The 57,671-nt window shown below is 27.8% G+C and carries 59 protein-coding genes, 1 tRNA gene and 1 other RNA gene (1 of these 61 running past the window's edge); 39 read left to right on the top strand and 22 right to left on the bottom strand.

Annotation, left to right across the window (positions count from 1 at the left end):
• A protein-coding gene (locus tag QIA27_RS00820; protein WP_301403444.1) for a 16S rRNA (uracil(1498)-N(3))-methyltransferase crosses the window boundary here: on the bottom strand, positions 1 to 410 show its 5' portion. 307 nt of this gene lie to the left of the window's left edge; the window shows 410 of its 717 coding nt (coding positions 1-410); the start codon lies at positions 408 to 410; its stop codon lies off the left edge, out of view.
• Positions 411 to 482: 72 nt separating this feature from the next.
• Between QIA27_RS00820 and trxA the strand changes: the two genes are divergently transcribed.
• The 8 genes from trxA to secG all read left to right on the top strand — a co-directional run bounded on the left by trxA (position 483) and on the right by secG (position 7,563).
• Complete coding sequence (gene trxA / locus QIA27_RS00815; protein WP_301386197.1) at positions 483 to 836, top strand: thioredoxin; 354 nt, start codon at positions 483 to 485, stop codon at positions 834 to 836.
• Between the two features lie 84 nt (positions 837 to 920).
• Entirely contained in the window at positions 921 to 1,388 is a 468-nt protein-coding gene (gene ybeY / locus QIA27_RS00810) for an rRNA maturation RNase YbeY (RefSeq protein WP_301386196.1), read from the top strand.
• Positions 1,389 to 2,168, top strand: coding sequence for a hemolysin family protein (locus QIA27_RS00805; RefSeq protein ID WP_301403443.1), 780 nt, complete (start codon positions 1,389 to 1,391; stop codon positions 2,166 to 2,168).
• Positions 2,165 to 4,135, top strand: coding sequence for a tetratricopeptide repeat protein (locus QIA27_RS00800; RefSeq protein WP_301403442.1), 1,971 nt, complete (start codon positions 2,165 to 2,167; stop codon positions 4,133 to 4,135). Before QIA27_RS00805 ends, QIA27_RS00800 begins: the two co-directional genes overlap by 4 nt.
• A 72-nt stretch (positions 4,136 to 4,207) precedes the next feature.
• Complete coding sequence (gap, locus tag QIA27_RS00795) at positions 4,208 to 5,215, top strand: type I glyceraldehyde-3-phosphate dehydrogenase (RefSeq protein WP_301386194.1); 1,008 nt, start codon at positions 4,208 to 4,210, stop codon at positions 5,213 to 5,215.
• A 25-nt stretch (positions 5,216 to 5,240) separates the two neighbouring features.
• Positions 5,241 to 6,422 (top strand): phosphoglycerate kinase, encoded by a 1,182-nt coding sequence (locus tag QIA27_RS00790; protein WP_301386193.1) that lies wholly within the window; start codon positions 5,241 to 5,243, stop codon positions 6,420 to 6,422.
• Between the two features lies 1 nt (position 6,423).
• Entirely contained in the window at positions 6,424 to 7,185 is a 762-nt protein-coding gene (tpiA, locus tag QIA27_RS00785) for a triose-phosphate isomerase (RefSeq protein WP_301353358.1), read from the top strand.
• Between the two features lie 15 nt (positions 7,186 to 7,200).
• Positions 7,201 to 7,563 carry a preprotein translocase subunit SecG gene (gene secG / locus QIA27_RS00780; protein ID WP_301386192.1) on the top strand — a complete coding sequence of 121 codons (363 nt, stop codon included), beginning with the start codon at positions 7,201 to 7,203 and terminating at the stop codon, positions 7,561 to 7,563.
• Between the two features lie 107 nt (positions 7,564 to 7,670).
• Here the strand turns inward: secG and ung are convergent, their stop codons facing one another.
• Complete coding sequence (gene ung, locus QIA27_RS00775; RefSeq protein WP_301353356.1) at positions 7,671 to 8,342, bottom strand: uracil-DNA glycosylase; 672 nt, start codon at positions 8,340 to 8,342, stop codon at positions 7,671 to 7,673.
• Positions 8,343 to 8,424: 82 nt separating this feature from the next.
• Between ung and QIA27_RS00770 the strand changes: the two genes are divergently transcribed.
• On the top strand, positions 8,425 to 9,081 hold the full coding sequence (locus QIA27_RS00770; RefSeq protein WP_301403441.1) for a TrmH family RNA methyltransferase: 657 nt from the start codon (positions 8,425 to 8,427) through the stop codon (positions 9,079 to 9,081).
• Here QIA27_RS00770 and QIA27_RS00765 read toward each other — a convergent pair.
• Positions 9,078 to 9,779, bottom strand: coding sequence for a queuosine precursor transporter (locus QIA27_RS00765; RefSeq protein WP_301353354.1), 702 nt, complete (start codon positions 9,777 to 9,779; stop codon positions 9,078 to 9,080). The two genes, QIA27_RS00770 and QIA27_RS00765, sit on opposite strands and share 4 nt — an antisense overlap.
• A gap of 48 nt (positions 9,780 to 9,827) precedes the next feature.
• Complete coding sequence (locus QIA27_RS00760) at positions 9,828 to 10,502, bottom strand: queuosine precursor transporter (protein WP_301403440.1); 675 nt, start codon at positions 10,500 to 10,502, stop codon at positions 9,828 to 9,830.
• Between the two features lie 114 nt (positions 10,503 to 10,616).
• On the opposite strand from QIA27_RS00760, the gene ssrA reads away from it, so the two are divergent.
• Positions 10,617 to 10,978, top strand: a transfer-messenger RNA (tmRNA) gene (gene ssrA, locus QIA27_RS00755).
• Positions 10,979 to 11,054: 76 nt separating this feature from the next.
• Here ssrA and QIA27_RS00750 read toward each other — a convergent pair.
• A tRNA-Gly gene (locus QIA27_RS00750) sits at positions 11,055 to 11,126 on the bottom strand.
• 151 nt (positions 11,127 to 11,277) lie between these two features.
• Here QIA27_RS00750 and bpuR point away from each other — a divergent pair.
• On the top strand, positions 11,278 to 11,646 hold the full coding sequence (gene bpuR / locus QIA27_RS00745) for a transcriptional regulator BpuR (protein ID WP_301353352.1): 369 nt from the start codon (positions 11,278 to 11,280) through the stop codon (positions 11,644 to 11,646).
• Between the two features lie 11 nt (positions 11,647 to 11,657).
• Here the strand turns inward: bpuR and QIA27_RS00740 are convergent, their stop codons facing one another.
• Positions 11,658 to 12,203: a ribonuclease HII gene (locus QIA27_RS00740; protein WP_301354306.1), complete on the bottom strand. Its 546-nt coding sequence runs from the start codon at positions 12,201 to 12,203 to the stop codon at positions 11,658 to 11,660.
• Between the two features lie 86 nt (positions 12,204 to 12,289).
• On the opposite strand from QIA27_RS00740, the gene QIA27_RS00735 reads away from it, so the two are divergent.
• The 4 genes from QIA27_RS00735 to phoU are packed head-to-tail and all read left to right on the top strand — an operon-like array spanning position 12,290 to position 16,876.
• Positions 12,290 to 14,737: an AAA family ATPase gene (locus QIA27_RS00735; protein WP_301403439.1), complete on the top strand. Its 2,448-nt coding sequence runs from the start codon at positions 12,290 to 12,292 to the stop codon at positions 14,735 to 14,737.
• A 25-nt stretch (positions 14,738 to 14,762) separates the two neighbouring features.
• The gene (locus QIA27_RS00730; protein ID WP_301353350.1) at positions 14,763 to 15,164 is read left to right on the top strand and encodes a hypothetical protein; all 402 of its coding nucleotides are present in this window, start codon (positions 14,763 to 14,765) and stop codon (positions 15,162 to 15,164) included.
• The gene (locus tag QIA27_RS00725) at positions 15,161 to 16,192 is read left to right on the top strand and encodes a hypothetical protein (protein WP_301353349.1); all 1,032 of its coding nucleotides are present in this window, start codon (positions 15,161 to 15,163) and stop codon (positions 16,190 to 16,192) included. The genes QIA27_RS00730 and QIA27_RS00725 overlap by 4 nt, the downstream gene beginning before the upstream one ends.
• Before the next feature lie 12 nt (positions 16,193 to 16,204).
• On the top strand, positions 16,205 to 16,876 hold the full coding sequence (gene phoU / locus QIA27_RS00720) for a phosphate signaling complex protein PhoU (RefSeq protein WP_006068828.1): 672 nt from the start codon (positions 16,205 to 16,207) through the stop codon (positions 16,874 to 16,876).
• Positions 16,877 to 16,957: 81 nt separating this feature from the next.
• On the opposite strand, the gene QIA27_RS00715 is transcribed toward phoU, so the two are convergent.
• Complete coding sequence (locus QIA27_RS00715) at positions 16,958 to 17,809, bottom strand: protein-glutamate O-methyltransferase (RefSeq protein WP_301353348.1); 852 nt, start codon at positions 17,807 to 17,809, stop codon at positions 16,958 to 16,960.
• 191 nt (positions 17,810 to 18,000) lie between these two features.
• On the opposite strand from QIA27_RS00715, the gene QIA27_RS00710 reads away from it, so the two are divergent.
• From QIA27_RS00710 to QIA27_RS00685, 6 genes are all read left to right on the top strand, one after another.
• Positions 18,001 to 19,503 (top strand): peptidylprolyl isomerase, encoded by a 1,503-nt coding sequence (locus QIA27_RS00710; RefSeq protein ID WP_301386187.1) that lies wholly within the window; start codon positions 18,001 to 18,003, stop codon positions 19,501 to 19,503.
• Between the two features lie 12 nt (positions 19,504 to 19,515).
• Positions 19,516 to 21,039, top strand: a complete 1,524-nt coding sequence (locus tag QIA27_RS00705; RefSeq protein ID WP_301354304.1) for a pallilysin-related adhesin — start codon at positions 19,516 to 19,518, stop codon at positions 21,037 to 21,039.
• Positions 21,040 to 21,047: 8 nt separating this feature from the next.
• Positions 21,048 to 21,785, top strand: coding sequence for a lysophospholipid acyltransferase family protein (locus QIA27_RS00700; RefSeq protein ID WP_301386186.1), 738 nt, complete (start codon positions 21,048 to 21,050; stop codon positions 21,783 to 21,785).
• Between the two features lie 20 nt (positions 21,786 to 21,805).
• On the top strand, positions 21,806 to 23,605 hold the full coding sequence (locus tag QIA27_RS00695; protein ID WP_301386185.1) for a toprim domain-containing protein: 1,800 nt from the start codon (positions 21,806 to 21,808) through the stop codon (positions 23,603 to 23,605).
• Positions 23,605 to 25,485 carry a DNA topoisomerase IV subunit A gene (locus tag QIA27_RS00690; RefSeq protein ID WP_301353344.1) on the top strand — a complete coding sequence of 627 codons (1,881 nt, stop codon included), beginning with the start codon at positions 23,605 to 23,607 and terminating at the stop codon, positions 25,483 to 25,485. The genes QIA27_RS00695 and QIA27_RS00690 overlap by 1 nt, the downstream gene beginning before the upstream one ends.
• A 68-nt stretch (positions 25,486 to 25,553) precedes the next feature.
• Complete coding sequence (locus QIA27_RS00685) at positions 25,554 to 26,090, top strand: P13 family porin (RefSeq protein ID WP_301403438.1); 537 nt, start codon at positions 25,554 to 25,556, stop codon at positions 26,088 to 26,090.
• Positions 26,091 to 26,171: 81 nt separating this feature from the next.
• Here QIA27_RS00685 and smpB read toward each other — a convergent pair whose 3' ends face one another.
• Together smpB and QIA27_RS00675 are read right to left on the bottom strand one after the other, a co-directional pair.
• On the bottom strand, positions 26,172 to 26,624 hold the full coding sequence (gene smpB, locus QIA27_RS00680; protein ID WP_301386183.1) for an SsrA-binding protein: 453 nt from the start codon (positions 26,622 to 26,624) through the stop codon (positions 26,172 to 26,174).
• 11 nt (positions 26,625 to 26,635) lie between these two features.
• On the bottom strand, positions 26,636 to 28,102 hold the full coding sequence (locus QIA27_RS00675; RefSeq protein WP_301353341.1) for an SUMF1/EgtB/PvdO family nonheme iron enzyme: 1,467 nt from the start codon (positions 28,100 to 28,102) through the stop codon (positions 26,636 to 26,638).
• A 70-nt stretch (positions 28,103 to 28,172) separates the two neighbouring features.
• On the opposite strand from QIA27_RS00675, the gene lepB (QIA27_RS00670) reads away from it, so the two are divergent.
• The 3 genes from lepB (QIA27_RS00670) to QIA27_RS00660 are packed head-to-tail and all read left to right on the top strand — an operon-like array spanning position 28,173 to position 30,211.
• Positions 28,173 to 29,153 carry a signal peptidase I gene (gene lepB, locus QIA27_RS00670; RefSeq protein WP_301353340.1) on the top strand — a complete coding sequence of 327 codons (981 nt, stop codon included), beginning with the start codon at positions 28,173 to 28,175 and terminating at the stop codon, positions 29,151 to 29,153.
• 1 nt (position 29,154) lies between these two features.
• On the top strand, positions 29,155 to 29,790 hold the full coding sequence (gene lepB, locus QIA27_RS00665; protein WP_301353339.1) for a signal peptidase I: 636 nt from the start codon (positions 29,155 to 29,157) through the stop codon (positions 29,788 to 29,790).
• Entirely contained in the window at positions 29,780 to 30,211 is a 432-nt protein-coding gene (locus tag QIA27_RS00660; RefSeq protein ID WP_301353338.1) for a DUF188 domain-containing protein, read from the top strand. The genes lepB (QIA27_RS00665) and QIA27_RS00660 overlap by 11 nt, the downstream gene beginning before the upstream one ends.
• Here QIA27_RS00660 and bamB read toward each other — a convergent pair.
• Together bamB and QIA27_RS00650 are read right to left on the bottom strand one after the other, a co-directional pair.
• Positions 30,197 to 31,246, bottom strand: coding sequence for an outer membrane protein assembly factor BamB (bamB, locus tag QIA27_RS00655; protein WP_301386179.1), 1,050 nt, complete (start codon positions 31,244 to 31,246; stop codon positions 30,197 to 30,199). The genes QIA27_RS00660 and bamB overlap by 15 nt on opposite strands.
• A 7-nt stretch (positions 31,247 to 31,253) precedes the next feature.
• A complete protein-coding gene (locus tag QIA27_RS00650; RefSeq protein WP_301403437.1) occupies positions 31,254 to 31,892 on the bottom strand; it encodes a BB0027 family outer member beta-barrel protein in 639 nt (212 codons plus the stop codon).
• Between the two features lie 149 nt (positions 31,893 to 32,041).
• Here QIA27_RS00650 and QIA27_RS00645 point away from each other — a divergent pair, with 149 nt between their 5' ends.
• Both QIA27_RS00645 and QIA27_RS00640 read left to right on the top strand, forming a co-directional pair.
• The gene (locus QIA27_RS00645) at positions 32,042 to 32,947 is read left to right on the top strand and encodes a bifunctional 5,10-methylenetetrahydrofolate dehydrogenase/5,10-methenyltetrahydrofolate cyclohydrolase (protein ID WP_301403436.1); all 906 of its coding nucleotides are present in this window, start codon (positions 32,042 to 32,044) and stop codon (positions 32,945 to 32,947) included.
• Positions 32,948 to 33,679, top strand: coding sequence for a YebC/PmpR family DNA-binding transcriptional regulator (locus tag QIA27_RS00640; RefSeq protein WP_301403435.1), 732 nt, complete (start codon positions 32,948 to 32,950; stop codon positions 33,677 to 33,679).
• A gap of 10 nt (positions 33,680 to 33,689) precedes the next feature.
• Here QIA27_RS00640 and QIA27_RS00635 read toward each other — a convergent pair whose 3' ends face one another.
• Positions 33,690 to 34,832 (bottom strand): PQQ-dependent sugar dehydrogenase, encoded by a 1,143-nt coding sequence (locus QIA27_RS00635; protein ID WP_301403434.1) that lies wholly within the window; start codon positions 34,830 to 34,832, stop codon positions 33,690 to 33,692.
• Between the two features lie 69 nt (positions 34,833 to 34,901).
• Here QIA27_RS00635 and ruvA point away from each other — a divergent pair, with 69 nt between their 5' ends.
• From ruvA to QIA27_RS00605, 6 genes are all read left to right on the top strand, one after another.
• Positions 34,902 to 35,492, top strand: a complete 591-nt coding sequence (gene ruvA / locus QIA27_RS00630) for a Holliday junction branch migration protein RuvA (RefSeq protein WP_301403433.1) — start codon at positions 34,902 to 34,904, stop codon at positions 35,490 to 35,492.
• 44 nt (positions 35,493 to 35,536) lie between these two features.
• Positions 35,537 to 36,580, top strand: coding sequence for a Holliday junction branch migration DNA helicase RuvB (gene ruvB, locus QIA27_RS00625; protein WP_301403432.1), 1,044 nt, complete (start codon positions 35,537 to 35,539; stop codon positions 36,578 to 36,580).
• Complete coding sequence (queA, locus tag QIA27_RS00620; RefSeq protein WP_301353330.1) at positions 36,555 to 37,595, top strand: tRNA preQ1(34) S-adenosylmethionine ribosyltransferase-isomerase QueA; 1,041 nt, start codon at positions 36,555 to 36,557, stop codon at positions 37,593 to 37,595. Before ruvB ends, queA begins: the two co-directional genes overlap by 26 nt.
• A 70-nt stretch (positions 37,596 to 37,665) precedes the next feature.
• Entirely contained in the window at positions 37,666 to 39,330 is a 1,665-nt protein-coding gene (locus QIA27_RS00615; RefSeq protein ID WP_301403431.1) for a diphosphate--fructose-6-phosphate 1-phosphotransferase, read from the top strand.
• A gap of 7 nt (positions 39,331 to 39,337) precedes the next feature.
• Positions 39,338 to 39,850 (top strand): hypothetical protein, encoded by a 513-nt coding sequence (locus QIA27_RS00610; protein WP_301403430.1) that lies wholly within the window; start codon positions 39,338 to 39,340, stop codon positions 39,848 to 39,850.
• Positions 39,851 to 39,856: 6 nt separating this feature from the next.
• Positions 39,857 to 40,837: an RluA family pseudouridine synthase gene (locus tag QIA27_RS00605; RefSeq protein WP_301403429.1), complete on the top strand. Its 981-nt coding sequence runs from the start codon at positions 39,857 to 39,859 to the stop codon at positions 40,835 to 40,837.
• Here QIA27_RS00605 and QIA27_RS00600 read toward each other — a convergent pair.
• Entirely contained in the window at positions 40,834 to 41,796 is a 963-nt protein-coding gene (locus QIA27_RS00600; RefSeq protein ID WP_301403428.1) for a YitT family protein, read from the bottom strand. The genes QIA27_RS00605 and QIA27_RS00600 overlap by 4 nt on opposite strands.
• A gap of 128 nt (positions 41,797 to 41,924) precedes the next feature.
• Between QIA27_RS00600 and QIA27_RS00595 the strand changes: the two genes are divergently transcribed.
• Together QIA27_RS00595 and udk are read left to right on the top strand one after the other, a co-directional pair.
• Positions 41,925 to 42,296: a rhodanese-like domain-containing protein gene (locus QIA27_RS00595; protein WP_301403427.1), complete on the top strand. Its 372-nt coding sequence runs from the start codon at positions 41,925 to 41,927 to the stop codon at positions 42,294 to 42,296.
• Positions 42,297 to 42,299: 3 nt separating this feature from the next.
• Entirely contained in the window at positions 42,300 to 42,920 is a 621-nt protein-coding gene (gene udk / locus QIA27_RS00590; protein WP_301353324.1) for a uridine kinase, read from the top strand.
• On the opposite strand, the gene priA is transcribed toward udk, so the two are convergent.
• The 7 genes from priA to cdaA are packed head-to-tail and all read right to left on the bottom strand — an operon-like array spanning position 42,917 to position 49,230.
• Complete coding sequence (priA, locus tag QIA27_RS00585; protein WP_301403426.1) at positions 42,917 to 44,905, bottom strand: replication restart helicase PriA; 1,989 nt, start codon at positions 44,903 to 44,905, stop codon at positions 42,917 to 42,919. The two genes, udk and priA, sit on opposite strands and share 4 nt — an antisense overlap.
• Entirely contained in the window at positions 44,898 to 45,503 is a 606-nt protein-coding gene (locus QIA27_RS00580) for a uracil-DNA glycosylase family protein (RefSeq protein ID WP_301403425.1), read from the bottom strand. The genes priA and QIA27_RS00580 overlap by 8 nt, the downstream gene beginning before the upstream one ends.
• The gene (gene truA, locus QIA27_RS00575) at positions 45,496 to 46,236 is read right to left on the bottom strand and encodes a tRNA pseudouridine(38-40) synthase TruA (protein ID WP_301403424.1); all 741 of its coding nucleotides are present in this window, start codon (positions 46,234 to 46,236) and stop codon (positions 45,496 to 45,498) included. Before truA ends, QIA27_RS00580 begins: the two co-directional genes overlap by 8 nt.
• Entirely contained in the window at positions 46,237 to 47,076 is an 840-nt protein-coding gene (locus QIA27_RS00570) for a DUF2225 domain-containing protein (protein ID WP_301403423.1), read from the bottom strand.
• Between the two features lie 3 nt (positions 47,077 to 47,079).
• Positions 47,080 to 47,454 (bottom strand): holo-ACP synthase, encoded by a 375-nt coding sequence (acpS, locus tag QIA27_RS00565; protein ID WP_301386167.1) that lies wholly within the window; start codon positions 47,452 to 47,454, stop codon positions 47,080 to 47,082.
• Positions 47,451 to 48,455 (bottom strand): YbbR-like domain-containing protein, encoded by a 1,005-nt coding sequence (locus QIA27_RS00560; RefSeq protein WP_301403422.1) that lies wholly within the window; start codon positions 48,453 to 48,455, stop codon positions 47,451 to 47,453. Before QIA27_RS00560 ends, acpS begins: the two co-directional genes overlap by 4 nt.
• A gap of 4 nt (positions 48,456 to 48,459) precedes the next feature.
• Positions 48,460 to 49,230 (bottom strand): diadenylate cyclase CdaA, encoded by a 771-nt coding sequence (gene cdaA / locus QIA27_RS00555; protein ID WP_040351322.1) that lies wholly within the window; start codon positions 49,228 to 49,230, stop codon positions 48,460 to 48,462.
• 115 nt (positions 49,231 to 49,345) lie between these two features.
• On the opposite strand from cdaA, the gene QIA27_RS00550 reads away from it, so the two are divergent.
• The 3 genes from QIA27_RS00550 (at position 49,346) to trpS (ending at position 52,413) form a co-directional block, all read left to right on the top strand.
• Complete coding sequence (locus QIA27_RS00550) at positions 49,346 to 50,203, top strand: HAD family hydrolase (RefSeq protein WP_301353317.1); 858 nt, start codon at positions 49,346 to 49,348, stop codon at positions 50,201 to 50,203.
• Positions 50,204 to 50,275: 72 nt separating this feature from the next.
• Positions 50,276 to 51,364 carry an AI-2E family transporter gene (locus tag QIA27_RS00545; protein ID WP_301353316.1) on the top strand — a complete coding sequence of 363 codons (1,089 nt, stop codon included), beginning with the start codon at positions 50,276 to 50,278 and terminating at the stop codon, positions 51,362 to 51,364.
• Between the two features lie 2 nt (positions 51,365 to 51,366).
• Entirely contained in the window at positions 51,367 to 52,413 is a 1,047-nt protein-coding gene (gene trpS, locus QIA27_RS00540) for a tryptophan--tRNA ligase (protein ID WP_301386166.1), read from the top strand.
• Between the two features lie 79 nt (positions 52,414 to 52,492).
• Here the strand turns inward: trpS and QIA27_RS00535 are convergent, their stop codons facing one another.
• On the bottom strand, positions 52,493 to 54,280 hold the full coding sequence (locus QIA27_RS00535; protein WP_301403421.1) for a phosphoglucomutase: 1,788 nt from the start codon (positions 54,278 to 54,280) through the stop codon (positions 52,493 to 52,495).
• A 139-nt stretch (positions 54,281 to 54,419) separates the two neighbouring features.
• Between QIA27_RS00535 and QIA27_RS00530 the strand changes: the two genes are divergently transcribed.
• Both QIA27_RS00530 and QIA27_RS00525 read left to right on the top strand, forming a co-directional pair.
• Complete coding sequence (locus QIA27_RS00530; protein ID WP_301403420.1) at positions 54,420 to 55,901, top strand: UTP--glucose-1-phosphate uridylyltransferase; 1,482 nt, start codon at positions 54,420 to 54,422, stop codon at positions 55,899 to 55,901.
• Positions 55,889 to 56,911, top strand: coding sequence for a glycoside hydrolase family 3 N-terminal domain-containing protein (locus QIA27_RS00525; RefSeq protein WP_301403419.1), 1,023 nt, complete (start codon positions 55,889 to 55,891; stop codon positions 56,909 to 56,911). The genes QIA27_RS00530 and QIA27_RS00525 overlap by 13 nt, the downstream gene beginning before the upstream one ends.
• A gap of 61 nt (positions 56,912 to 56,972) precedes the next feature.
• Here the strand turns inward: QIA27_RS00525 and QIA27_RS00520 are convergent, their stop codons facing one another.
• Complete coding sequence (locus tag QIA27_RS00520; RefSeq protein WP_301386594.1) at positions 56,973 to 57,551, bottom strand: hypothetical protein; 579 nt, start codon at positions 57,549 to 57,551, stop codon at positions 56,973 to 56,975.
• Positions 57,552 to 57,671 lie beyond the last annotated feature (120 nt).

Raw genomic sequence — 57,671 nt, 5'->3', positions numbered from 1 at the left:
CCCCCTTGCATTGCTCCGGCTACTAAATGTTTTTCGTAATCATTGTTTTTAAAGATTTTAGAATTTAAATATGATTTTTCAGTAAGCTCAGTGTTAAAAAAAATTATTTCGTATATTCCAATGCTAGCAAGTTCTTTTATGATTCTCTTGGCAACAATTGGCCTTATCATTCCAATTAGCACATTTAATTTTTTAAGTTTATTAGATTCTCCTATTTTAAAGATTTTCTTAAAAAATAGTTTTTTATCTTTTTTGTAAACGCAATGGTAAATATTTTTTTCTCCAAGAATGCCAAATTTAAATTTGTCATTATCTTTTAATTTTAAGATTTTAACCAAATGTTCTGCTCTAGTGTCATTGAGTGAAATTCCTGTTTTAAATTCATTAAAAGTTATTAACATTAGATTCATTTCTTATAATTCCTTATTATTAATATTGTATTTGTGATATAATTTTAAGTCGATAGGGGGGCATGTAAATATATGGCTATTTCTTTAACCAAACAAGATTTTGTTGATAAAGTTTTTGATTATAAGAATAATAAGGAGTGGAGTTTTAAAGGCGAAAGGCCTGCAATAATTGATTTTTATGCTGATTGGTGTGGCCCATGTAAAATGCTTTCTCCGATTTTTGAAAAGCTTTCTAAAAAATACAACAACATTATTGATTTTTTCAAAGTAGATACAGAAAAAGAGCAAGATGTTGCTTCTGCACTTGGAGTGCAAAGTCTTCCAACTATTCTTTTTATTCCTGTTGATGGCAAGCCAAAGGTTTCTGTTGGCTTTTTACAAGAAGATGCTTTTGAAAATATAATTAAGGATTTTTTTGGTTTTTAGTTTGCAAAATAAAATAATTTAATTGCTATAGCAATTGATGCATATTTGTAAGTTATATATGTATTATTCTAAGGTATAGTTAATTTGTCAAAATCCGATTTGAATTTATTAGTAGAAAATATTAAGTTTGAGCATCTTAGTATTTTTTATGATTTTATTTTATCTGTTTTGCATGCTCTTTCTATTAGTGATTTTGAACTTTCAGTTATTCTTTGTGATAATGTTTATATACAAAAATTGAACAGTAAATTTAGAAACAAGAATGAGCCAACCGATGTTCTTTCTTTTAATTATAATGAACATAATGAACTTAACGAAGATTTGGGTGATGGTATAAATTATAAAATACAAGGAGATCTTATAATATCTTTTGAATATTTAAAGTTTAGTTCTCAAGAGTTTAATGTTGAAATTTATGAAGAACTTCAGCGTGTCACTATTCATGGGATTTTACATTTAATGGGATATAAACATGAAACTAATGATTTTAAAAAGGAAGGTATGTTGATTCTTCAAGAAAATATCTTAAGAAAAAATAAAAGGGTATTTTAGATGTTGGGATTTTTTAATTTTAAAAACAAAAAAAAGAAAAAAGGAAGCCCAAAAAATGATCTTGAAGATAAGTCGAATATTGAAACTTCTTTGATAAAAAATTTCAATTCCCTTAAAGAGACCATTGTAAAAGAGATTATGATTCCTAGGATAGGGGTTATATTTGTTGATTATGCTAAGAGCAAGGACGACCTTTTAAAGGTTGTAACATCTAGCACTCATTCAAGATTTCCTGTGTATCATGGTACTATTGACAATATTGTTGGAATAATTCGCGCAAGAGACATACTATTGCATATGTGTAAAAAAGATTTCTATGAAATAGATTTAAAAGATATTATGCGAAAGGTGATGTTTGTCCCTGAAAGCAAAAAAACTGATTCTCTTTTAAAAGAATTTCAAGAAAATCATGTTCATATAGCAATTGTAGTTGATGAGTATGGTGGGGTTTCAGGGCTTGTAACTCTTGAAGATATTCTTGAAGAGATAGTAGGTGACATTCAGGATGAATTTGACAATGAACTTGATGAAATAGTTCGTCTTGATGATGGGTCTTATCTTTGCGATGCGAGAATTTTAATAGAGGATTTGAATGAGAAGCTTAATTTAAATTTGCCAAATGGAGACTTTGATACTCTTGGTGGTTTCGTTTATGATCTTTTTGGGAGGATTCCTTTGAAAAATGAAAAGGTTGAATATAGCAATTTGGTTTTTTCGATTAAAAATATGCATCAAAGAAATATTAAGGTTATAAAGATTTCCGAGAAGGAAGGTTTATGAATTTTAATCGATTTTTAATATTATTCCTTTTTAATTTTGGTGTTTTGTTGGGCAGTGAAACTACAGCATTGGGGCATTATCAAAAGGCTCATGAGTATTATTTATCTAAAAGGTATTATGATGCTATTGATGAGCTTATTGAGGCTATAAAAATTAATCCTAATTATTATGAAGCCTATAAATTTATTGCATCAATTTATTATTCTCTTAAGATATATACTCAAGCACAATTTTTCATAGAGAAAGCTTATAAAATGTCTAACGAAGACACCGAATATAAAATTCTTTATGCAAATATATTATTAAAAAATAATAAAATTGATCAAGCAAAAAAAATCTATTCTGAAGTTTTAGTTAAACAGAGGAATAATATTGATGCTTTGGTTGGACTTGCTTCAATTTTTGAAAAAAATGGATTATTTATAGCTGCTGCTAATTATTACTTATCTATTCTTGATTATAGTCAAAATAATTATAGTGCGTTTGAACATCTTATTGATATTTATCAAAGGTTAGGAATGCATGATAAGATTAGACATTTGATAAATAAAGTTAGGGTAAATTTTTTATCTTTTCCAGATTTTCATAAAAGAGTAGCTGAATTTTATATTAACATTAATAATTTGGGACTTGCTGAAAAGTATGCTTTAAATTATTTAGCGTTAATTGAAAGTTCTTACAAAGATCTTGGAGTTGTTGATGCATATCGGTTGCTTGCGATTGTTTATTTGCATGAATTTAAATATGAGGATGCAATAGAAACATTACAAAAAGCTATTTTGGTTAATAAAGATTCTGATGAGCTTTATTATTTGTTGGGGTATTCTTACTTAAAATTTGGGGATGTTGAAAAAGCTATTTTAAATTTGGAGCGAGCTAAAAATCTTAAAAAAGATTTAGAATTTTATAATATTGCTCTTGAAGAGAGTTTTTTTGTATCTAATTTTAGAAATTTTTCGAAAAATAATTCCAATGTTAAAATTTCTAAACATTATGAAAATGAGGGGCTTAAAGCTTTTAAATCTTTAAATTTAAACAAAGCATTGTTTAATGTAAAAAATGCTGTTGATATTTGGCCTGATAATGATAGTGCTAGGTTTTTACTTTCAAAAATATACAAGCTTATGAATTTAGATATTATGGCTTATGAGCAGCTTTTTTATTTAGTAAAACAAAGAAATTCTACTGATTCTAGAGTTTTGGATTTTTATGATGTTGTGTCTTTTGATGTTAGAAAGTCTTTATTTTATAAATACGGATATAAAAGCATTGCTGATTTTAATAAGCTTTACGATGACAGGATGGTTTATAAAATAGCTATTTTTACTCAAAGTGAGAATAAGTTTTTTGGAGCAAACGATTTAATATTAAGATGTGCTGAAAGGGTGCTTGAGCGCAATTTAAACATAGAAATAGTTAATTATAATTTTGATTACAATAAAAATAAAGACTATCTTATTAATAATTTTTCCGAAGGATTTTCTTATTCAAGAAATAATAATTTGGATTTATTTTTAATTTTTGATTTTAAGGCAGATATTTTAAAAAATACAGCTACTTTGGTAGCGAATGTTTTTTCGGGGAAAACGGGGATTAAGGTTGGTTCTTTCTCTTATAATGTGGGGGGTGTTAATTATTTAAGCAATGCTTTAAATTCCCTTTCTAAAGATTTTCATGATTATTTGCCTAAAAAAGGAAAGATCCTTCAAATTAAAAATGACGATGCCCTTATTAATCTTGGCCAAGTAAACGGTGTTGTAAAGGGTGATGTTTTTTTGATTCTTAAAGAAGGTGCTTTAAATAGTGATGCTAAAGATTCTAGTTTTATTGTTTACAAAAGATCAGATATTTTGGGAGAGATTTTAATTGAGGATATAGGCGATTATATTGCTAGAGGCACCGTAAAATCTTCTACATTTTTAAAGGATTGTATTCAAGAAGGAGCCACTGTGCTTGTAAAAAGATAGTTTGACACTTGTTATTAGTTTATGATTTAATAATTCTAGTAAGAATAAAATCAAAAAATTGGAGGATTTTGTATGAAATTGGCTATTAATGGTTTTGGTCGTATTGGTAGAAATGTTTTTAAGATTGCTTTTGAAAGAGGAATTGATGTTGTTGCAATAAATGATTTGACAGATCCTAAAACCCTAGCACATCTTTTAAAGTATGATTCGACCTTTGGAGTATATAATAAAAAAATTGAGTCAAGAGATGGCGCTATTGTTGTGGATGGAAGAGAAATAAAAATTATTGCTGAGAGAGACCCAAAAAATCTTCCTTGGGGAAAGCTTGGAATTGATGTTGTAATTGAATCAACAGGTGTTTTTTCATCAGCAACTAGTGATAAAGGAGGATATCTTGATCATGTAAGTCATGCTGGAGCTAAGAAAGTTATTTTAACAGTTCCTGCTAAGGATGATATTAAAACAATAGTTCTTGGTGTAAATGATCACGATATTAATTCTGATTTAAAAGCTGTGTCAAATGCTTCATGCACAACTAATTGTTTAGCTCCTCTTGCAAAAGTGCTTCATGAATCATTTGGAATTGAACAAGGACTTATGACAACTGTTCATGCCTATACTAATGATCAAAGAATTTTGGATCTTCCCCATTCTGATCTTAGACGAGCAAGGGCTGCTGCGCTTTCTATTATTCCAACTTCAACTGGTGCTGCAAAAGCAGTTGGGCTTGTTTTGCCTGAACTTAAAGGAAAGTTGAATGGGACTTCAATGAGAGTGCCTGTGCCAACAGGTTCAATTGTTGATCTTACAGTTCAACTCAAGAAAAAAAATGTTACAAAAGAAGAGATTAATTCTGTTCTTAAAAAGGCATCAGAAACACCTGAGCTTAAAGGTATTTTGGGATATACAGAAGATCCAATTGTATCTTCAGATATAAAAGGCAATTCCCATTCTTCTATTGTTGATGGTTTAGAAACAATGGTTCTTGGAAATGGATTTGCAAAGGTGTTGTCATGGTATGATAATGAGTTTGGATATTCTACAAGAGTAGTTGATCTTGCTCAAAAATTGGTAAAATAAGTATAAATGTTTGTAAGGTAAAAAAATGTCAATAAAAACAGTAAAAGACTTTAATAACTTTGCGGGCAAGCGAGCTTTAGTAAGATGTGATTTTAATGTTCCCCTAAAAGAGGGGAGCATTAGCGATGATACTAGAATTAAGTCCGCATTGCCTACAATAGAGTATTTAAAAGAAAGAGGCGCTAGAATTGTACTTGTAAGTCATTTAGGTAGACCAGAAGGCAAAAAAAATCTTAAATATTCTCTTAAACCCGTTGCTAATAGATTGTCAGAGCTTTTAAATCAGGATGTCAAGATGCTTTCTGATTGCATTGGAAGCGAAATTGTAAATAATACTTTGCAAATGAAGGATGGCGATATTGTATTGCTTGAAAATGTAAGGTTTTATGCAGAAGAAGAAAAAAACGATAAAAATTTTGCAAAAAAACTTTCTGAGAATGGAGATGTTTTTGTAAATGATGCTTTTGGTGCAGCTCATAGGGCTCATGCTTCAACAGTAGGGGTTTCTGATTATTTGCCGTCTGTTGGTGGATTTTTAATGGAAAAAGAAGACAAATTTCTTGGAGGAGTATTAAAAAATCCCGAAAAGCCATTTGTTTCAATTATTGGTGGGTCTAAGGTTTCTTCAAAGATTGCAGTACTGGAATCACTTTTGTCAAAGTCAGATGTAGTTGTGATTGGTGGTGGAATGGCTTATACTTTTTTGCATTCTAAAGGATATTCTATAGGCAAATCTCTTTTAGAGGGCGAATATATTGATGTAGCGTCTTCTTTTTTAAAGAAAGCAAAAGAATTGGGTGTTAAAGTAATTTTACCACTTGATCACATTGTAGCGAGTGATTTTAATAAAAATTCTACTCCTGAGTATATTAATTCCTTTAATATTCCTGAAAACAAGATTGGCATGGATGTTGGAAGCAATACTTTAAAAGAAATTGAACAGGTTGTAAAAACTGCCAAAACTATAATTTGGAATGGCCCTCTTGGTGTGTTTGAATTTGATTTGTTTTCAAAAGGAACTGCGAAGGTTGCCGAAATGGTAGCATCTTGCTCAGGTTTAACTGTTGTTGGTGGTGGAGATTCTGTTGCAGCTGTTAATAAATTTAATTTATCTGACAAGATTACTCATGTTTCAACAGGTGGTGGAGCATCACTCGAATATCTTGAAGGTAGGATTTTGCCAGGTATTAAGGTTTTGGAGAAGTAAAGTGAGAAAAACGTTTTTAGCGGGAAATTGGAAAATGAATTATACAAGTGCAGAAGCTTCTATTGTTGCAAAAAAAATTGCAACCGAAGTTAAAGCCTTAAAAGATGATTTTGTAATAATGATAGCTCCCCCATTTACGGCGTTGTCTAAGGTTTCAGAATGTATTAAGGGCAGTAATATTCTTCTTGGGGCTCAAAACATGTCTTATATGGAAAGTGGAGCAAGGACAAGCGAAATTTCGCCTTCAATGCTTTTAGAATTTGGAGTAGAATATGTTATACTTGGTCATTCTGAATGTAGATTGTATTTAGCAGAAACAGATGAAATAATAAATAAAAAGATTCTTACAGGACTTAAGCATTCTTTCAAGTACTTAATTCTTTGTGTTGGAGAAACTCTTGATGAGAGAGATTCTGGAAAAACTTTAGATGTTGTTTTAAATCAGGTTAAAAAGGGATTAGATGGTGTTTCTGAATCGGATATTAAAAGAATAATTTTAGCTTATGAGCCTGTTTGGGCAATTGGAACGGGTAAAACGGCAACTAAAGAAGAAGCAGAAGAGGTTCATAGGGCAATTAGGCTTGAGATTATGAAGCTTTATTCAAAGTCAGCTTCAGATAATATTATAATTCAGTATGGAGGCTCTGTTAATTCAAGCAATGTAAAAGAGCTTATGAATGAGCCCAATATTGATGGTGCGTTAATAGGTGGAGCATCCTTGAAGGCAGAATCTTTTTTATCTATAATTAATAATGTTTGTTAGTTAAAGAGGTTTGTTTTGGATCTAGTTAGATTTTGTGTTTTTATATTTTTTTTTATTGTTTCAATTTTTATTATCCTTTTAGTTTTAATTCAAGATGAGCAGGGTGATGGAATAGGTGGTGTTTTTGGAGGCGGTAGTTCTTCTATTTTTGGGGCAAAGTCTTCAAGCGTTGCTGTAAAAATTACTGGATTTTTTATAGCGCTATTTTTTATCTTTGTAATTTTGTTATCTTTTATGAATACCAGAAGAGCAGATAACAGTTTTCTAAATGACATAAAGACGGAAGATAAGAATAGTTCAACTTTTTGGGATAATGAGAATAATGAATCAGATACTAATATTAATGAAATTGAAGAAAAAAATGTGAAAGAAAAATAATTTAAATTGATTGCTGTTGTGCTATTTAATGAAAAAGTATTTGCCTAGAGAGTTTTTTCCTTAGGTTAAATAATTTTAAATTATAACTATTATTAAATTTATCGATTTTATTGAAAGTTTATTTTATTTTTATTGTGTTTTTTTAAATAATGTAAAGCAGTGCTAAAATGGTTTGATCCCAAAAATCCATTGTTTGCTGAATATGGAGATGGATGGCTTGTTTCAAGAATTAGATGCTTTGATGGATCAATGAGATTTTTTTTACTTCTTGCGAAATTGCCCCAGAGCATGAATACAATGTTTTTCAAATTTTTAGAGATTATTTTTATTACTTCATCTGTGAAAATTTCCCATCCAATGGCTTTATGAGAAGAAGGTTTACCTTCTTCGACCGTTAAGATTGTATTTATTAGGAATACACCTTGAACCGCCCATCTTTTTAAATCTCCGTTTGGGATGGTTTTTATTTTTAAACTTTTTTCTATTTCTTTGAATATGTTTTGCAAAGACGGCGGAATTTTTATTTCTGAATCTACAGAAAAAGCAAGTCCATTTGCTTGGTTTTTGCCATGATATGGATCTTGTCCAATGATTACCACTTTTATGTCTTCAAATGGTAAGGAATCAAAAGCATTAAATATAAGTTTTGGAGGAGGAAATATTTTCCCTTTTTTTGTTTTATATTCATGTTTTATAAATTTTACAAGTTTTTTAAAGTATTCTTTGTTAAATTCATTGTGTAAAACTTCTTTCCAAGATTCTTCAATTTTTACTTCCATTTTTGTATTATATAAAAAATAGTTTGTAATTTGAAATATATTGTAGAATTGCTTTACTGTTTTTAAAAATTTGATTTTTATTATGAATGACGATGTATTAAAAAGAATAGGCATTTTGTCTGAATTTATTACGGATGAAAAAAAAGCTAAGATTGAGGAAGTATTAAATCGTCGCACCAATTATTTAACATTTGTGCTTGAAGATATTTTTCATTCTCAAAACGCAAGTGCTACTATTAGAACAGGTGAAATTTTAGGACTTAGTGATATTCATGTTATTGAAAAAAAGAATAAGTACACTTTAAATCCAGAAGTTACTTTAGGATCTTCGCAATGGACAAATGTAAATAAGTATAAAGATACTAAGTTTGCAATTGATAAGTTAAAATCTGATGGATATAGCATAGTGGCCACATCCTTGAATGAACAGTCAATAAATCTTGAAAATTTTCCAATTAACAATAAAATGGCGGTGTTTTTTGGAACAGAGCTAACAGGGCTTAGTGCAGAAGCTTTGGAAGCCGCCGATTTATATGTGAAAATACCCATGTATGGATTTACTCAAAGTTATAATATTTCTGTAGCTGTTGCGATAGTTATGTATTCTTTATCGATTCGCTTAAGAAAAAGTGGCATTGATTACTTATTAAATGAATTTGAGAAATCAAATTTGAGATTAAAATACTATAGACAAGTTGTTAAAAATTATCAACTTATTGAAAATCTTATTAATTTTTAAACTTCTCTTATTTTTTTCCAAGAATTTAAAAATAGATAAAAAATGGTATCGATTGTAATTATTGCTAATGTGATAATTAGAGAACCTTTTGTAAGTTCAATATTTTTTGTTTCGGGGTAGTATTTAAATATTGTATTTATAGATATTGAAATTAGTAAATTAGCAATATATCCAGAAATTAGCCTTGATAGAGGATGAATGATCCATAAAGCTTTTATTTTTATTTGTTTAAAATAATTGTACAGTAAGATGTTTATATATTGGGATAGAAAAAACACATACGTTCCAATTAATATTGTTAAAATGTATGTAAAGTTATTGAACAGCATTTTAAAATGAATATCTGAAGTGTCTAATATATTATGATTGAATACTATCATAAAATTAATCATAATTGTAAAAGTTATGTTTAGCAAAAGACTTAATATTACGGAATTTGTTGCTTCTTTTTTGTTATATTTTTCTACCATTAAATTTAAAGAGAATAATGCCGATAAAAAAGTAATACCCGATAAATTTAAGGACATTCCAAATGCTTTTAAATCTCTTAGTATTATAATATTTGATATTGTTGAAACAATTGCATTGAAACAAAAAAGGCCAGATTTTCCGAAAAATCGGTAAAGAATTCCCAACGTTATATATGTAAAAAGAAGTACTCCTGCCCACAAGTTTAAATCAAACAAATCTTTATTCATAGCATTTAATTGTACCAAATTAATTATTTTAGATAAAGTTAAACTTTTTTATTTTTGAAGCTTTATATATTTTGCAAAATATATAAAAGGTGTTCCTAAAATTCCCGCTAAACCTTTAATTATGTATGTGGAAATTACTATATCTATAAAAGCCTGCTTTGGAAATACTTTAAAATAGGTTGCTATGCTTACAAAAATTATTGTATCTATTAAGCCACTTATTAGCGTAGATCCATTGGTTCTAAAAAATAAGAACTTGGGGAATTTTTTTTTAATGAATTGGTATAGGTATACATCGTTTAATTGGGATACTAGGTATGCAACAAGAGAGGCTAATAGTAAAGCCGGTATTGAAGAAAAAATGTTTTCTAAACTTTTAAAATTTTCTTGAGTTCTATTTGACATAAAGTGAATTTGGGCATTTGTTAATACTGCAAAGACAATGAAGCTGATAAACCCAATATAAACTGCTTTTTTTGAAATTTTTTTTCCGTAAAATTCTGAGAGAATATCTGTTGCAATATATGATGATGCATAAATAATGTTGCCCAATGTAGCATTAAGTCCGAATATTGTAATTTGTTTTAAAACTTGAATGTTTGATATAATAATTGCTACTGCAACCCACGCAAATAATCCGTTTTTTTTAAAAAAAAGGAAGATAATAATCAAAAATGAATAAGTAGTAATTAGCATGGCAAACCATAAAATTTCATTAAACATAAAATTCTCTTTTAGTAGTAATATTGGATTTACTATTATAAAATTTTAGCTTAGTTTTTGCAAATAGGGTAGTATTGTTGTTTGCTTGAAGCTATGATAAAATTGATGTACATGGGGGATGTTTTGGATTTGACTGAAAATGCTAATATTATAAGTCGCAGGCAGAGGGAATCTCTTAAAACTTCTAAAATAAATGCAAAAAATAATAACTTTACAAGCTCAAACCTTGTAATGGCTGCTTAAGTTAGCAGAGAGTTTTGTTGAATTTGGCTTTGAGATTCACTTATACTCTTTTCGACATCAAAGCTTGCTTAAAAATATTTTCAAGTTGATTTTTAGGGACTTTTATACTTGAGAGCAATTTGGCGGTTTGCTAGTATTTCCAAACCATATTGCTTAATAAAATACTAGATAAGCTTGTAGAAGCCTATAGTATTGTTTTTAGGACGCGGGTTCAATTCCCGCCATCTCCATTTATTTTATTCTTTTGATTGTCTTTAAGTGCAATTTCTAAAAAGCATTGCTAAATTTAGAAATTGTATAATTATTTAAAGCGTCCTATCGGAATCGAACCGACATCATTAGCTTGGAAGGCTAAGGTAATAGCCATTATACGAAGGACGCAAAACAATACTTTACTTATATAAAAAAAATCAATTTATGTCAATAAGATTTTATTGCAATGTTATTTTTGGCTAGCAATTTTTTTTTTAAATAAGTACAATTAATTTAACTTAAATGTAGTCAAGTACAAAAACTTGTGTGGAGGAAATTGATGGGAGAGAGAGGGGAAGTATACTCTGAGAAACTGTTTACAGAGTCTGAGAGAACTTATTTTTTTAATGTCAAGGAAAATAGAAAAGGGGATTATTTTTTAAATATTGTGGAGAGCAAAAGAAGTCCAAGTGGAGATTTTGAAAGACATTCTATTTTTGTATATGAAGAAAATATAAGCGAGTTTGAATCCAATTTGCTTAAGGCAATAGCGGTTATTAAGCAGAAAGTGTCTACAGGATCTAGCGGTTCTTCTGCAAGGCATAATAAGGGGTATGAGGAATATGGAGAGAGATCTAAATTAGACGATTCTAGATTTCAGAAGAAATCTTATTTGTCAGGCGGGCGATTTAAAAAGAAGGATTATTAATTTTTATTTTTTTAAATTAGTTTAAAATTTTTTCGATGAAGGCTTAAAACCCCATATTTCTTTATTGCATTTTTATGTTCTTTTGTGGGGTATCCTTTATTTTTTTTGAGTAAATATAGTGGATAAATTTTATCGTATTCATCCATCAGTTTATCTCTTTTGACTTTAGCAATAATTGAAGCAGCTTTTATTTCGTCTATTATTGAATCCCCTTTAATTATTGCTTTAACAGTTTTTGCTGTTATTTTTGGGACGAATTTGCCATCTACAAATACTAAGTCGCAATTTAATTTTAGGTTTTCGTATGCAGTTTGCATTGCAAGAAGAGATGCGTTGTGAATATTTATTTTTTCTATTGTTATATTTGAAATCTCAGCGAATGCATAATATGAGTTTTCAAGTATTAATGAGGACAGGTATTCTCTTTTTTCTTTTTTTAGTTTTTTAGAATCATCCAATTCTTTTACAAAGTTAGGTTTTTTTTTGAAAACTACAGCAGCGCTTAGAATAGGTCCAAAAATACAACCCCTTCCAACTTCATCTATTCCGCAAATCATAATGTGCCTTTTCATAAAAATATTTTTATTTATTATAATATGAAATTATAGATTTATCAGTAATTGGTTTTTAATTGGGAGTTGGTTTGATTTTAAAAAAAATAATACTCTTTGGGTTTAAATCTTTTTTAAATAGGCAAGAGTTAGAAATAGGTGAAAATTTAAGTTTTATTGTGGGTCCTAATGGATGTGGGAAGAGTAATCTTATTGATGCTGTTCGTTTTTGTATGGGAGAAGATAATTTAAAATTTTTAAGGGTTGAAGATATTTCTGATTTAATTTCTGTTTCAAAATTAGGAAAATCAAATTTTGCAGAAATAACTCTTTTTTTTAGTAATATTAATGGTAAAAAATCAACTTTAGTAGAATTTGGAGAGAATTTTTATATTCGTAGGCGCCTTTATAAGGACGGTTCAAGCGAATATTATTTTAATAATAAAATTTTAAATTTTCAAGATTATAATAGACTTTTGAATAGGTTCCAGTTTAAAAACTCGCCTTATATGTTTATAACTCAAGGTAAAGTTGAAGACATTTCTTTGGGGAGAAATGTAAATCTCAAATCCTTAATTGAACAAGCAAGTGGAATAGATGTTTTAAAAATTGAAGAAGAAGAGGCTCTGAAAAATTTTAAGCAATCTAATCAAAATTTATCATCTTTGTTGACTCTACAAGAAAATTTAAGGCAAAAGTACGATAACATAAAAAATGCTTACCTTTTGAGAAAAAAACATCAAGATTTAAGTAAAAAATTAAAATCTTTAGAAAAAACAATAACATTAAAAAAGCTTTTCAATATTAATTTTGATCTTAATGTTTTGAAAAGCAAATTAAATTTAGATGGTTTGAGTAAATTTTTGTCTTCTAGTTTTAAAGAAAAATTAGAATTTTATTCATTTAGAGAAAAAAATATTGTTAATAATATTCAAGCATTAGAAAAGGGTCTTGAGCTAACGAAATCTAAAATTCTTGGACTGGAGATTAAGATTCAAAAATTAGAGCAAGAAAAGACGATAAAGATAAATTTGGAAGATAAGTTTGTCAAGAGTAAATCTAAGTCTGAGGAGAAAAAAAATTCTATAAATAGTGATTTATATCAATTAAATGGTTTGCTTAAAGAAAAGAAAAATGAATTTTTTTCTTTAAGTGACGAGATTAATAGATATACTAAAAGTTTTTTTGAACTTGTTGATTTAATTTTATCTGTATTAAAGAGTGCAAAATCAGAAGAGCTTGTTTTATTAAAAGAGAATATATTAGACTCCCTTAAGCTTTTTGAGGAATCATTGAGCATAAAATATATTAAAGAGATTAGGGTAAATTTAGTTAAATACATAAGTAAAGATGAGAATCTTTTGGCTTTATTGAAGGATAAAATTGAACCTATTTTTGATCAAAATGTTAATTTGAAAAAATTTTTGCTCGAAAAAAATGCTTTAAAAACAAATTTTGCTAAAGAAATAACAAATATTGAGAGATTAATCGAAGAAAAGACCCTTCAATTAAATGATGTATTAGGAGAGCTTGAGTATATAGAGCTTTCTAAATTTAAAAATTTGGACGAAATCAAACTTATAGATGGTAATTTGGAATTTTTATTTGAATCGAAGAATAGTCTTGATGAAGAGCTTAAAGATTTGTATTCAAAGCTTGAAAATTTAAATTTAGAAAAGAGTGATGTTCAACTTAAATTAAGCAATCTTATTGGTGCTTCAAAATTCAGCAATGAGCCTTCTAAGGAGAAAGATTTGAGTTCTTTAGTTTTTTTAAATGATTTCAAAAAAACTAATTATTATGAATATATAAAAAAACAGACAGAGTACGAATTTCTTTTGAACTCTAATGTAGGTATTAAGGACGAAATAGAAAGTTTTAACATTTCTAATGCAATGTCTGCTAAATTTGAATTAGAAGAGGATCTTGCAAGCAGAGATCTATTGCACAAAGAAATCAGTGCAATCAATCTAGGTGATTATGTATTTTTCAATATTGATAAAGAATTTGATGAAACTAAGGATCGTTTTGAAAAAGTAAGTTTACAAGTAGAAGATTTAAAGCTTTCAAAACATTCATTACAAAAGCTTCAAAAAAAAATAAAAAATGAGATTTATAAAAAATTTAGAGAATCATTTGATGAGATTAATAAAAATTTTTCTTACTTTTTTAAAAAAATTTTCAAAGGAACCGCCATTCTTTTTTATAATGAAAATACCGATAATGTTGAGATTAGAATAAATTTTTCAAACAAATTTGTCAAAAACAATAATATGCTTTCAGGGGGCGAGAGTACTTTGGTTAGTATGGCTTTTTTATTTGCACTTTATTATTATTCTCCCGCTTGTTTTTGTATGCTTGATGAAATAGATGCAGCTCTTGATTTTGAGAATAGCAAAAAACTTGCTTTACTTTTAAAAGAATTAGGAAAAAAAATTCAACTATTAGTAATAACTCATAATGTGTATGTTTCTGAGGGTGGTGAAAATTTGATAGGCATTACACTTGATAATGGTGAAAGTAAGGTGTTTAATATATAATTAAGTTAGATTTAAGGAAATTAACGTGCAAGATAGAAAGTTTAGTTTTAGAAAATATTTTTTAATTTTAATATTTTTAATTTTTATTGTTTCCGGTATTACTTATTTCTATTCAATGCAAATGTTAGAGAAATCTCAAAAGTCTGTTGAAGACAATTTAGACGCTAAGGTTAAATTAGTTGATATGGAAGATTTTTATTTTGATTTAAATGAATGTCTGAATATGGATGATTTTTTTATTCCAAGGCCTGATTTTTTAAATGAAGATTTAAATAAAAATTTAGTTGTTGATGGGTTGATTAAAAATAAATTTCTTGATGAGAATTTTTTCAAGGATCTTTGGATTAAAAAGGAAAATTTATTTAACATTGATATTGAGAAGGAGAATGAAAAATTAATAGATAAGATTTTAGAAATTTCCAAATGATTAAAAAATGTTTGATTTATATAAGTTTGCTATTTGTTGTTTTTGAAGTTTGTCCTGAGCCAGCTTTTATAAGTCAAGGTGATTCATATGAGCTTGATTTTAGCAGTAGAGAAGTAGATATTAATGTAAATACTAATTCAAAGTTCAATCTTTTTTTTAAAGATGAGTCTTGGATTTATATCAAAAGCAATGAAAATGATGCTTTTATTAAGTTGATTGGAGAATCTTATGAGAACGGGGCTGTTTTTGCTTTTCAAACTTTTAAAAAGGAAGGCAAAATTAAGTTGATTTTCAACTACCAAAATGTTAAAGATTCCGTTGAATTTAATAAAATAATTATCTTGAAAATTACAAAGAAGCCTGAAGTTGAAATTTCATATGGTGGTGGCTCTGAGGAAGGCAAGGATATTGAAGGTAATAATAATCTTGAACTTGGAGGAGATAATATTAGTGTAACCCCTTTAGAGGTTATTACCAGGGCTTTAAATTTATCTTACATAAATGATTACAAAGGAGCAATAGATTTGCTTAATAAGTATAATTTTAATGATGATAAATATATTTTATTGAAGGCGGAAATTTATTATAAAAATAGGGATTATTTGAAATCTTATGAAAATTATTTGAAATTGAAGAGCAGATGCTTTCAAAGCATTGTTTTTGATCTAATTAAGCTTGGTATAGAGTTAAATATTAAAGAAGAAGTCTTAGAGGATACTAGGTATTTGGTTGAAAAGAATATTGATTTTTCTGAGAGTATTTATCTTAATATTTTTGAATTTTTAGTAATAGTGGGAGAGTATGAGTTTGCTTTTAATTTTAGTTCTTTGTACTTTCCCAAGTATATTAATTCAAGCTTTTCAGATAAATATAGTTATTTTTTGGGAAAGCTTTATGAATCTGAGAGTAAACATAAAAATTTTTTAAAGGCTTTGTATTATTATAAATTGGTCATTGATAATTACCCTTTTAGTGATTATTATGAGAAAGCCAAGATAAGATATTTATTTTTAAAGCGGTTTTTTTAGGAGAAATGATATATGATACGGAGAAGGCTTACTAAACAACTTGAAATAATAAAAGATTATCTTTGGGATATGAAAGAATGTGTGCTTAAAATTATAGAGGACTCTTTAATAGCTTTAGAATCTAAAGATAAAAGTTTAGCTAAAAAAATAATTAATGAGGATGAGAAAATAATAGATGATTATCAATACGATATTGAGGATTTATGCGGAAGAATAATTGCTACTGAGCATCCTGTTGCTACAGAACTTAGAGAAATTTTAGCAATTATTAAAATAATAAGTTCTCTTGAAAGGATTGCAGACCATGCTACTAAGATTGTAAGAGTTGTTCTTCTTCTTGAATCAGATTCGGGTGATTTTGATTTTCTTAATCTGTATTTTAAACCTTTAAGAGAAATGGCCGATACAGCTAAGGAGATGTTGTCTGATATTTTTGACGCATATTTTGATGGAGATTTTACTAAAATATTAAAGATAGTTAAGTATGACAATATAATAGATAAGTTATTTTCAAAGCAAAAAAGTATTGTTATTGAGGCAATGAAAAAAAACCCTGAAAATTTGGATTATCTTTTAAATATATTATTTTTAAATAGTTTCTTAGAAAGAGTAGGCGATCATGTAGCAACAATTGGTGAATTGCTCTATTTTATTAGAATAGGCGAGAAAGTAAACTTAACTTAGGGGCAATATTTTAGACTTTTTAAGCTAAATAAATTTTCTATTATATAAAATTTATTATAAAAAGAATTAATGATCAGATCATTAATTCTTTTTATAAGTAGCAGGCATTATGTATTCAAGATTCTTGTTTCCCCTGATTGTTTCTGAATGTCCAATTAAAAGATAGGAATCATTTTTCAGATAGGAGTTGAATTTATTGGCAAGATCGTTTCTAGTTTTTTCATCAAAATAGATCATGACATTTCTGCAAAATATTAGGTCAAATTTTTTACTAAATGGAAATTTCTCATCCATTAAATTTAATTTTTTAAAATGAACCATTTTTTTTAAAGTTTCTTTAACTTGAAATTTATCGTCTTTAAATCGATTTAAATATTTAGTTTTTAAATATTTGGGCAAATTTATTATACGATCTTCAGGGTAAATTCCTTCACGAGCTTCTTGTAGTACGCTAATTGAAATGTCTGTTGCTAATATTTTGACTTTAAAATTTACTTTATTATTTTCCATGTATTCTTTTAGTATCATTGCAATTGTATATGGCTCCTCGCCACTTGAGCAGCCGGCTGACCATATTCTAATTTCTGAATTTTCTGATTTTATTATTTTTTCAGCAAGTTTGGGCAATATTTTGTTATTTAAAAAATCAAAATGCTTAGATTCTCTGAAAAAATAGGTGTGATTTGTTGATATTTTGTCTACTAGTTCAATTAATTGAATGTTTCCAGCGCTTTTTTCCAAAAAGTTGATGTATTCAGTAAAATTTTTAAATCCTTTAACTTTGAGAAGAGATGATAATCTACTTTCAATAAGCATCTTTTTTTTTTCGCTGAGGTTGATTCCAAAATTGTTGTAAACTATTTTTATTAACCTTAAAAGCTCTTCCTTGGTTATATTTATATTAAGGTTGAATTTGTTTTGATTTACATTCATATACTTTTGATTTCATTCTCCTTTTTGATCTAGAGTGATTTGTTTTCATACTAAAAATGTAATATTTTCTTTTTTACTTCTATAATACTTAAGCGTACAGCTTAAGTTAGATATTTCAATTGCAATAATTTTCCAATTGTGATAATTTAGTAGTTAAATTATTAGTATGCTTACTTATTAAAGGTTGTGTCATGAAAAAAAGAAGTAGAAAAGTCAAAGATGATTTAGTTGTGCTTGAATCTAAAGAAAAAAAAGTTGGTGTGTGGGGTATTTTTGCTCTTATTTTAATTGTTTTTGGATTTATTATTGCACCTTTGCTTCCAGGCGTGTTTGATAATGCTAATTCATCTGGTTTAAAATTTGGTTCTTATAAAGGTCAACCTATTTACTATAAAAAAGATAGTAAGTTTGCCAAGTATGTTAATTATTATTCAAATCTTTATTCTAGATTACAAGGGAATGCTAAAAATATTAATATAGATTATAATGTTTGGTATTTGGCATTTATGAAATATGCTGAGGATGTTGCTTTTTTTGATTTGATAAAAAAATATAATTTTCATATTTCTAAGGAAATGTTGAATAAAAATTTATTCAAGTCTCCTGAGTATTTAGACTCTAGTGGAAATTTTAGTTCTAAAAGATATAATAAAGTTTCTGATTATCAAAAAGTTAAAATTTATGATGATATGGTAGAAAATATACTTTTTTCTAACATTAAAATTTTTTTAAATAGTAATTTAATATTTCCCGATTCTCTTTTTAATATGATTAAAGATATGAGTACTGTAGAAAGGCATATTTCATATCTTTCTCTTTCTTATCAAGATTTTTCTAATAAAGAGACAATATTTTATGCTGAGAAAAATTTAAATTTATTCAAACGCTTATCGCTTGCATCCATTCGTTTTAAAAATATGAATGATGCTAGGAATGCTTATGACAAGCTAGTAAACAAAACTCCATTTGAAGAGCTTGCTAAGCTTTATTCAGATGATATAGCTAATTTTAAAGGTGTTGTTTCTTTGGATAAGTATTATTTTGATTTAGATCTTAATGTTGAAAAGAAAGAAGATCTAAATTCCATTTTTTCTTTAAGAGAAGGTGAATTTAGCAAGCCTATTAAGACTAAAAATAAAAATGAATATCAAATATATAAGGCATTTGGCAATGTTCATAATTTTGATAAAAATTCAGATCGCGATATTAACTCTGTTAAAAATTATATTGAAACTTATGAACCAAGTGTTATTGAAGGTTATTTGGAAAGTAGGCTCAATGATTTTCTTAATGATGTTAAATTTAGCAGTTTAAGTCAGGCTCTTGAAAAATACCGGTTTAGTTTAAAAGAAGAAATTGTTAATTTATCTTATAATGTCAACATATATCCCAATACCTTAAAAGAGTTGGTTGAATTTAATAATAGTAAATCTTTTTATGATATTGTTTTTGGATTAAAAGAAAATTCTTGGTCTAAACCTTTTGTAGCGAATAAAAAAGTTTATTTGTTTTTCCTTAAATCAGCTAAAAAAAGATCTAATCAGATCAAAAAAGAGATCGAAAATGAAAAACTTATTGACAATTTTAACATTGCAAATAGTGGTTTGATTACAGATTTTTTATTGAATAAAAAAGATTTTGTTAATAATTTTAATGAGTCGTTTTTTGCTTTACAAAACTTTAGTCAAAATTAAAAAATGAATGCTATGATAAAGGTTTTAGTTGATAGTAAAATTAATTTTAGTAAAGAATTGATTTGGTTTTATAATTATTTTTATAGATTTTTGTTTTTATTCTTTTTTTTTACATTATTTGCTTGTTCTAAAGTAAGCAAAGATTTTATTGTTTTTAACAAAGATGTAAAATATACTCCCAAGATCGAAAATTTAAATTCTAATGTTTTGGAAATTAACAAAATGGAAGATTTTTTTGGAGATATTATAGATTTAAAAGGTTATAAAATTCTTGCAGTTCAGCAAGAAAATTTAAATTTAGATGTTTATTTTGAACAGGTGGTTTTAGCTCAAAATTTTTCAAATCTTAATGCGTATTTGTTTATTATTGGCTTTGATCCTAAATTTAAAATTGGAACGATTCTTTTTAAAACTCAAATAGATATTGACCCAAAAAATTCTTATAACATGTATCTTGAGGATATTACGGGTGATTATGATTTTAATATAGTTGTTCAGGGATTTTTAAAAGACAAATCTGTTTTGTACGTTTTTCAAAAATCTGTTTTAAATGATGTGTCTTCTTATAAACCCATATTTTTTGAAAAAGTTAATGGCACTGTTCTTATTAATAAGTATACAAGATCTTCAGCTTATGAAGAAAACAGATCAAGAGAAAGCTATCCTATTTCTTTAGAAAAATATGAAAAAGTGGGAGAAGATTTAATAATTAGCAAGATTGAAAAATATGAATATTCTCATGTTCAGGGTAAATATTATCTTTCTTCTGTGAGTGAAAAAGTTGGCAAGATTGATAATAATATTTATAAAACTTTAAAGAATTTAAGCAAAGAGGAAGTTTATAGATTTTTGCATGGAGTTTGGTACGACTTCCACGATTATAATAAAAAACAGGGCAAAGATATTGATGAAGTTTTATTTTTGTCTTTTGAAAGGCAATCAAGTGAGATTAATCTTTTTAGAAAAAACTCTCAAGAAGTTGCAAAGATTGAATATATTTCAAAGCCGGCTTACAACACCCTTAATGTTAGTGCGAAGTCTCTTTTTTCAGATTTGATAGTTTACAACTTTTGGATAAAAATTGTAGATAAAGAAAACATTGAAATCAAAATTGACACTAGTACAAATTCTTATGATAATAGTGGATTTTCAGGGGCATTTAAGAGATTTGATGAAAATGTCTTAAACGTTAAAAAAAAAGGTAATAATATTTATTTTATTCCTAGTGGAAATTACGTATATAAGGACAAAATTTATGATTTTTCTTACCCCCATTTAACTTATATTGATGAAAATAAAATTTATTATGGAATTTTTAATATTTTCCCTTTAAATAATAATTTTGTTCTTGAATATGAAATTGATATGGGTAGTTATAAGATTGTTGAATCTTTTTTCCTTGAACATAACGAGAGAGTTGTTCAAAAGCAAAAATTTTCTACAATCATTCTTAATCCTATTAAAATTTTAAAAGATGATGTAAGCTTAGTTAAAGGGCAAAAATTAAAACTTGAGCGAATAGAAAAAATAGGATAATAGTTTTTATGAAAATATTGAGAAGTATTATAACTTATTTTAATGTTTTATTGTTCTTTTTAATTTTAATTTTTTTTTTATTTCCCTTTTACTTGGTTTGTAAATTTTTTTTACTTGAGCGTTATGTTATTAAATTTAGTTTTATTATGATGCGGGCTTGCATTAAGATTAGTTTATGGCTTGCTGGAATTAAAATTATTGTTACAGGTTTTGAAAATATTCCCCAAAAAAGCAATGTAATAATAATGGGAAATCATATTGCGGCTATGGATCCTTTAATTTTTATTTATACGTTTAATAATCCATTTGTAATAATAGCAAAGCATTCTTTACTTAGGGTTCCTTTTGTGAATATTGGTTTAATTGTTATGGGCGCTATTTTCGTTAATAGAAAGAGTATAAGATCTGCTGCTGCTGCTGAGGCTAAGGCAATAAAGGTTATGAGAGAAGGCAGATCTATTGGAATTTTTCCTGAAGGGACTAGAAATAGAGGAGGGGATACTAAGGTTTTTAAAAAAGGTGCAATTAAGATGGCATTAAAGACAGGAACATCTATTCTTCCTGTTACTCTTTATAATACTAATAACTTTTTTATTAAAAATATTATTTTTAATTCTGGACTATCTGTTTATATTCATGTCCATCCTTTGATAGATATTTTAAAATTAAGTGAATATGAAAAAGAGAATCTCACTAGTATTATTAGAGATCAAATAGTTAAAAAGCTTGAAACTATTAAAATTTAATTTATAAAGCAAGGATTTAGATGAAGACTCAAAATTATGATGAAAGTAAAATAATCACTCTATCTTCTCTTGAACACATTAGGTTAAGATCTGGTATGTATATTGGACGTTTAGGAGATGGTTCTAATATTGATGATGGTATTTATGTTTTAGTTAAAGAGATAATAGACAATTCAATTGATGAATTTATTATGGGCTATGGAAATGAAATTTTTATAAAAAAAGAGAACAATCTTATTGCTATTAGGGATTATGGAAGAGGAATTCCTCTTGGAAAAGTTGTTGAGAGTGTTTCGGTTATTAATACTGGAGCCAAGTATAATGATGATGTTTTTCAATTTTCTGTAGGGCTTAATGGTGTTGGAACCAAGGCGGTCAATGCCTTAAGTTCAAAATTTTTGGTAAGATCAACAAGAAATGGCAAATCTTTTGAGGCTTTGTTTTCTAAGGGAAACTTATTGGAATCTAAAGAAATAGAATCTTCTGATAAAGACGGTACTTATGTTGAGTTTTTAGCAGATTCAGAGATATTCGGAAAATATTCTTACAGTGAAGATTTTCTGAAGAGAAGGTTTTTCCATTATGCTTGTTTGAATAAAGGACTTATAATAAACTATAATGGTCAAATTTTTGAATCCAAAAATGGTCTTTTAGATTTTTTGAATTCAGAAATTAAAAGTGATGATTTGCTTTATGATATTGTTTATTATTCTAGTAAAACCTTAGAATTTGCTTTTTCCCATACAAATAATTACGGGGAAACTTATTTTTCATTTGTTAATGGGCAATATACCAACGATGGGGGCACTCATCAGACCGGCTTTAGAGAAGGCTTTGTAAGAGCTATTAACGATTTTCTTAAAAAAACATATTCGTCAACAGATATTAGGGAAGGTCTTGTTGCAACTCTTTCTGTTAAAATTAAAGACCCAATATTTGAAAGTCAAACTAAGAATAAGCTTGGAAATATTGAAACTAGAGGCAATGTTGCAAAGGAAGTGCAAAAGGTAATTTCTGAGATTTTGTACAAAGATAAAATACTTGCAAAATTGATTGAGAAAAAAGTAGTTGACAATGAACGGCTTAGAAAAGAGCTAAGTAGTGTAAGAAAAGAAGCAAGAGAGAGAGCAAAAAAAATATCTTTTAAAATCCCAAAACTTAAGGATTGCAAATTTCATTTTAATAGCAATAGTGAGAAATCAGAACAAACTATGATCTTCTTAACAGAAGGGGATTCTGCAACGGGTTCAATGGTGTCTTGTAGAGATGTTTATACCCAAGCTATATTTTCTCTTAGAGGGAAACCTCAAAATATGTTTGAAAAAAATAAATCTGAAATATATAAAAATGAAGAGCTTTATAATATGATGGTAGCTCTTGGCATTGAAGAATCAATTGAAAATTTAAGGTATAATAAGGTTGTAATAGCAACTGATGCAGATTTTGATGGATTTCATATTAGAAATTTGTTGTTAACTTTTTTCTTGACTTTTTTTGAAGATTTAATTTTAAATGGTCATATGTATATTTTAGAAACTCCTCTTTTTAGGGTTAGGAACAAAAAAATCACAACCTACTGTTATTCTGAGGAAGAGAAGCAAAAAGCTATTCTTGAGCTTAAGGGGGTATGTGAAGTAACAAGGTTTAAAGGCCTTGGTGAAATTTCTCCAAATGAATTTAAAGGTTTTATTGATATTAATAGCATTAAACTTACAAAAGTAGATCTTTTTAATATTAAAGAAATAAAAGAAAAATTAGGATTTTATATGGGACAAAATACTCCTGAAAGGCGGAATTTTATTATGGAGAATTTGATCTAATGGATATTAGAACTGTACTTAAAGATAATTTTTTGCAATATTCATCTTATGTTATTAAAGATCGTGCTATTGCTAGTGTTATTGATGGATTTAAACCAGTACAAAGAAGAATTATACATTCTCTTTTTGAGATGCATGATGGCAATTTTCATAAAGTTGCAAATGTTGTTGGTAATACAATGAAATATCATCCCCATGGTGATACTTCAATTTACGAGGCTCTTGTTAATATTGCCAACAAAGATCTATTTATTGAAAAGCAGGGTAATTTTGGTAATTTGTTTACAGGTGATCCCGCTTCTGCTTCTCGATATATTGAATGTAGATTAACCCCTTTAGCTTTTGATGTTCTTTATAGCAAAGAGATAACAATTTATGAATCTTCTTATGATGGAAGAAATAGTGAACCTTTGCTTTATCCTGCAAAGATTCCTGTTATTTTAATTCAGGGAAGTGAGGGAATTGCTGTTGGAATGGCAGCCAAAATATTGCCTCATAATTTTAATGAGATTTTAAATGCAGTAAAGAGTGAACTTCTTGGAGAGCCTTACGATATTTATCCCGATTTTCCAACAGGAGGAATAGTCGATGTTAATGAATATGCTGATGGTAACGGTAAAGTTTTAGTTAGGGCTAAAATTGAAACTATAGATGAAAAAACAATTGTAATAAGGGAATTGCCTTTTGGTGAGACTACTGAGAGCTTGATATCTTCGATTGAGAAAGCGATTAGAAAAAATTATATTAAAGTTTCAAGCATTAATGATTTTACTGCTGAGAATGTGGCCATAGAACTATCTTTGCCGCGGGGTGTTTATGCAAGTGAAGTGATTGAAAAGTTATATCATTATACAAATTGCCAGATATCAATTTCCGTTAATTTATTGCTGCTTAGTGATAGGTATCCTGTTGTTTACACTATTAAAGATCTTATTAAATTTCATGCAGTCCATCTTCAAAAAATTTTAAAAATGGAACTTGAATTGCAAAAAAGCAAGATTCTTGAAAAAATATTTTATAAGACACTGGAGCAAATTTTTATTGAAAAAAAGATTTATAAACTGCTTGAAACAATTTCTAAAGAAGAAAATATTGTAAATATAATATTGTCAGAGATTTTAAGCTACAAAGAATCTTTTTCAAGGGAAGTTTTTAAAGAAGATGTTGAAAATTTGCTTAAGATTCCAATTAGAAAAATAAGTCTTTTTGATATTGATAAGAATTCTAAGGATATTAAAATTTTAAATAAAGAATTAAAGAGTGTAAATAGCAGTATTTCTTCAATAAGGGGATATTCAATAAATTTTATTGATTTATTACTTGCAAAGTATTCTAAAGAACATCAAAGGAAGACGGAAATTTCTTTAATCAAAGCAAAAAATGTAAAAGAAATAGCTACCAAGAATATGAAAGTTTATTTGAACTTGGCAGAAGGTTTTGTAGGAACTAGTCTTTTTGATGGTGAATTTATTGGAAATGCTAGTTATTATGATAAAATATTGGTTTTTAGGAAAAATAGTTATGTTCTTAAAAATATTGAAGACAAGGTATTTATAGATAAAAAGAATGTATGTGCTTTGGTTTATGATATAAATAATTCAAAAGAACAAATATTTTCAATAATTTATTTTAATAAACTTGACAATTTTTATTATGTTAAAAGATTTAAAATAGATAAATTTATTACAGATAAAGTTTATGAATTTTTAGGAGAAAATGATGAATTTGTAGATTTTTCATTAAGTCCCAAATTTGTAGAATTTTCGACAAATAAAGACATTATTAAAAAAATTGAAATTGCGAATTTTATGGTCAAATCAAGAAGTTCTATTGGGAAGCGAATTTCAAGTAACAATTTGAAAAAAGTTAAATTTAAATAATTTTAAAAACCTTTTTTAAATTTCATTAATATGCTAACATAGTACCAGTTTTAATGAAGGGGTTTTTTATGAATAAATTTTTAATTTTTGTTTTAGTAACCTTTTGTGTTTTTTCTAGCTTTGCCCAAGCTTATGATTCTAAAAGCGATTTTAATATGGGGGCAGGAGAAAAACTTTTGGCTTATGAAACTAACAAAAAAGATCCTATTGTGCCATTTTTATTGAACCTTTTTTTAGGGTTTGGGATAGGTTCTTTTGCTCAAGGAGATGTTCTTGGAGGTTCTCTTATTCTTGGATTTGATGCAGTTGGTATAGGGCTAATACTTACGGGAGCTTATTTAGATATCAAGGCTTTAGGTAATAATGCTAAAAAAGTTGCTTTTAAATGGACTTGGGGCAAGGGAATAATGTTGGCAGGTGTGCTTACTATGACTGTGACAAGATTGACAGAAATTATTCTTCCATTTACATTTGCCAATAGTTATAATAGGAAACTGAAAAATAGCCTTAATATAGCTTTGGGAGGATTTGAGCCTAGTTTTGATATTAACATGGGCCAATCTAGTGCTCTTGGGTTTGAGCTGTCTTTCAAAAAGAGTTATTAATTTTATTTATTATAAAAAAATGAGTGATTGCAATTTGTATTGTGATTGCTCATTGTAATTGGAAATTAGAGTTTTTATTTATTATTTATATTTTATTTCTCTACTAAGTTCTTTTTTTATGCTTTTTTGTTTTAGTATTTCTCTTTTATCATGCAATTTTTTTCCTTTGCATATTCCAATTTCTACTTTAATTATCGATTTTTTTAAATAAAAGCTAATAGGAATTAAAGTATATCCTTCTTTTTCTTTAAATTTTTTTAGTCTTTGTAATTCCTGTTTTTTTATTAGAAGTTTTCTAGGTCTTAATTCATCATGATTGAATATATTTCCTTCTTTATATTTTGATACGTGCAAGTTTTCAAGCCATAATTCTTCTTTTTTTATGCTAGCAAAGCTATTATTAAATGATAATTTTTTTGCCTTTATTGATTTCACTTCGGTTCCCTTTAGTACTATTCCGCAACTTATTTTTTCTTCAATAAAGTAATTGAATTTTGCTTTTTTGTTTTCAAGAAACAAAGTGTTTGTCTTCAAATCTATTCCTTCTATCCCTTCTTTGATACAATCAATCTAAAACCAATGTTTGGAGAACTCCAATTTTTCAAGAAAGAAGCTTTAGTTGATGAATTGAGTAAATTATTGTTTTGATGAGAGTATGTTCTGATTTCTGTTATCAATGAATAAAAATTTGAATTTTCGTTATAAAAATTTTTTTCATTTTTGAATATTGCAATATCGTTAAAAGACGAATTTTGCATTAAATTCCAAAATCCAACTTTTTTTGATATTTCATTAATATTTAATGGTTTTTTGTTTGGTTCTTTTTGATATAATTCCCATTCTTGTGATATGGGGAGTCTTGCTTTAAATCCATCGGGAAGTTTTTTAGAGTACCAGTTGGCATATTCTAATGCTGAAAAATAAGATATTCCCGTGATAGCCTCATTTAAGCCTATTTGATTAAAATTTTTAAGATAATTTTCATCTACAAGCTGTTCTTTTATTAAACTCTCTTTATTATTTAATGTCCATTTTGGATTTTCTTTTAAAAAATCTTGATACTCATATTTTGTAACATTTTGCTCTTGAATAAGAAATTCTTTTATATTATATGTAGATTTTAGTGAAATATTTTTTGAATCTAATTCATAATTTTGAATTTTTTCGATTTTATTTGAATTTATTTTTTTAAATCCAGGTAACTTTATGTTAATTTTTTCATTTTTAGAAATTAATTGAATATTTTCATTATCTAGAGTTTTGGCTAATGTTTTAACCCAAGACTCATTTTTGGTTAGCATTTTTAGATCTTTATCTAAGTTTTCTAAAAACCAAAAGATAGCTCTATTTTCTAAATCAAAATTTGTTTTTAGAGAGTTCCATATTTTTTCTTGATTGCTATTGCTTTGGCCTATTGAATATACGACTTTGTATGAATCTAGAAAATCCTTAAACATTTCGATTGAATTTAAGTAAGGTATAGAGTCTTTTAGAAATTTTTTAATGTATTTGGGATGTTCTTTGAGTTCACTAGATATTAATGAAAATACAGGAATTAATTTTGTATTTTCATTAGTATTTTTTATTTTAACCATTACAGAGAGCTCTTTTTGTCTTTGTTTAATAATCTTTTCGGGATCAACCAGCTCTAAATTTATTTGTAAATTGTAGTTTCCAAAAAATTTATTGTGAATTTTTATGTTTTGTTCGTAGGTTTTAAATCCCATCCTTTTTGCTTTAATAATTCCTTCAGTGGTATTTATATATTTATTAAGTGGAGTTCTGCCGATATATTTTTCGTTTAAATAGATGTAAGTATTTGCAATATTAGAATTTATTTTTAAATATGCTCCTGGATTTTTAAATTTGGGTATAATTATTAAAATTAATATTAAACTTAAAAGTAATATTATTGCTGTAAGAAGTACATAAACTTTGGGTGCTATTCCTAGGATTGGCTTTAATTTAACTTCAAAAAGCTCAATATTTGAATTCTCATCACTTTCTTTCATCTTTTAAAGTATAGAAAAGTATTTAAATAAGTGTCAATATTTTGTATGATTTAATTCTTGAGGTTAGATTATGTATTTAAGAAAATTGGATAAATTTGCATCTTTTTTGGTATATTTTGTTGAGAAATACTTAACATATCGAAAAAGAAAAAAGTATTTTTGCAAATTAAGGGCGAAGAAACGAGGATTTTTGCTCAACTTTTTATTTGATTTTGTAGCGGCGGCAATTTTTGTACTGGTAATAAATCAATATTTTGTTCAAGCTTATAAAATACCATCGGGTTCAATGGAAAATACTCTTCAAATAGGGGATTTTTTATTTGTAGATAAATTTTCTTATGGTCCGGAACTTTTACCAGGATTATTTAAGATTAATGGTTTTAAAACTCCAGAAGAATCCGATATTATTATTTTTGAAAATCCGGAGTATAAATCAAAGGGTGTTTTTTTTGATATTTTTCAAAGAATACTTTACATGTTAACACTGTCTTTTGTTGATCTTGATAGAGATGAATATGGCAATCCTAATGTTAGATTTCTCGTAAAAAGAGGCGTATTTGCAGATGGCAAAATTGTTAGATTTAACAGTGGTAAGGCTTATATTAAAAACGAAGGCGAAGAAAATTTTATTTTAGAAGATTCTTATCGAGATTTGGTTGATCAAAATTTTAATATTAAAAAAATTGTGGCAAACGAGGACTATGAAATTTATAGTGATTTTGCTCTGTTTGTTGCTCTAAGTCAGTTAAATGTAAATTTAAGCAGTACCCCCGATTTCTCATTTTTTGATGTTAGAGTGATTGATAGGTTTGAGCTTGAAAGATTGGAATATAAGTATTTATCTGCTTTTATGCCTTATGTTGATTATTATATGGAAAAAGCTATAATAAGGGATTATGGAATTTATGTTCCTTATGGATATGTTTTGCCAATTGGGGATAATAGAGACAATTCTCATGATGGTCGATTTTTTGGGGTAATCAATAAAAATAAAGTTCTTGGAAGAACCTTGGTAATATATCTTCCATTTTCTAGAGTAGGATTTATTTAAAGTGGCTCCATATTTAACTTTCGAGCAAAGGCTTTTAAGGAAAAAGCAAAGAAAAATTTTTTTTAAATATGTTTTAACATTTTTAATGTTAAATTTTTTTTTCACAAAATTTGTTTTGCAAATTTTTATGATTAAAAGTAATGAAATGTTGCCAACAATAACAAAAAATTCTAGTTTATTTTTTGTTGCAAGACATATAACGTCTTTTTTTATTCCTTTGAAAATGAATGATATTGTTCTTTATGAAGATTTTAGGGTAAATAATAATTTTTTATTAGCTTTAATAAAAGATTTCTTTTTTTTAAATAAAATCTTTAAAAGAGTAACCTATAAGGTCTCAAGAATAGCAGCTGTTCAGGGTGATTCTGTGTACGTTAGAGGTTTGAATGTTTTGGTAAATAAAAAGGATACAGATTTTTTTTATTTGAATGGCAATTTGGTTAGCTATTACAAGTTGAATAATTTTTTTAATACAGATGAGGTGGTTAAGTGTTTTGTTTTAAAAAAAAATGAAATTTTTTTATTAAATGACAATTTGAGCGTTTTAAATGATTCTAGAATATTTGGGCCTATTAATAAAAATGCCATTGTTTCTTTTTTGGCCTTTAAGGTAGTGGACTATAAGATTGTTAAATAAAATTTTTGTTGATGCTGATTCTTGTAATTTTAAGATAATAAAATTTTTACAAAAATTTATATTGCACAATAAATCAAAACTTATTGTGGTTTCTAATAAGTTTTTAAGTTTAGAAAAAACAGAAAATGTTGCTTTAGAAGTGGTAGATAATGTTGATGCATTTATTTTGAATTTAGCAGATAAGTGCAGTCTTGTGATTACTCGAGATATTTTTTTTGCTAAACTTCTTTTGGATCTTGAGGTTAAGGTTATGAATGATGAGGGTCGAATTTTTAATATAAATAATATAAATTATTTATATTTTAGATCTAAGATTAATTTCAATTTAAAAATTAAGGTTAAAAAATATTATGATGGAGATTTTAATAAATCTAGATATGATAAATTTATAACGAATTTTTATTCTTTATTCTTTAGTTAATTTTTTGTTTTCCAATTTCCACAAACCTTTTCCCTGAGTTAATATGTAAATTGTGTTGTTTGATACAGGAATAATATCGTTAAGGCCTGTTTTGCTTAGCTGAGAACTGTTATAAGCGCCAGGTGCTACAGATTTTGAGGGCGCTTGTAAAGCAAAAATCCCTTCTTTATTTTTTGTAAATTCTGCAAATCCATTATTACTTCCGATTAATATTACATCATTAAATTCTCTTGCGAAGTAGCCACTAAATTCCCCCACTTCTTCTTGAATAAATATTGGCGTTGTATAATTATTCGCATTTGAGTACACTTTAAATTTTGTATCTAAATTATTGTGACCACCAGTCATTACTAAGATTTCAGAAAACCCCCTAATGCTTGTTTTAATGATAGGCATTATTTCTTTGGCTTGTTGATAGTCTATACTTGTATATGTATTGCTATCTATTTGCCATATTTTAAGTGAATTTCCTGTAATTAAGTTATCTGTATTTGATATTTGATAAAATTTGTCATTTTCAGTAGCTTGCGATGGTGTTTTGTCAATTCCTTGTAGATCAAAAATTTTCTCTTGATTATTTTTATCTATAGCTAAAATGTATGCTTCTTTTATGCCATCTTTTCCTACAGATTTTAAAAATTTATATGCTTTTAGCGGTTTTTTAAATTTTAATGTCCAATCTTTTCCATTTAGCTCACAAACTTCTAATTCTGCTTTTTTGTTTTGTGCTAAAAGATAAGTTTTCCCAGATACATTTACAATATCATTTATAAACTCATAAGAATTGCTCAAGTCAATTTTTTCAATTTTACCGTTTTCTTTTTTAAATAAATGCATAGCTGCAATATAGAGAGCTTCTCCTACTAAAGAAATTCCTCTTGGACTTGAACTACCTAAAATATTATATTCATGGTTTATTTTTTGCAGATTTCCTAGTTGGGAAAATATGGATTCGCTTGAGCATGTTAGTAGTAAAAATGTTAATAGGTTTAAAATTAATCTTTTTTTGAAATAGTTTTCATATTTTTGTTTCATTTTTATCCTATAATTTATTTACATTTACTGTAACTGATAATGATATAAGTGCAAAATGTGCCATTTTAGCGGAATTTCCGAATTCAAACATCATCCACCAAGATGCTGTTGCTCCAAAAGACCATTTATAGTTAAAGTTCCATAAAATTCCAGATCCAAAAGAGATTGTAGGGAGTGCATCAAAAGTTCTTAAATTTGTAATATTGTTATTTCTGTCTCCATATGTATTAAGAGAAAGCCCTACATTTGTGAAAATTGGAATTTGAAATAATTCTCCTATATCAAATATATAGTTTATTGAAAATGTGATAGGCACACTATAAAAAATTTTGCCTACACTTGAATCTGGATTTAATATGTTAAAAGAGTGGTTAATGTCAAAGTTAAACATATATCTTAGCTCAAGCCCAATTGCTAAATTATTTAAAATATGGTATTGATATTTTATTGCCCCAATACCTCCCGGATATAAATTGGTAGAATAAGCTCTTGATAAGTCGTTGTAAAAAATAGGCATTCCAATGCTTAAATCTATTCCTAAGGTAGAGTTCGTATGTCTGTCAATATTGGCTGCGGCTTCAATTTTTTTTATGTTTACACCAATTAGTAAAATTGTAATTAGTGTTATAAAAAGATACCTTTTCATTATTCTCCATTCTTTTAAAATTATTATCCTTGTTTATTATAGTTGAAAATAAATTTAATTACAATTTGAAATTTAGAGGTTTATCTTTCCTTATATTGACAATCTGGGTATAATATTAAGGTAATCTTTTTAAGTTTAAGAGGCATATTTTGAATACTGTGTTTAATGGGAAGGATTTTGCGAATAAGTACTATTTAATGCTAAAGGAATTCTTAAAGCAGCACGACTTGGTAGATAAAATTGCATTAAAAGTTGTTTTAGCAAATGATGAACCTGCAAGCAAGCTTTATGTTTCAATTAAGAATCGAGTTGCAAAAGAGATTGGTTTGAATGTTGAAGTAATTAAATTTCCTACGAATTCTGTTCAAAGCGATATTTTAGAAGTAATTGATAGAGAAAATAAAAATTTAAGTACAGATGGAATTATTGTTCAATTGCCCCTTTTGAAAGGTATGGATTTAAATTCTATTTTAAATGGCATAGTTTATTCAAAAGATGTTGATGGCTTGTCTTTTATTAATTTAGGTAAAATGATTTTGGGCGATAAAAAAGGGTTTATTCCTTGCACAGCTCTTGCTGTGTTAAAGATTTTGCGAGATGAAGAAATAAAAACATCGGGGAAAACGGTTGTTGTAGTTGGCAGAAGTCCTCTTGTAGGAAGGCCTATTTCAATATTGCTCTCATCAAAGCCTTATGATGCAACTGTTATTGCTTGTCACAGTAAAAGCGTTTATTTGGATGTTTATTTAAGACAAGCAGACATTGTTATTTCTGCTGTTGGTAAGCCCAAGTTGATAGATAAAAGCATGTTGTGTGGAAAACCTTATGTGATTGATATTGGTATTTCTGAAATTGAGACTAATAACGGAAAAATCCTCTCAGGTGATACAGATTTTGACAATATTAAAGATTGTGTTAAATTTATTACTCCTGTTAAGGGAGGAGTAGGCCCTGTTACGGTTCTTATGTTAATGTTTAACACAATTAAAGCTCATTTGATTAATAATAATAAATTTGACGTTTTAGATCGGTTGGAAAAATTGGTGGAGGTATAAATGTCTGGTCACAGCAAATGGTCAACAATAAAGAGAAAAAAAGGTGCTCTTGATGCAAAGCGTAATAAAATTTTTACAAAGCTAATAAGAGAGATAACTATTGCAGCTAAAATAGGTGGGGGAGATATTGAGTCTAATCCGAGATTAAGGGTCGCTGTTAATAAGGCTAAGGTTGCCAATATGCCAAAGGATAATATTGAGAAGGCAATAAAAAAGGGTATTGGTGGTAATGAAGGGGTTGAATATTTTGAAATCACTTATGAGGCTTATGCTCCTTACGGAGTGGCTTTAATGATTAAATGCTTGACAGACAATAAAAACAGAACTTCTAGTGATGTAAAAAGTGTTCTTGCAAAAGGTGGAGGATCTCTTGGGACTCCAGGTTCAGTCTCATATATGTTTTACAGAAAGGGTCTTATTGTTTACAATTTAGAAAAATATCTTGAGGATGAGATAATGGAATTTGCATTAGAAGTTGGTGCTGAAGATATTTTAGTTTCAAACAATGAAGCGGAAGTTATTACAAGTCCTGATGATTTTGATAAAGTCTTATCTTTTTTAAAAACTAAATTTAAAGAAGAGGTTGCAGAGATAGCTTTAATTCCTGAAAATAAAATTTTTTTAAACAAAGAGCAAGCAGAAAAAATAATTTTTCTTGTTGAAAAGCTTGAAGACTTTGATGATGTTCAAGAAGTAATTCATAATTTAGAGATTCCAGAAGAATTAAGCTAGTTTTCTAATTTTATTTAATATTTTCGTAGTAGACTCTGTAAATTTTATTTCCAAAATCATCTGAAAAAAGAATTGAGCCGTCATAATATGTGATTATATCAACAGGTCGCCCAAATTTAGAGTTATCGGACTTTAAAAATCCATGTAAAAAAACTTTGTAATTTTTTGCTATTCTGGTTTTCGGATCAATGTCTAGTGTAGTTATCCTGTAGCCAACAGGAGAGGATCTGTTCCATGAACCATGCTCTGCTATGAATAATTTATTGATATATTCTCTTGGAAAGTTATTTCCCTGATAAAAGTGTATTCCAAGTGGGGCTACATGAGCAGGAAGTTCATAAATAGATGGGATAAACTTAGTATTTTTGGGTGCCTTGTTATAAAAATTGAAATTTTTTTGGTTTTTGCCAAACACATAGGGAAATCCAAAATGTTCTTTATATTTGATTATTAGGTTTATTTCGTCTGGGGGAATGTTGTCTCCTAATCCGTCTTGGCCATTGTCGCTAAAATACATCTCATTGCTAATTGGATGAAAATCAAATCCAACCGAGTTTCTTACTCCAAAGGCTACTATGTCTTCTTTTTTTGTTTTTAAATCGATGCTGAGAAGTATTGCTTCTTTTTTTGGAGGAATTTTAGCATTATGTTGGGATCCTATGTTTACGATTAGTTTGTTATTTTTAGGATCTACTTTAATATAACGTCCGGAGTGCATGTTGGAATTATTTTTTGGTAGAAATGAAAAGATTTGCATTTTCCATGTATAGTCTTTATTTGATTTCATGCTTTTATTAATTTCTTCTTTTACATTTTCAACTATATATATTTTATCGACAGAAGATATATACAATTTATTGTCCCAATAAGCAATGCCAATAGGTTTTTTTAAGGTTTTTGCTATAGTATAGATTTTTTTGTTTTTTGTAGCAAAGTATGCAAAAGTGCTCCCAGACCCTATGAATATGTTTCCATCTTGATCGCTTGTAATTCCCCTTGGTTTTTCAATTGTATTGTTTAAAAAAATTTCGACTTTAAATCCATTTGGAACTTTTAGTGAGTTTGTTGGTTCTTCTGCTGCCACAGTTATAGATGAAATTAAAAAAATAGTTGTAATTAATTGAAAATAGCTATTTAAAATTTGATTTTTCATTTAGTGTCCTTTTTTTATTTAATGCTTTTTCTTTAAATTGGATGTTTCTGTGTAATATAATTTAATTATATGATAAATAAGATTCATGGTAAAGTTGTAGAAAAAAAAGAATCTAGTTTGGTTTTAATGACTACTGTTTTTGAATTTGAACTTTTAGTTAGTACATTTTGCCTTGCTAATTTTAAGTTGTCAGACAAGGTTGAACTGTTTACCTATCTTTATACGAGAGAAAATGAATTAAAGCTTTTTGGATTTTTGAATTCAGATGAAAGAGAAACTTTTAAAGGACTTATTGGAGTAAGTGGAATAGGGCCAAGGGCTGCTTTAAGAGTGCTCTCTAATATAAGGTATAATGAGTTTAAGGACGCTATTGATAGGGAAGATGTTGAACTTGTTTCTAAAATCAAAGGCATTGGTAAAAAAATGGCTGGTAAAATGTTTTTACATCTTCAGGGTAAGCTTTTGATTAATAATGAGCTTGAACCTAGTCTTTTTAGATTTAAAGAATTAGAAGAATCGATTGTTAGCATGGGATTTGACAGAAAAATTGTTAATAGTAAGCTTAATGAGGCTTCCAATTTAGTTGAATTTTTGAATTTAAAAGACTCTGAAAAGGAGCAGTTTTTATTTAAGGAGGTTTTAAAAAGAATTTCGAATTAATTGTTAGTTGTTGGTAATTATTAAATAGTCTTTAAGGGGTTTTTATGAAAGATGAAAATAGTACAAACTTTTTAAGTTCTAGTGAAAATTATTTATATGATAGGGGTGAAAATGAGCTTAGACCTAAGGTTTTTGAAGATTTTAAAGGTCAGGCTAATGTTAAAGAAACTCTTAGTATTTTTATAAGAGCTTCTAAAGAGAGAGATGAAGCTTTAGATCATGTGTTTTTGAGTGGTCCGCCAGGTCTTGGAAAAACTACTCTTGCAAGTATTATTGCCTTTGAGATGAATGCTTCAATTAAGATCACGTCAGCTCCGGCTTTTGACAAACCTAAAGATATTATTGGAATTTTGACAGGTCTTGATGAGAAGAGTGTTTTATTTATTGATGAAATACATAGACTTAGACCAATAATAGAAGAAATGCTTTGTATTGCCATGGAAGATTATGAGCTAGATTGGGTAATCGGGCAAGGAGCTAATGCAAGAACTGTTCGAATGCCACTTCCAAAATTCACATTGATTGGAGCTACTACTAAACCGGGAAAAGTAACATCTCCACTTTATGCGAGATTTGGAATTACTGCAAGATTTGAACTTTACAGCGAAATAGAGCTTGTTGAGATAATAAAGAGAAATTCTATTATTTTAAATATTGAAATAGAAGAGGATGCGGCTTTTCTTCTTGCAAGAAGTTCAAGAGGAACTCCTCGAATAGCAAATAGATTGCTAAGACGAATAAGAGATATTGCTCAGGTAACTGGAAGTTTGGTTGTTACAAGCGACATTGTTGCAATTGGGCTTGAAATGCTTAGAATAGATGGAGAAGGTCTTGATGAGCAAGACAGAAATATTTTAAGAAGTTTAATATTGAAGTTTAATGGGGGGCCTGTAGGTGTTGATACTTTAGCTATTTCTGTAGGGGAAACAGCAGATTCTCTTGAAGACTTTTATGAGCCTTATTTAATTATGAAAGGATTTATTAACAGAACTCACAGAGGTCGTAAAGCTACTGAGTTCGCGTATCTTCACTTAAACTTAGAGATGAAAGAGGATGATCTTAGTGAAAACCAAAGAGTTTCATTTTAATTTGCCCTATTCTTTAATAGCTCAATATCCAAGTGAAAAAAGAGGATCTTCAAGGTTAATGGTACTAGATCCCAAATTGCAAAAAATTTACCATGAAAATTCTGTAAACAATATTTTAAAATATATAAATAGTGATACTTTTGTTATTTTTAATAATTCAAAAGTTAGAAAATCAAGAATATATGCAGAATCAGAAGTTGGTAGTAATGTTGAATTTTTGATTTTGGATAGAATTGGTGCTGCTCTGTTTACCGCATTGATTTCTAAGTCCAAAAGGCAAATTGTTGGCAATGTTTACAAATTTCCTGAAGGATTAATAGGTGAAATTTTGTCGAAAAATGGTAGTGAGATTGTTTTAAAATTCAATGATGATGTTGGAGAAGATTATTTTGAAAAACACGGTTTTGTTCCTATACCCCCTTACATTAAAAGAGATTATGATAAAATAGATGAAGATCGATATCAAACTGTTTATTCTAAATACATTGGGTCTGCAGCTGCTGCAACTGCAGGATTGCATTTTAGCAAAGATTTGTTTTCTGTTTTTGAAGAGAGAAATATTGAATATGATTTTATTACTCTTCATGTGGGGCTTGGCACTTTTCTTCCTGTAAGATCAAAAAGGATCGAAGAACATAATATGCATTTTGAAACTTTTTTAATAAAAGATAGTGTGGCTAATAGATTGGAGAATGCAAAATTTCTTGGTAAAAAAATTTTGTCAGTTGGTACTACAACGCTTAGGGCCTTAGAGTCATCTTATGATAATAAGCTTAAGAAGTTTAAAACAGGTCAGCAAAGTACAAATCTTTTTATTTATCCTGGTCAAAACTATTGTTTTAAGTTTGTCGACATGCTTTTTACAAATTTTCACACACCTCAATCTACTCTTTTGATGCTGGTATCCTCATTTGCAGGCAAAGATTTTGTGTTTAGTTCTTATGAAGAAGCTGTAAATAAAGGTTATAAATTTTTTTCTTATGGCGATGCTATGTTAGTTTTAAATCATATATAGATATTAGTTGTGAATTATTTTATATTTAAGTTATGATAGGGCTTAATTTAATTAATTAGGAGGAAAATGTATGAATACTTCTCTTTTTCAGAAAGAAAGGCAAAAATATATTCCCAAATTGCCAGATATTTTAAAAAAAGATTTTAAGAATATTAGTTTAGTTTGTGGAGAAAAAACTGAAGCAATTCAAGATAAACAGGCTTTAAAGGAATTTTTTAAGAATACTTATGGGCTGCCAATTGTAAGTTTTACTGAGGGCAAGTCTAATTTATCTTTTTCAAAAGCTTTAAATATTGGTATTATTCTTTCTGGAGGACCTGCTCCCGGGGGGCATAATGTTATATCTGGTGTTTTTGATGCAATAAAAAAATTTAATGCAAATTCAAAGCTTTTTGGATTTAAGGGAGGCCCTTTAGGCTTGTTGGAGAATGATAAAATTGAACTTACTGAAAGTTTAGTAAATTCTTACAGAAATACCGGAGGCTTTGACATTGTATCTTCTGGAAGAACAAAAATAGAAACAGAAGAGCATTATAATAAAGCTTTATTTGTTGCCAAAGAAAACAATCTTGATGCAATTATTATTATTGGTGGTGATGATTCGAATACTAATGCGGCTATTCTTGCAGAGTATTTTAAAAAGAAGGGAGAGAATATTCAGGTTATTGGAGTTCCAAAGACAATTGATGCTGATCTTAAAAATGATCATATTGAAATTTCATTTGGTTTTGATTCTGCTACGAAAATTTATTCTCAGATGATAGGTAATTTGTGTCGAGATGCCATGTCGACTAAAAAATATTGGCATTTTGTCAAACTTATGGGTAGGAGCGCATCTCATGTTGCTTTGGAATGTGCTTTAAAAACTCATCCAAACATTTGCATTGTGTCTGAAGAGGTTTTGGCTAAAAAGAAAACTTTGTCTGAGATTGTTGATGAAATGGTGTTTGTTATTTTAAAGAGATCTTTAAATGGGGATAATTTTGGAATAGTTATAGTTCCTGAAGGCGTGATTGAGTTTATTCCAGAAATTAAGTCTTTAATGGTTGAATTATGCAATATTTTTGATAAAAATGAAAGTGAGTTTAAAGGGCTTAATATTGAAGGGATGAAAGAAGTTTTCGTTGCTAAGCTTAGTGATTATATGAAGGGAGTTTATTTGTCTTTGCCTTTGTTTATTCAATTTGAACTTGTAAGTTCAATTTTAGAAAGAGATCCTCATGGAAATTTTAATGTTTCAAGAGTTCCTACTGAAAAGTTGTTTATTGAAATGGTTCAATCAAGATTAAGCGATATGAAAAAAAAGGGGGAATATAAGGGAAACTTTATTCCAGTTGATCATTTCTTTGGATATGAGGGTAGAAGTGCTTTTCCTTCTAATTTTGATAGTGATTATTGCTATAGTTTAGGATATAATGCTGTTGCTCTGATTTTAAATGGCCTTACAGGTTATATGTCTTGTATAAAAAATTTAAATTCAAAACCAACGGATTGGGTTGCAGGAGGAGTGCCTTTAACAATGTTAATGAACATGGAAGAGAGGTATGGATCGCAAAAACCTGTTATAAGAAAAGCTCTAGTTGATTTAGAAGGAAGACCATTTAAGGAGTTTGTTGAAAATCGTGATAAGTGGGCTTTGAATAATTTGTATTTATATCCAGGTCCTGTGCAGTATTTTGGTTCTTCTGAGACTGGTGAAATAACTGAAACTTTAAAGTTAGAATTATTGAAGTAAAAAATTTATGCTTATTGGAAGCTTGTTGTTGTTTTTCAGTGTTTTGAATGTTTATTCAAAATCACTTGATTATTTCAAGCTAAATTTTAATTATTTAAAGTTAAGTATTGCCAAAAATTTGCCATTGCAAGATAAATTAACTTCCAGTGGCAACTTTGTTACTCATGAAAAAAATAATATTCTTGTTGTTGATAAGGACGATTCTTTTCTTTACAAGAATATTCAAGAAAATAAAGCTTTAAATCTTGAGAATGATCTTGAGTCAAAATCAGCAAAAGATTTATTTAGGTTTTCAGCTATTAGTATTGGATCTTTCCCGATAGTTTTATTTTTGAGCTTGTTTTTTTTTGATGTAGGATACTATTTTTATAGCGGAATGAATGCAAATTACATTCCATATCCTTTTTCAAATGGTCCTAATTTTTCAAAAGATGAAATTTATAAAAAATTTGTTATTTCAGCTTCCGTTGGGGCTATAGTTGCACTAACTATTGCCTTGATTGATTATTTTCTTCAGTGACAACACATGATAAGGCTTAAGAAAGAATTTACTGTTAAAGAAAATGCTTTAAGATTGGATCTTTATTTATCAAGCAATTTGGAATTTTTTACTAGAAGTCAGATTAAAAGAAGAAATGTAGAAGCTTTTAAAAAGAGTGATGGAAAATTTTTTAAGATAAAATTGTCTAAGCCTGTTTTTAAGGACGATGAAATGATGATTGAATTTGACGAAGAGATTAGTCAAATTAATTGCCTTAAGCCCAACAATATTCCTATTACTATAATTTATGAAGATTCTAATATTATTGTTTTGAATAAACCGCAAGGAATTTTAAGTCATCCCGGAATATCACATTGGGATGATACTGTTGTAAATTTTCTTTTATACCATATAAAAAGCTTGAAAATTGATTTTAATGAAGAAAAAATTAGACCTGGAATTGTTCATAGATTAGACAAAGATACTTCTGGAGTGCTAATTTGTGCAAAAAACACTAATACTTTGAGGGTTTTGGCTCAGCAGTTTAAAGATAAAAGGACAAATAAAGTTTACATTGCAATTGTTAAGGGTAATTTTAATAGTTTTTCTGGAAGTATTGAATCTTTTATAGATAGAGATAAATATAATAGGAAAAAATTTAGTGTTTCTAAAGATAGAGGTAAAAAAGCATTAACGGAATATAGATTGTTGCTCAATTTTGGGGGATATTCTCTTTTAGCTTTAAAACCTAAAACCGGTCGTACACATCAATTGAGAGTGCATATGAAATATCTTAATTTTCCAATATTGGGAGATGAGGTTTATGGCAGAGTTGATGGCAGTTTTAAAAAAATAACTTTAATGCTGCATTCTTATAAGCTTGAAATTGATGTTGGAAAAAATTCTTTAGAGAAATTTATTTCTGAATTTCCCAAAAGATTTGTTATTTTTTTGTCAAATTTTTACAAGAAAGATGAATTGAATTTGATTATTGATAATTTGGTTCTCTTTTTAAAAGATTTTTAATTTAAAATTTCTTGTTTTAATGAGATTGAGTTTATTATTTTGCCTCCAGTGATTTCATTAGTGTTAATAACAGTAATGAAACAATTTGGATCAATTTTTTGTGATATATACTTAATTCTTGACAAGCGCATTATTGGAACCACTATAAATACTATAGTTTTTTCTGTTCCTGCCCAAGCTCCCTTTCCGTCTATTAATGTAGCGCCTAATTTTAACTTGTTTGTGAGAAGATAAGCAATTTCTTTTCCTTTATCTGAAATGATTAATATTGCTTTTTGATTACCAAATCCGGTGCTTGTTTTATCTGTCATGATAGATGTTACAAAGGATGCTATTAGTGTATAAAGAGCAATTTCAATATTAAAGAAAAAGGTTGCAAGTATTAATACTGCTAGATTAACTATGAAGTTTGTTGTTCCAATACTAATTGAATATTTTTCTTTAATGATCATCGCAATTATATCTGATCCCCCTGAAGATCCTTTACCTTTAAATATTAGTCCAAGTCCAAGTCCGGAAATAAGTCCAGCTAGTATTGATACCAGCATCATATCGTTAAGATGTATTTTATTTTGTAAAAACTGGGAATAGTTTATGATAATAGAATATAATCCCATTGCAATCCAACTTTGAATGATGAATGTTATATTTAAAAATCTTATTCCAATAATAAATAATGGAATGTTTAATGCAAATATTGTCCACCCTAAATTGAAGCTTAATAAGTAATGCAGCATTAATGCAATACCCCCAATTCCTCCACTAAGAAGTCCATGAGGAATATATAAAACATTTGTGGAAATTGCCATTAGTGCAGAGCCTAAAGCTATTTGTATTGTGCTATTAAATATTAATTTGGGATTTTTAATTATAGTTTTTAATTTTTTTGCTAGTATTATGAATAATAGTTTGAGTTTTTTTTTAATTCTACGATAATGAATCTTTTTTTTCTTTTTCATCTTAACGTTAGATTTACTTTTAAGCTATAAGTTAATAATTTACTTGAATTCTATATTAATTTTGCAAAAAAAACAATTTTCTTCTCTTTTTTTATTTTTTTTGATATTATGTTCATAAAACTATGGCGATGAATTATGCAAAATTTATAATATTACTGGTTCTGCTTTTTTTTTATATTTGGTTTTTTATTATCCTTAGGATGAAAAGGGTTAATCTATTTTTGCTGGAAAAAATAAAAAATGGAGCAAAAATTTTGGATATTCGATCTCCCAAAGAATATAGTAAGTCTCATTATTTGAAATCAATTAATATTCCCTTTAATAATTTATTTGCTAAAAAGGATAAATTGGGCGATTTTGAGTCCCAAATAATTGTTTATGGTAAAAGTTTTAATAAGTCTTACGAGGCTAAAAAAGTTTTAAAAAGCATGGGATTTAAGAATGTGTTTGTTGCTGGTACTTTGAAAGACATGCCACAAACAGAAAAAAAAAGAAGTTGATTGATGGCTAAAATTATTGGGATATCTGGTGGTTCTGGAAGTGGAAAAACTACAGTTGTGAGCAAGATTAGTGAGTTTATTCCAGAGTTTGTCCTTATTTCTCAAGATAATTACTATAAGAGTGTGGGTGATTATGAACATGAGTTTTCTAAAGTAAATTTTGATCATCCAGATGCTTTTGATAATAATTTGTTTTATGAACATTTGAAAAATTTAAAAAAAAATAACCCAATAGATATGCCTCTTTACGACTTTATTAATCATAAAAGACAACTTAAAACTGTTTTGGTTGTTCCAACCCCTGTTGTTATTGTTGAAGGTATTATGATTTTTGTTGAAGAGAGAGTGAGAAATTTAATAGATCTTAAAATATACATTGACACCCCAAATGATATTAGATTTATTAGGCGCTTAAGGAGAGATATTTCTAAAAGAGGTCGTACTTTAGAGTCTGTTATTGATCAGTATTTGAACACTACTAGATGGGGTTATTATAGGTTTATTGAGCCTACCAAAGAATATGCTGATCTTATTATTCCCGAGGGGGGACATAATGATAAAGCGCTTTATGTGCTTTCAACGTTCCTTAAGTCTTTAAGTAAAGAAGGGCTAGATTTCATCTAAATTAATGATATTGGATAATAATCTATTTCAATGTAAACAGTATTTGTTATTTTTATCTTTTCTCTTGTCTTGTTAACTAGTTCTTCAAGTAAACTGTAGGATTTTGACAAGTATATTATATTGTATCTGTAATTTTTAGATATTTTTTTCATAATAGCTTCTGACGGGCCTAAATGTTCAATCCCTTCTTGTAAAAATTCTTTAGATTTTTCAAAAAATTCCCAACATTTTTGTTTAACAGATTCTTCATTTTTGCTTCTAAATATTATTCTAATAATTTTGTTAAATGGAGGATAGTTTAATTTTTTTCGTATATCTAGTTCTTGTTCGTAAAATTGTTCATATTGGTGCTTATAAGCATACTTTATGGCATAATAATTGGGATTTTTTGTTTGTATGATAATTGTGTTGTCATCTTTAAATCTTGCGGCTCTTCCCATAATCTGTGAGAGTGTTGTAAAAATTCTTTCGCTACTTCTGAAATCAGGCAATCCCATTCCAATGTCTGCGTTGATTATACCCAATGTTTTTATATTTTCAAAATTAAATCCTTTTGCAATGATTTGTGTCCCGATAAGTATATCTATTTCTTTGTTTTCAAACTTGCTTATTGAATCTATATTTTCTATTTTTGTAATATCGGAATCTATTCTTGCAATTTTTGCATTTGGCAAAAACTTTTTTAATTCTTTTTCAACAAGTTGAATTCCATAAGTTTTATATTTAATGTCTTTTGATTTGCATTGGGGGCAATGGCTTGTTGTTTTTGTTTTATAACTACAATAGTGGCATAAAAGTTTGTTTTCTTTTTTGTGGTAAATCAGACCAAATGAGCAATTGGGGCAACAAATTGTATGTCCGCATTCGTTGCATTCGAGATTTTTCAGATATCCTCTTTTGTTAATGAAAATTAAAGATTGTCTTTTTTCATTTAAACTTTTTTGTATACTGTATAACAGTTCTGATGAAATTGTGCTAGGTTCTTTTTTCATATTTATTATTTTTATATCTTCTATTTTGCTTTGAGAGAATTTGTTTTGCATTGATATTTTTTTTATTTGGTTATGTTTCATTGCGTAGTATGCTTCAAGAGAAGGCGTTGCGCTTCCCATTATAAATTTAGCATTAAATTTTTTTTGCAAAAAAAATGATATGTGTCTTGAGTGAAATCTTGGAGTATTTTCAGATTTGTATGTATTTTCGTGTTCTTCGTCCATAATTATTAATTTTAATTTGGTAAAAGGTAGCATTAGTACACTTTTAATGCCAATAACAATCAGGCTTTCTCCATTTTTAACTTTATTCCATATTAAATTTTTACTAGAATTTGGAACTTTAGAGTTATATTCATGAATTTTATCATGGTGCACATTTAATGCATGTTTTATTCTTTTTATTATTTGATATCCTAATGATATTTCGGGAATCAAGAAAAGTACTTGTTGTTCTAGTGTTAAGTAATGTTCACACAATTTGATAAATATTTCAGTTTTTCCAGATCCAGGTATTCCAAAAAGGTAAAAAACATCAATTTTTTCTGATTCAATAATTTCTTTGTAAATATTTTGTTGTTCGTTGTTTAGTTGAAGGCGATTTTTATAATCCGGATACGTATGCTCATTTGAAGGCAATGTTTGATTTTTTTTAGATTTTGAATTTTTGGGCAACCCAAAGAATAAAGTTTCTCCAAATCCCGAAAATGTTTTTTTACTAATCCAATGTGCTAAATCAATGTTATGCTCTGTTATTATTTTAGTTTTATCTAGTATTTTAATAATTTCTTTTATTTTGAATTCAAACTTTTCTTTAAATTCGTTTTCAAAATATTTTTTAATAATTATTCCAATTTTATTGGAGCCATTAAAGTTAACCATTACTCTTATTCCAATTTCTAGATTCAAGTTAAACTTGTAAAAAAAAAGTTTATTTAAAGGAATATTTATTGCAATTTCATAGTAATAAGTTGAGTGATGGTGTTCAACCATATTTTATTATGCCTTTTATTATTTTTAAATCTTGCCATATTTCTTTTTTTAATTCTGGATTTTTTATTTGATTTGTGGGAAGGTGTGTAAAAACTAATGGAATACCTTTAAATCTTAGTTCTATTCCCCTTACAATTTGAATTCTTAACGGTTGATTTAAGAAAAAATCTATTTCTTCGCAAGATAAAATTGCTTTAAGGTTTTTATTGCTGATTTCTAAGTTAAGTGATTCAATAGTGTCTATTATTTTATAATTGTGTATGTTTATGCTTTTGCACCATTTTGTTATAATATCCCTTGAAGGTTCGTTGAGATAGTTTTTATTTATATATATTATGATATGATGATGATTGTTGTTGCTTTTTTCTTGTAAACTATTATTTGGTAATAGGTTCATTAAATTTTTGGTTTTTATGGGTATTTCTGTAATTTGTTTACTATTTTCATTTTTTTGATAAATTTTAACACTTTTAACTTTTTCTATTTCTTGTTTAATCTCATTATCTATTTTTTCAAAATTTTCTGTAATTTTGCCTTCAATATTATTTTTCAATATTTTAAGTAAAAAAAGTTTTTTAGTTAAAATATTATTATTCATAGTAAACCTTATCTAAAAATAAAGCATTTGCGGGTGCAGTTGTTCTTGCAAGGTTTCTATTTTTTGATTTTAGTATTGCTTCAAAAATAGAAATTGATTCGTTTTTTATTTCGATATCCAGCATTGTACCTATTATTGATCTTACCATTTTCCACAAAAAAGAAGATCCTATTATTTCAAAAATAATATATTTCCCTCTTTTTTTAAATTTAGCAAAATGTATATGCCTAAATTTGGATTTGCTTTTATCTTTTATGCATGAAAATGTGGTAAAATCATGGTTTCCAATTAATATTTTAGCCATTTTGTTTAAATTGCTAATGTTTAGTTTTTTGTTTACATAGTGAGCTTGATAGCCTTCCCAGGGATAGTAGTTATCGCTGTTTAATATACAATAACTGTATTTTCTTTTTTTAGCGTTAAAACGTGGATGAAATGAACTTTTCACGTACTTGAGTTTTAGTATTTTTATACTGGTTTTTAATAATATTGCATTTAAAGCTTTTTTTAAATTGTTTATCGGAATATTGATATTTATATCAAAAGTTATTATTTGTCTTTTTGCATGAACTCCTTTATCTGTTCTTCCAGATGAATGGATTTTTATTTTTTTTTTGTTGATTTTCATTAGAGCTTGTTCAATTTCTCCTTGAACCGTAGGCTTTTTGGGTTGTATTTGAAATCCATGGTACATAGATCCGTCATAAGCGATCTCAGCTAATATTTTTTTCATTTATTTAAGATTTTTCATTTCCTTTGATATTTTAAAGTAAACTTCTTTGATTTTATCTAAAAGTATTGAAGGCTTTTCTTTTGAAGATTTGCCCATTCCTGCTATTTTAGAAAGAGTGGTTTTTATGTCGTTTAATTGTTTGTATCTGTATTCTTTATTGTCTTTATTGCCATAAAAGTATTCTAAAAGACCTGATAAGTAGAGAACACTGTCATAGCCATAATTTTTATCTGTATCTGGGCCAAATATGGTTGATGCACTAATAGGTTCTGAATTGCCTTTGTCTTTTTCTATAACTAGTTTATAAAGATATGCAGCTTTATGGTAAAATATTTTTTGAAGATAATTGTAGTTTTTGTTTGGTTCTTCTTTTTCAAGGTCTTCAAATGTCCAAGCAGCTCTTATTGCTGATTTTGCTTGATTTAACGTGGGGTTATAATTCTTCTCAAGATGCTCATAACATAGCATAGCAAGAATATAACTTGCAGCTCCTTCTTTTAATGTTCTAGATTTGCTAAAGTTGATCATACCATCAAAAATCTCAGTTATTTTTTTTCTTTCGGATTTTTTATTTTGCAAAATTTCTTTTTTGTTTTTAGGGATTGAATTGAATTCGCCTGGAAATGCTGCAAAGTAGCATTTTGGACATACTGTTACAGAATATATTCTAGGATAAATATTGCCATATTTGTCGTTTTTTATATATTCTCTTTTTAGATCAATTTTTAACTCTCCCGCTATTAGTCTGCTACTTCCGGTAAAAAGTTCTTCTTTTTGAAATTTAAAATAGCATATAGGGCATTCAATTTTTTCTTTTGTAAAATATGATATTTTTTTCATGAATTAATTTTCTACCATTACAAATGCAATAGCGTACTCCTTTTCATGGGATATTGTTAGGTGTAGCTTTAAATTCATTTTTATTACAAATTTTTCAATTTCATTATGCAAGCAAAAGTTTGCATTTCCTTTTAAAGATTTTATTACCTCAATATCTTTAAGGCCATAACGTAGTTTATATTGCAACAGTGGACTTAATGCTTTAATTAAAGATTCTTTAGCTGCAAATTTTCCAGCCAAACTTTCTAAAATGCTACCACCTTTTAATTTGAAATTTTCAATTTCTTTATGTGTAAAGAATCTTTCCATTTTTTTTTTATTTTCTAAAAAATTTTTGAATCTTTCAACTTTTATTATATCACATCCTATTGACTTCATGGTTTGATCTCTGAGCTTTCAATTATTTCTAGTTTTATTTTTTTGGGTTCATAATCATATATTTCTGTTTCATTGATATTCTCTTTAAGAATTATATTTGTGGCAATGTTGTAAATCCCGGGGGCTTTTATATTTGCTAGGTCAAAAGCAAGGCTTATATTTTGATTATTTATATGGGTTTTAATTTGTTTTTCAGAAAGTCTTGTTTTTATTTTTACAAACATTTTGTTTTCTGAGCTTATTATTTTTTCTTTATCTTTGATCTCAAGACCATTTTTAAGATTGTTGAAAATAAGATTAGGAGATTTTATTGTTGTGTTTGAATATTTTTTGTTTAAATAAATATTGATTACCACATGACTTTTTTCAAGCATAACTAGGGGGTTTGGAGAAACCACTTCAAGATAATCTGATACAAATAGGGTTCTTGTATCAAACTCTTTTACGTTGGTTTGAATAGTGTTTATTTTTTTGAGTTCTTGTTCAGGGCCACATACTAATAAATGTTCAGGCAGGATATTGTATTTTGCAATAAAATATTCTCCCTTACCATCTCTTTCTATAAGTTTAAACTTAGGCTCTATTTTAACTGATTTAGAGATTTTATTATCAAGATTTAGCAATACATTTGTTTTTGAAAGTTTATATTCTGCAATGTGTATTGAGTTAAGATTTTTTATTTTTATTGGTAGTTTATATTTTCCAGGAATCGTTATTTTTGATGCTTCAATAAATAATATTATTTTATTAAGATCAAGGTATTTTAAATCATCTTTGTTGACTTTTATTGTAATTTTGACTTTGCTAAAGTCGGGAATTTTTCCGAGAGCTATTTGATCATTTAAGATAATGTTGAATTCTTTTTCAGTTGTTATTGATTCTATTTTATTGAAATTAAATGCTACAAACATTAGAATAGCTATTAAAATGGAAATAGCTTTATTTTGCCAATCGTCAAATAGTAACTTTATTATGTTTGTTATTTTTTTGCTTATTTTCATTATTTTACTCTATTAGCTCTAGATTCAATTTATTTCTAATTTCATTTAAGCTTAAATTGTATTCCAGTTTTGCATTGGTTGTAATTGAAATAGACCCGGTCTCTTCGGAGGTTATTATTGTTATTGCGTCAGAATTTTCAGAAATCCCAAGCCCCGCTCTATGCCTTGTTCCAAATGCTTTGCTAATAGAATCAACATTAGATAATGGTAAAAATGAGCCTGCATATTTTAATTTATTTTTGCTGATTATTACAGCTCCGTCGTGAAGAGGGGTTTCGCGCTCAAATAGTGATATTAATAGTTCGCTAGATATTAGTGCATCAATTTTAGTTCCCTTGTTTATTATTTGCTCCAGCTGTATTTTTTTTTCGATGCATATTAGGCTGCCAGATTTGTTTTCAGACAGGTGTTTAACGGCTTTTAGGATTTCAGAAATAACTTTTAAAGTTTCTTCTTTTTTATTTGAAAGCTTAAAAGCTAAATTGAAATTTCCAATTTGCATTATTATTTTTTTTATTTCTTGATTAAAAAGTATGACTATTGCTATTGGCAATATATTGGCTATATAATTTAACAGCCAACTAATGGTATAGAGATTTAAATAATAGGAGATAATTCCTATAGAGATAAGGATCAACATCCCTTTTAATAGATTTGTAGAATAAGAATTGATCACGTTTTTATATATGTAGTATACCAAGATACTAATTAAGCTTAGGTCTAAAATTCTTGAAAAAGTATCTTTTATTTGATTTAAATCATTTATGTCTATCATAAATTCTATATTCAATCTCAATGCTAAAATAACTGTACTTATTAATCTATATTAGTATAATATAAAATATATAAATAAGCACAATTTATAATTAAATTAAATTGTTTTTGAATTTATGAATGAAAGAGAAAACATTATAGCTTTAATATTTGATTTTGATAATACTCTTATTTATGGCAATATGCAGCAAGTTCTATTTGATGAGTATTGTGTTGATTCTTGTTCCTTTTGGAAAGAAGTTGAAAGTTTAGAATACGTTTATAAGCAAAATGGTTACAATATCATTTCTAATGAAATGATATATTTATCCCATTTTTTAACCTATGTAAGAGAAGGCGTTTTAAAAAGTCTGGATAATAGAGTATTATTTAATTTAGGTGCTAAGTTAAGATTTTTTGAAGGGGTTATTGATTTATTTGATGAGATATCTGAAATAAATAAGAAGTTGGAAAATAATAATTCGCAGGTTAAGATTTATATTGTTTCAAGCGGATTTAGGCAAATGATTTTGGGAAGCAAAATTGCACCTTATGTTAGCAAAGTGTGGGCATGTGAGTTTATAGACTCGTATTTGATGCCTTTTTATGAACTTAGAGATGATAAATTTTCTAAAAATAAGGTTTTAAGCAGTGTTTGCTACTTTGTAGATCATACAATAAAAACCAGAGTTATTTTTGAAATCAATAAAGGGTCTTATGAGAAGGTTAATGAGAGAGTGCCAAAGAGTAAAAGGCAAATTCCTTTTAAAAATATATTCTACATTGCAGATGGATTTAGTGATATTCCGGCATTTGAAATCTTAAATAATATTTTAAATCATTGTAAAAATACCTTGACAGTGTATCATGGAAATGATGCAAATGCAAAAAAATTGTTTTATGAGAATAGAGTGGGAGATTTTGCTGAGGCCAATTATAGTAAGGGCACTAAATTGTATAATTGGATAATGGAGAAAATTTGCTTGAGTGTGTAAATTCATTTAATTTACTTTTAGCTTACTTTTGTTTAGTTGATAAAAGTAGTAAAAAAACCGAAAAGAGGGGATATGTTTAAAGATTTAAATACAAATCAAGGGTTAAGGCCTTGGAGAGTAGAATCTGTTTTTTATTTTATTGTCATAGTTTTAATATTTATTGGGGTTTTTAAAATAGCAGAAGCCGTATTTAAACCTTTGGCTATTTCCATAGTGTTAGGATTTTTAGTTTATCCCGTTTATACTTTTTTGGCAAAATTCAAAGTTCCAAAATTTTTAATAGTTTTTATTATATTTTTTTTGTTGTTTTCTTTTTCTTATTTGATTTTTAATTTTGTTTATTACAGTGTTACTGTTTTAATGAAGCAATTGCCCTACTATCAAAATCAATTGGCATTTATCATGAAAGATGTGCTTAGTCGTTATAAAATTGATAGCTCTGTTATTAATGACATGAATTTTTCTGGTTACATTTATCCATTTTTAACAAGAGCTTCTAATGAGATTATTGGATTTACAAGTAGCTTAGTAATAGTCTTTTTGTTGTTGTATTTTTTGCTTTCAGAAATACATGTTTTTGGGATGAAACTTGATAAAGCTTTTAAAAAGCCAGTATCTACTAGATTTATTGAGGCTCTAGATACGATTAATAATCAAATTGGCAAATATTTGGGAATAAAGATTCTTGTGAGTTGCTTAACAGGCATTTTAGTATTTATTGGATTAACTTTGTTTGGCCAAGATTTTCCTCTTGTTTGGGCAGTTCTTACTTTTGTTTTTAATTTTATTCCCAGCATTGGGTCTATATTGGCTGTGTTCTTTATTGTAATAACATCTTTGATTCAATTTTACCCAAATTTAAACATAGTGCTTTATATTTTTATATATAATACTTCTGTTCAAATGTTAATTGGCAATATTCTTGAGCCAAAAATGCAGGGGAAAAGACTTGATATTTCACCATTTTTGCTCTTATGTTTTTTGTTTTTTTGGGGATGGCTTTGGGGTATTGTAGGCCTTTTAATAGCTTATCCTTTTACTGTGATTGTAAAGGTAATAGTTGATAATGTAAGTTGGTTAAAGTCTTTTTCTGTATTTTTAGGTGGTTCTGAGATTTTAAGCAATATTAGTCATGTTTCAGTCAAAGATAAGGAGATTTGATTTTGAAAAGAAAGGTTATGCTTACGGGAGATAGACCTACTGGTGCTCTTCATTTAGGGCACTATGTGGGATCTGTAGTAAATCGGTTGAAATTTCAAGAAGAGTATGAAACATATTTTATTATAGCCGATTTGCACACTTTGACTACAAAACCCGATTTGAAAAGCATCAATACAATACCTTTTAACGTTAGGGAAATGGTTTTAGATTATCTTGCTTGCGGGATTGATCCTGATAAGGTTAGTATATATTTGCAATCAGCCATACCCGAGCTCTTTGAACTTTATTTAATATTTTCAATGATTGTTACTGTTGCGCGTTTGCAAAGGATTCCAAGTATAAAGGATATGAGCATTGCGGCTGGACTTAAAGAGATTCCTTATGGCCTTTTAGGATATCCTGTTCTTATGAGTGCAGATATTTTAATGGCAAAAGCAAATTTGGTTCCCGTTGGGCGTGATAATGAATCTCATATTGAATTTGCAAGAGAACTTGCAAGAAGGTTTAATCATTTGTACAAAAATAATTTTTTCCCAATACCCGAATCTGTTTTCACGGATTCTCGTCCTTTGGTGGGTATTTACGGCAAAAATAAAATGAGCAAGAGTCTTGATAATGCAATTTTTTTAAACGATGATGAAAATTTGTTAGAAAAAAAAATTATGTCTATGTATACAGATCCAAATAGAATAAGGGCAGATGTTCCTGGCAATGTTGAAGGTAATCCCGTTTTTATTTATCACAGTATTTTTAATAGTAATCATGAAGAAGTTGAAGATCTTAAAAGTAGATATAAGAAGGGTAAAGTGGGTGATGTTGAAGTTAAGAAAAAATTGTTTTTAGCTTTAAATAGCTTTTTAAAGCCAATAAGGGATAAAAGGAGTTTTTATGAGGCCAAAAAAAAAGATTACGTTGATGAAATCATTTTTGATGGCACTAGCAAGGCAAGGTTTATTGCAAATAAAGTAATAAAAGATGTTAAAGATTTAATAGGTCTTTCAAAAACTTGGAATGGAATAAAATATAGTGTTGAAAAAAATAAAAAATGAAGAATGAAAATTATTGATTTTATGTTAAACTTATAGTGGTGATGAACTTATTATTTAAATCAAACAATATTAATAATTATTATAATAGATTTGCCTTTTTAATTAAGTTTTTATTAAATTCTAGTAGCTTGAACAAAATGTTTCTTTTTGTATAAATAACTTCGCTGAGCACTCTTGTTACTGGCTCTGTTTTTGAGATTCTCATCCATAATGTTGCAACAATTTCTTTATCAGTTTTTAACAGCACCTTTAATCCTCCTGAGGCATCTCCTGTTCTTATCTTAGATTGTCTTTTGCCTTCATAGTTAATAATTTCATAATCAACTATTGATAATTCTTGAAATAACTTATTGCTTTTTATCTCTTTAATCAATAGATTTTCATAATTTCTTTTTAAAATTTCTTGATTTTCTATTTTTAGATTTGTTAAATTGGCTTTCTTGGATGATACTATTACATTGCTATAAAAATTTGTTGTATTTAAAATATCTTTTAAGCTATATTTTTCTTTATAGTAGTTTTTAGACAATTTACACCATATTTGGTAAAGTTCTTTCATTTTTAATAATTTTACAATACTAAGTAGAGTAGTAATTGGGTCTCTTACTCTTGAAGGATATATTATGCAACCCCCATTTGAGCCCTCTCCTGAAATTTTTACAATCAATCCTTGGGCTCTTAAATCATCTGCCATTTCTGTTAGATTGGCTTCTCCAACTTCTACTCTATAAACTTTGGCGTTGAAAAAATTTGCAATTTTTTCAATATTTAAAGATGTTGCATCATTAGTTACTATTGCTATGTTATTTTTTATTCCTGTATAATGAAGATAACTGAGCTCTGAAATTACTACAAGTGCAAATATTTTTTGTGCTTCAATAATGTTTGCAGTATTTGTGGCTTTGTCTATAAACACTAGATTGCCTCTATCTCCATCACAATCTGGTACATATCCTAGCTCAAAAGAATTGTCTTGTATATATTTTTTTTGTAGTAGTTTTTTGCATTCATTTAAAGATTTTCCTTCAGGAATAATATTATGCTTAAAAATGCCTATTTTGTCATTATATGATTCTATTTTTAATCCCAAAGATTTTATTAATTCTTTATCTATTGAATTAATTCTAGAGCTTCCATTCATTTCTGCTATTATTCCAATTGGATTTTTTAGTATTCTTTTTTTAAAAATTTCGATATTCTTATTGTTAATATCGTTTTCATATGCTATTTCATGTATTAATGATTTATATGCTTCGTAAGATTGGTTTTTATTTTTTATTTCTAATTTTATCGTTTTGTTATAACGCTCTAAATAGGATTTATCTTCATCAAATTTATTTAGAGCATTAATTAAATGGTTTATTAACTTTTCATTTTGGCTATTATTTTTAATTTGTTTTATTATTTCATGGGCTTTTGAAGAATTTAGTACACCACCATCGTTTAACCCTATTTTTATTCCATTGTACCCTATCGGATTATGGCTTGCAGAGATATAAATGAAGCCTTTTAAATCTTTACTGTTTTTCGTACAAGCTAAAATTTCAGTTATTGGAAGTATACCAAAAAACTTAATCTTTTCTTTGCTTGCTATTAATATTTTGATTGTTATTTCTGCAATAATATTGCCGGTAGGTCTTGAGTCTAATCCTAATCCAATATAGGGCTTGGATTCATTTTTAAAATAATTTGATATTGTGAAGATTATTAGCGCTATTAGTACTTTATCTTCATTGCCTATTTCATTTTCTGTTGAATCTTCGTTTTTTGATTTTGCAAAAATTTTTCTAAATCCTGAAGGAGAAAATATCATCTCGTCAAAAGCTTTTTTAAAATTTTTTATGTTAAGTGAATATTGTTTAAGCATGTAAATTTCTTCTCATTGATATTTCAGCCATATTATTGCTATAATTAATCAATAATATGGTCGCTTATATTATTATACTTAAAAATTTTGTTTTTTGCTTATATTAAAAGCTTTATCTTAAGGGGTTTAGTTTTTACTGATGAATGTTAAAGTTGATAAAATTTTTTCTGAAATGATACTTGAAAAACTTAATTCTGGTGAGATAGGGACTAATAATTTTGAATCCATTAAATATTTCCCGTGTGATAATCATGAAAATATTTTTAATATTTCGGATAAAATTTCGAAGTTTAAGTTTGACAAAGGTTTGGTTGAAGATAATTTAAAAAAATATTTTTATGATTTTTCTAAGTTTTTGTATTCAGAAGAAGGTGATTGTTATATTTTTTCTTCTTCTGATCTTGAAAATTTGGGACTTACTCTTTTTCCATATCTTTCTTTTGGAATCTTAAATGGGGGCTCTGCAACAAGTTATTTTGATTTATCTAAAAATAGGGGGGGATTAAATGAAGATTTATATATGCGGTATGAATCTAAAATACTTGAATTTAAAGAAAAATTTGGAGAATTCCCAAAGGGCATAACCCCAGCTTATATTAACAAAGATGGTAGTTCTGGATTTTCATTTTTGGCTTTGAAAATCAGGCACCTTTTAATGGTTGCTAAAAGATATGAATCTTTTTATGGTAGAAGAATTAAGCCTTCAATATTTCAAATGACTAGTTGCAAAACGGATGAATTTATTTCGAAATTTTTGGATGATTTATTTGTAGATGATTTGATTAAAAGTGTAAATTTTTGCAATTTTAAAAAAGAAGATATTTTTACAGCTGTTCAACCTTTAGTTTATTGTTATGAAAAACTGAATAACTCTAGTTATCGATATTTTACTATCAAGGATAATAAAAATGATAATTCGATTTTAGCTTTGCCTGCCGGTCATGGTCAAAATTTTAAAATTTTAAAAGATATTTATTTGCAGCTTTATGAATCTGGAAAAAGATTCATATACATTGGTAATGTTGATAATATGGGCTTTACAATTAATTTTAAAGCACTTGCTGTAATGGCTTTGACCAATTGTTCTTCTGGATTTGAATTTAGTTTTAAAAGTAAGACAGATTTTAAGGGGGGAGTATTGGCAGTAAATAGTGAAGATTGCTTAACTTGTGTTGATATTGGTGGAGGGATTTCTTTAGAGACTATACAAGAATTTGAGAATAAGGGCAATAAGCTATTATTTAATTGCGCTACTGGACTTTTTAATTTAGAGTATTTAATAAAAAATATTGATGAAATAATAGAAAAAATGCCCATTAGAGTTATAGAGCAAGATAAAGAAATTGGTAAATATGTTTCGGTTGAGCAAATAACGTGGGAAGTGTTAAAAATAATGAAAAATCCATTAATTTTAACGGTTGATAGAGATAAAAGATTTCTTCCTGCAAAGTTATTTATCGATATGTTGCTTAATAGTGACTATCTTGAAGGTAGAGATAGATGTCATAGTAGAAAGAGAGTTGATAATTATGATGCTACTAAAGACTTGGATTGTTATCTTTCTGCTTTGTTATTAAAAGATTATGGTTTGCTGCGTGGGTGTTATAGATGGACTTTTTGAAAGCTTTACCCTTTTTTATCTTTGTTTGTTTAAATTTATTTGCGATAGAATCTTTGCCAGAAATAGATTATGAATATTTTAACAAGGATAAATCAGATCTTGTAGATTTGATGAAATTTTTAGGTGAATTCGATTTTCAAACTATTTTAAAAGATAGAAACTTATTTATTGGGATTAGAAATTTAACAAATTCTGAGAATGTTCAAGAACTTAATGCTGATGATATTAATAGAATAAAAAAGATTAATCCTATTGGTATAATTTTATTTAGAGAAAATTTAAAAGATGCTGAGCAGACAAAAGGACTGATTAGTGCAATAAAAAATCATATTGGACATGATATTTTTATTGCTATTGATGAAGAGGGGGGAATAGTTAGTAGAGCTGGTGAAAATAAAAAAATGGGAGTTTATAATTTTCCGGCTATGGAGTATGTAGGGAGTGTTAAAGATTTGCATCTTATTTATAAAATTGGTGAAGTTCTTGCCAAACAATTGCGTAGACTGGGCATTAATTTAAATATGGCTCCAGTTGCCGACATAAAATTTGCACCACATACCCCATTACTAAGCAGAACATTCGGAGAATGTTCTGCTTATAGTATTGGACTTATGGTAGAAGCTTTTATTGATGGTATGCAGAATCATGGAGTATTTTCGGCAATTAAACATTTTCCCGGATTAGGGGGAACAACAATAGATACACACAAACATTTGGCGGTTTTGCCTTATAGTAAAAGCTTTTTAATGCTAAATAATTTCGTACCGTTTGTTTTTGGTAAGGCTGCTAAATTTATTATGATTGGCCATGTAAATGTTCCTAAAATTTCCAAAGATATAACTAGTATGTCTAAAAGTATTGTTAATATTATAAGAGAAAATTTAAATATTACTGGTGTTATGATGACAGATTCTTATGATATGGGAGCAATTACAAAAAGTTTTTCTAATATTGAAAATGCTATTAAAAAGTCTTTAAGTTCAGGTGTAAATGTAGTTCTTATTCCTTAGTAAAATTGTTTTAAAGATTTGTGGTTTTAAGATAATTGAAAATTATTTTATTAAAAATTTTTTATGGCATAAATATAGAGATTCCTAGATCTAAAAGAATAAATTCTTTAAAAGAAGTTGATAATTTATAATAAATGCTATAGTTATTAGGTATGAAATCAATTTCAAGTTTTAAGGCAATTAAGGGAAAGATTGGGTAGAGAAATGCATTAGTTGTTTTTCCTATAAATATAGTAGTTCTTAGAGTTAAATTGATTTGGGTCCCAATGAAGAATTTTATAGTAAGTGTATCAGCTAAAATTGAATATTTAGTAATGTAAATGGTGAAAGCTAAATTGAAATAACTATTTGAAACAAAATCTTTATTTATTGGAATAGTAAAAAAATTTATAGGGCTGAGCTGTATTTCAATCCATTCATTATAAGATGTTAATATTCCAATAAAGGCAATGTATTTATAGTCTTCATTATAAAAGATAGGATTTATATAGTTGTGGTAAACTATACCTATTTTTATTTTTTTTTTAATTATATCCTCTTTAGGAAATTCCCAGTGAGAAGCAGCTAATTTATCTTGAAAACAAAATAAATTGATATTATACATTAATAAAAAGATTAATAAAATAGCAGTATGTTTCATTTTATAAGTAAAGTAAGTTGTCTATATACAATAATATTATATATAGATAGTTTTTCAACTATATTATATTGATTCTTTTTTTAGTTAACAAGCTGTTTATATACAATTAAATAATATTAT

It is taken from the genome of [Borrelia] tanukii (assembly GCF_030439725.2).
Lineage (GTDB): Bacteria > Spirochaetota > Spirochaetia > Borreliales > Borreliaceae > Borreliella > Borreliella tanukii.
The sequence above is the reverse complement of the archived record's forward strand: the minus strand, read 5'-3'. Positions and strand labels throughout refer to the sequence as shown.

Coding starts and splice junctions, on each gene's coding strand:
- QIA27_RS00765 (WP_301353354.1), bottom strand. CDS start 9,779: ATGAATAAAGATTTGTTTGATTTAAACTTGTGGGCAGGAGTACTTCTT.
- QIA27_RS00530 (WP_301403420.1), top strand. CDS start 54,420: ATGAATGTTAAAGTTGATAAAATTTTTTCTGAAATGATACTTGAAAAA.
- truA (WP_301403424.1), bottom strand. CDS start 46,236: ATGAAAAAAATATTAGCTGAGATCGCTTATGACGGATCTATGTACCAT.
- QIA27_RS00640 (WP_301403435.1), top strand. CDS start 32,948: ATGTCTGGTCACAGCAAATGGTCAACAATAAAGAGAAAAAAAGGTGCT.
- QIA27_RS00740 (WP_301354306.1), bottom strand. CDS start 12,203: ATGATTTGCGGAATAGATGAAGTTGGAAGGGGTTGTATTTTTGGACCT.
- QIA27_RS00800 (WP_301403442.1), top strand. CDS start 2,165: ATGAATTTTAATCGATTTTTAATATTATTCCTTTTTAATTTTGGTGTT.
- QIA27_RS00705 (WP_301354304.1), top strand. CDS start 19,516: ATGATAAAGGTTTTAGTTGATAGTAAAATTAATTTTAGTAAAGAATTG.
- QIA27_RS00790 (WP_301386193.1), top strand. CDS start 5,241: ATGTCAATAAAAACAGTAAAAGACTTTAATAACTTTGCGGGCAAGCGA.
- priA (WP_301403426.1), bottom strand. CDS start 44,905: ATGGTTGAACACCATCACTCAACTTATTACTATGAAATTGCAATAAAT.
- QIA27_RS00700 (WP_301386186.1), top strand. CDS start 21,048: ATGAAAATATTGAGAAGTATTATAACTTATTTTAATGTTTTATTGTTC.
- QIA27_RS00695 (WP_301386185.1), top strand. CDS start 21,806: ATGAAGACTCAAAATTATGATGAAAGTAAAATAATCACTCTATCTTCT.
- QIA27_RS00770 (WP_301403441.1), top strand. CDS start 8,425: ATGAATGACGATGTATTAAAAAGAATAGGCATTTTGTCTGAATTTATT.
- bamB (WP_301386179.1), bottom strand. CDS start 31,246: ATGAAACAAAAATATGAAAACTATTTCAAAAAAAGATTAATTTTAAAC.
- QIA27_RS00580 (WP_301403425.1), bottom strand. CDS start 45,503: ATGAATAATAATATTTTAACTAAAAAACTTTTTTTACTTAAAATATTG.
- QIA27_RS00610 (WP_301403430.1), top strand. CDS start 39,338: ATGCTTATTGGAAGCTTGTTGTTGTTTTTCAGTGTTTTGAATGTTTAT.
- acpS (WP_301386167.1), bottom strand. CDS start 47,454: ATGAAGTCAATAGGATGTGATATAATAAAAGTTGAAAGATTCAAAAAT.
- udk (WP_301353324.1), top strand. CDS start 42,300: ATGGCTAAAATTATTGGGATATCTGGTGGTTCTGGAAGTGGAAAAACT.
- QIA27_RS00715 (WP_301353348.1), bottom strand. CDS start 17,809: ATGAATGTAAATCAAAACAAATTCAACCTTAATATAAATATAACCAAG.
- QIA27_RS00710 (WP_301386187.1), top strand. CDS start 18,001: ATGAAAAAAAGAAGTAGAAAAGTCAAAGATGATTTAGTTGTGCTTGAA.
- QIA27_RS00535 (WP_301403421.1), bottom strand. CDS start 54,280: ATGCTTAAACAATATTCACTTAACATAAAAAATTTTAAAAAAGCTTTT.
- QIA27_RS00675 (WP_301353341.1), bottom strand. CDS start 28,102: ATGAAAGAAAGTGATGAGAATTCAAATATTGAGCTTTTTGAAGTTAAA.
- QIA27_RS00635 (WP_301403434.1), bottom strand. CDS start 34,832: ATGAAAAATCAAATTTTAAATAGCTATTTTCAATTAATTACAACTATT.
- ruvB (WP_301403432.1), top strand. CDS start 35,537: ATGAAAGATGAAAATAGTACAAACTTTTTAAGTTCTAGTGAAAATTAT.
- gap (WP_301386194.1), top strand. CDS start 4,208: ATGAAATTGGCTATTAATGGTTTTGGTCGTATTGGTAGAAATGTTTTT.
- bpuR (WP_301353352.1), top strand. CDS start 11,278: ATGGGAGAGAGAGGGGAAGTATACTCTGAGAAACTGTTTACAGAGTCT.
- ung (WP_301353356.1), bottom strand. CDS start 8,342: ATGGAAGTAAAAATTGAAGAATCTTGGAAAGAAGTTTTACACAATGAA.
- QIA27_RS00690 (WP_301353344.1), top strand. CDS start 23,605: ATGGATATTAGAACTGTACTTAAAGATAATTTTTTGCAATATTCATCT.
- QIA27_RS00525 (WP_301403419.1), top strand. CDS start 55,889: ATGGACTTTTTGAAAGCTTTACCCTTTTTTATCTTTGTTTGTTTAAAT.
- QIA27_RS00650 (WP_301403437.1), bottom strand. CDS start 31,892: ATGAAAAGGTATCTTTTTATAACACTAATTACAATTTTACTAATTGGT.
- QIA27_RS00725 (WP_301353349.1), top strand. CDS start 15,161: ATGATTAAAAAATGTTTGATTTATATAAGTTTGCTATTTGTTGTTTTT.
- QIA27_RS00545 (WP_301353316.1), top strand. CDS start 50,276: ATGTTTAAAGATTTAAATACAAATCAAGGGTTAAGGCCTTGGAGAGTA.
- QIA27_RS00615 (WP_301403431.1), top strand. CDS start 37,666: ATGAATACTTCTCTTTTTCAGAAAGAAAGGCAAAAATATATTCCCAAA.
- QIA27_RS00805 (WP_301403443.1), top strand. CDS start 1,389: ATGTTGGGATTTTTTAATTTTAAAAACAAAAAAAAGAAAAAAGGAAGC.
- QIA27_RS00560 (WP_301403422.1), bottom strand. CDS start 48,455: ATGAAAATAAGCAAAAAAATAACAAACATAATAAAGTTACTATTTGAC.
- lepB (WP_301353340.1), top strand. CDS start 28,173: ATGTATTTAAGAAAATTGGATAAATTTGCATCTTTTTTGGTATATTTT.
- QIA27_RS00550 (WP_301353317.1), top strand. CDS start 49,346: ATGAATGAAAGAGAAAACATTATAGCTTTAATATTTGATTTTGATAAT.
- QIA27_RS00570 (WP_301403423.1), bottom strand. CDS start 47,076: ATGAAAAAAATATCATATTTTACAAAAGAAAAAATTGAATGCCCTATA.
- QIA27_RS00760 (WP_301403440.1), bottom strand. CDS start 10,502: ATGTTTAATGAAATTTTATGGTTTGCCATGCTAATTACTACTTATTCA.
- ruvA (WP_301403433.1), top strand. CDS start 34,902: ATGATAAATAAGATTCATGGTAAAGTTGTAGAAAAAAAAGAATCTAGT.
- QIA27_RS00685 (WP_301403438.1), top strand. CDS start 25,554: ATGAATAAATTTTTAATTTTTGTTTTAGTAACCTTTTGTGTTTTTTCT.
- QIA27_RS00595 (WP_301403427.1), top strand. CDS start 41,925: ATGAATTATGCAAAATTTATAATATTACTGGTTCTGCTTTTTTTTTAT.
- trxA (WP_301386197.1), top strand. CDS start 483: ATGGCTATTTCTTTAACCAAACAAGATTTTGTTGATAAAGTTTTTGAT.
- QIA27_RS00605 (WP_301403429.1), top strand. CDS start 39,857: ATGATAAGGCTTAAGAAAGAATTTACTGTTAAAGAAAATGCTTTAAGA.
- cdaA (WP_040351322.1), bottom strand. CDS start 49,230: ATGATAGACATAAATGATTTAAATCAAATAAAAGATACTTTTTCAAGA.
- phoU (WP_006068828.1), top strand. CDS start 16,205: ATGATACGGAGAAGGCTTACTAAACAACTTGAAATAATAAAAGATTAT.
- QIA27_RS00520 (WP_301386594.1), bottom strand. CDS start 57,551: ATGAAACATACTGCTATTTTATTAATCTTTTTATTAATGTATAATATC.
- QIA27_RS00600 (WP_301403428.1), bottom strand. CDS start 41,796: ATGAAAAAGAAAAAAAAGATTCATTATCGTAGAATTAAAAAAAAACTC.